Source organism: Thauera carbonicopians (genome assembly GCF_025699485.1).
GTDB lineage: Bacteria > Pseudomonadota > Gammaproteobacteria > Burkholderiales > Rhodocyclaceae > Thauera.
On record NZ_JANUXN010000001.1, the window covers coordinates 393,613 to 449,053 of the forward strand.

Here is a 55,441-nt window from a genome sequence, read left to right on the forward strand (position 1 = left end):
GAACCGCAGGCAGGTTCCGCGAAGAGACCATGTATAATGCGGCCCGCTTCGCTGCCGATGCGGGGGTGGCGGAATTGGTAGACGCACTGGATTTAGGTTCCAGCGCCGCAAGGCGTGAGAGTTCGAGTCTCTTCCCCCGCACCATCGGGTTTCAGCGTACTTCTCCCGAGCCGTCTCGTTTTGCAAAACCGTGCCTGTTTTGCAAGAATCAGAACCAGAGACGCTAATGCGTCTGCGTGGCGATGTCGCGGATGCGTGCGCCGCTGCATGCCGGTGAACGCTGCTTCGAAAGCGCAGACCGGCGAACCTGCAGGGCACGCTATGCGACTCTCTTGCACCTGGATTTTCCAACATGATCCGATGTTGGTCAGGCTTCAGGAGACGTGCATGGATTCTTCTTCGCCCCTTGTCGAGGCATTGCGCCGACTCGTCGCCGATCGCGGCCTGGCGCTGGGCCTGCAATTGGGAGATGGCCGTACTGAAACGCTGGGCACTGGTCCGGCCGCGGTCATCTTGCGTCTTCCGCATCCCGAAGCGGCGCTCAAGCTGCTGCCCCCCGATCTCGACACGCTTGCGCGAGCCTACATCCATGGCGAGATCGATGTCGAAGGAAGCGCGCTGGACATCGTCCGGCTGGCGATCGAACTCGCGTATGCCGGGAGAGCCCATCGGCGTCTGCTGAACCGGGTCACGGGGTGGCGCCTCTGGCGGCACAACCCGGCCAGCGACAGGCGGGCCATCGCGCATCACTACGATGTCTCGAACGATTTCTATCGGTTGTGGCTCGACCCCGAGATGGTCTATTCCTGCGCCTATTTTCCGAGCGGCTCGGAGACCCTGGAGCAGGCGCAGCAAGCCAAGCTCGACCTCATCTGCCGCAAGCTCCAGCTCGAGCCGGGAGAGCGCTTCCTCGACATCGGCTGCGGCTGGGGTGCGTTGCTGCTGTGGGCTCATCGTCATTACGGGGTGACGGCCACCGGCGTGACATTGAGCGAACAGCAATTCAACTACGCACGGCAGCGCATCCGCGAACTGGGCCTGGAAGGGGCAATCGACGTTCGCCTGCAGGACTATCGCCATATCCCGGGCCAGGAGGTATTCGACAAGATCGCCTCGGTGGGCATGTTCGAACATGTAGGCATACGCAATCTGCCCGTATATTTCGGCACCATCAGTCGGCTGCTGACGGATGACGGCCTGGTGTTGAACCACGGCATCACCACCCGCGCAGGGGATGAGGCAGTCAGAGACGGCGCGGGCGACTTCATCGACCGCTATGTGTTTCCCGATGGAGAGCTGCCGACCATGGCCCAGGCAGCCGCGGCGATGGAGAATCAACAACTGGAGGTTTTCGACGTCGAGGGCTTGCGACCCCATTACGCGCGAACGTTGCTGCATTGGGTCGAGCGCCTCGATGCACACCGCGATAGCGCCATCCGGCTTGTCGGTGAGCGGACCTATCGCGTGTGGCGGATCTACATGGCCGGCAGCGCTCAAGCCTTCGAGTACGGCTGGATCTCCGTTCATCAACTGCTGGCGGCCAAGCGCGCCGTGAAGGGTTTTTCGGCCCAGCGCTGGAGTCGTGAGCATATGTGGAGGAGTCCAGCATGATGAGACCCCTTGCCGCCGCAAGGATCTTCACGTTGCTCGAACCCGGCCCGGTCGTGCTCGTCACGACACGCCATGCGGGCAAGAGCAACATCATGACCATCTCGTGGACGATGGTCATGGACTTCACGCCGCGCTTTGCGATCTGTACCGGTGCATGGAACCACTCGTTCACCGCGCTGGAGAAAACGCGCGAATGCGTCATCGCCATCCCGTCCGCCGACATGCTCGACACCGTGATCGGCATCGGCACCTGCTCGGGCGTGGATACCGACAAGTTCCCGCGCTTTGGTCTCACGCCCTCCAAAGGCAAGCACGTGCAAGCCCCGCTGATCGCGCAATGCCTCGCCAACATCGAATGCCGGGTCGCCGAGATCATCGCTCCACACGGCATCGTCGTACTCGACGGCCTGGCCGCGTATGTCGATCATCAGAAATCCGACCAGCGCATGCTGCATGCCGTTGGCGACGGCACGTTCGTCGCCGATGGCGAACGCTTCGACCGTAAGGAGGCGATGCGGTCGAAGCTGCCTGATGGTGTTTAGACTAGGTCGAGCAAAATCGCCTCCACACGGTGTGGTGGAGGTGGACAGGTCATTTGCGACGCCACTCGGCGCAGTTGCGGGCAGCTTTGGCTTGGTCGCCCATGCTTCTAGTTGATGATCAAAAGGGGCCGGCACTCTAGGCCGGGCCGAACGGCCAAATGTAGGGCGAGGTAAGCGGCCTTGATCCTGCGAAGCCTAGGCTTCCAAGTTTACATAATACAAATTATCGCTGTTTCTCGTGGCTGTTCTCATCGCTGTCCTGGCTGATCGCCAGCAGCGCCCAGGCCCTCTTGGCGGCCGTCGAATGGTCCGGACGACGTAGCACCACACACACAGCGTGCAACCTCCACACATCAACGCCTGCAGCTCGCAGGCGTTTTTTTTCGGCCGTGATCCGAGCCTGCCACGTCCTCACAGAAGGTCTCGAACCCGGCCGTGCAGCCCTCAATCGCCAGTACAGCCACTTCAGCTCAGCGGCCCAGCTCGGGAGCATCAAATGAGTGTTTTCCCCCTATCAAATGAAGTGCCCAAAATGGCCTCATGTCTCACCCGTGAGACAAAGTCCGGGTGTTACATACGGACCCGGACTTCTGACCCCCCCCTCGACGACCAGCGCCACCCAATCCCGCAGCCGAGCCAAACAGGCCCCCACATGGGTGCCCTCGCCAAAGATTCAAGACCTCGGGCTCCGCCCGAACCCGCTCTCGCCGAGAGGCATCCCCCGGGGGAATGTGCGCCTGCGGCTTCCTTCCCCCGGGCGTTGCCCGGAGCGTGTCTTGTCCTGCAACCGTCAAGGGCCGGCCGCGGAGCGGCCTCAGATCCTCGCCCGGTCCCGGCTGAAGCCGGGCTGCGGCCTCCGGTCTGTCCCTTGACCGCCTCAAAGGCCGGGTTTCCCGCCGTGCGCTCGATGGCGCACTAGTGTGAAAAGCATCATAGCTACCCGGCAGCAGGCGGAAATATGATCCAGACATGAGATCAAAAACCTTCATCGCCTTGTTTATCGTGACCGTCACAGGATTGATCGGTTACATGACCTACCTCGCCCCACCGGCGCCAACAACGACCAGGCACACCCAGCCACAAACCACCACACCACAAACCCCAAAAACCAACCCAAACCCAACCCGAAACCAACCAGAACAACCACAAACGAGAGAAAACCTATACCGCTGCAACATCAACGGCAGAACGGTCTATCAAGATCAGCCATGCCAGAACGACCAGCAAACCGCGATCACCGGCGGCACGGTATCAGTCGTCCCACGGTATCCAGTAGAGGCTGCAAAGCGAGCCATTCAGGCGATTGAACGCCCACTACCGGAAAGACAGGTCGCCCAGGCCGAGCCAGAGAACATCGATCCAAAGGGAGAGCATTCCGAATGCTCTTACCTCAGAGCCCGCGTGCGCGAGATCGATGCACGAGCTCGCCAACGATCCACGCAAGCACTCACAGACGCACGCCGTCATGCGAGAGATCGCATGTCTTCTCTGAAATGCAGCTACATGGATTAGATGGCGCCGAGCGAATGCAGACGATGCCAGTGTTTGAGCCGCTGATCGGCCGGCAGGCGCTGCAACAGCTCCGCCAGGCGGTGTTTCTGAACAGCAGGTTTCGGCACTAGCGCCGCGTCAGCCTGTCGCACGGGCGGTTCCAGCGGCACACGCAAGCTTCCGGACAGCACTTGCCGCCACTTCGGCAGCGGCGTGCAGTAGCCCTTGAGGTGCCACGGAGGCAGATACGAGTAGGCTCCGTGGGGATACCCTTCCATGAAGCGCTGGCGGGTGTCGTAGCCCCGGAAAAGGCTGTTCCCGCGGAAGGCCCAGCGCTCGGCCAGGATCGAATCCCGTTCCATGCCGTACCGCACGAAGCCCACATGCAGGCGCGGCATCTTGATCGGGATGAAGGGGATCTTGATCTTGTCCATCCGGCGACAGATGACGTGATACTCCGCCATCGCCTCCCTTATCTGTTTGTCAATCTGGTTAGGATGCTGTGCGATTAAGTAAGTATCCCATCCGAGTTTCCGACTATGCACAAGCCATTCCAATAAACCCGAACGTCGTTTGTCCTGAAACGTTCTGGCATTTAAAAATATGGCAAGTTCATCAAGCACCACAAGACCGTTCCGAGACTCATCGACGATGCCATCTTCGGACGACGGATTGCCCGATCCGATGATCTCAAGATCTTCCCGGCTCGGAAAGTCGGGCAGCCGGATCACCCTGGCCCGCTTGTAATGCACCGGCAGCAAGTGCTCCAAGTACAGGTCGAGGTTCGTCGCCACCACCCTGCCCTGCAGGATCGCTTCCCTGATCCGCCCGACACAGACCAGCGACTTGCCATTGCCCTTCTTGCCCGTCACCAGATAATCCGACATGTCAGCCCCCCGCCTGCATGATCCGCAGCAACTTGATGTTCCAGGCATACAGCGTCAGCGTTGCCTCGGCCGACAGCACGCTTGAGATCACGAACGGCAAATTGTTCGGCGCCGCGACGTACATCGCCATTTCCATGCCCGAATACGACGGCAGCGTGATCATCAAGGCATTAAGCACCAGCGACAGACCACCATACAGCGCCACCGTCAAAGACGTGAAAACGCCCGCGAAAACCACGCCGAGCGCCCATTTCTTGCCGATGTACTTGACCACCCAGGCAAAGGCAAACGTCCAAGCGGATATGAGGAGTTTTGCAAGAATCGGCATGATCAGACCTTCGCCAGAATATTGGTGCCACGAATCCAGATTGCGAGCGCGCCGAGCACACCCAGCACCCAGGCCCACAATGCCCGCGCCTTTTCGAGTGTCGGGCAAATATCAAACGACGTTCCGCCAATACCTACAGCACCACACGTGCCCGCAGGCAGCTTATCGGGCAAATTCCAGGTGAAACCCAGTTCGGTGCGATGCCAGGACGTGCCCTGCACCATTTCGATGATGGTAGTGAATTGCTCATCCAATGACTGATTGATATTCGCACCGTCAAGCGCTTCCGGCGTTCCGGTTTCGTCGATCTTCACACGATCTTTACACATCAGCGAATTCGGATTGTCCCGACAAAAGTTCGCCTGCTCAGTGTCGCCGCGATCACCGCGCCCTGCCCCTCCCCCACCACCAGAACCGCCAGCACCACCAGAACCACCCGAAGAGCCACCAGAAGAGCTACCCGGCATCGATTCGCCCAGCGGGCTGGTGGATTGGATCGTTTCCTTGGTCGTGGTCGTGGAGCCATCCGGATGCGTTGTCGTCGTGGTCGTGGTCTTCGAGCCATCCGGGTTTGTCTTCGTCTCGGTCGTGGTTTTCGTGCCGTCTGGCGCGGTCGTTTCGGTCTTCTCTTCGGTGCTGCCATACGAGCCATAGCAGCCCGCCACGCCATTCACTTCGCCCGCTACAGAGCCTGCAGGACAGCCACGCGGCGGCATCGGCGACTGTGAATCACTTGTTTCCGACGTCGAGCATTGACCGCCGTCATACGCGCCTTCATACGCGCAGGAAACCGTATAGGGCGGCCCGCCCGTTTGAGACACCGTGCAGGAGCCCGGAACCGGATTATTACTCGGACGCCATCCGCAACGATCCGCCCCCGAACAACCGCGCTGCGGCACTTCCCTTACGCCGAATATTTCGGAATTCGGGCTGTTCGTATATGCATATGCCATATCGAAACGGCCGGATGCGTTTTCGCCACCTAAATGAGAGCATGGATCAGCTTGACATTGTCCTGTATCGGGCTTTCGCGTTTGACCATTAGGACATGACGGAGCATTACGACACAATTTATTCGAATAACCATTCGAAGAATCCAACGACCCACCATACGGACAAACAAGTTGCTGCTGAACCAAATAAACACTAGAAACAGAACCAGTAGCCGGATTCATACATTTCCAGTTCCTATGAGGCAATGACTCAAAAGGTTGAGTACCAACCTGAGGCGTTGCCCCCGTCGTACATGCAGCATCTACAGTCGGTAATATAAAACCCGTATTAAGTCGCACCGCAGCACCTACAACATAACCATTCCCATAACCCCACGATGCTGGATATTCATCCGCAAAAGCCAGCATCGGCACCGCCGAAATCATCACCCCGACGAGAAACCAGAAAAGGCGCTTCATTGCCTTTCCTCAATCAGACGCCCACTCGGCTTTTCCGTGATCTGTGCAACGGGTATTTGGCAAACAACTTCACCCGTAATCAGCAAAACATGATTCAACTTCGGACAAGGCATTGCACCTCGCGTCCGTTCATACCACTGTTCCATCGTATAGCGCGATACCCGCATGACCGGTTCCGCCTTGTCGCAGTTATCGGCATATACCCCATGACGGCACTTATAGATGGGACCGTCCGCCATTGAGACGGACGGAACAAGCAGCGCCAACGCAAAAACGAACGGTCCCATATGCCCCCCTTAGGTCGCGCGCGAGAGAACCTTCTTGAAGATGCCCATCAGGATCAGACCACCGGTGATGGCGACCAGGACCGGCCAGCCGGCCGCCACCATATCAGTACCGTCATCCTTCAGCGCGGTGATCGCGGCGGTCGCTTCGGCCGGCAATGCGGCTTGTGCCTGGACGGCAGCGACCGACAGGGCTGCAGCCGCTGCGGCTTGCTTGGCGCGGGCGCGAGCCGCGAGGTTCTTCAGCGCTTCGAGTTTGGCCTTCATGACTTCATTCTCCACTTGTTGATTCCGGGAAATCGCCCGGCCGATTGCACAGGTATCGTCACCTGTCACATAGCCTGCACGGCTGTGCCGCACAGGCTATGTGACAGATTCCGATACTTTCTTGAATATCAAATAGATATAGCCCGAGACCCAACCAAGGGCGAAGGAACCCATGTAGAGGCCAATCAGCGGCGCGACGTCATCCCATGTCATCGTTGTTGTCCTGCAATGAAGCCCAGCGCAAACGCCAGGACGGAAAAGCCGGCGTGAAGCAGCGGAGCGATTTCAGAGAGTTCCATCACAGCATCCACTTAATCCACGTAATTAAAAAAGCAGCCGCAGCAACAGTCGCCAAAATCGCATCACCGAACTCAATAGAACCCGGCATCACGCCACCCTGCGCAGTTCTTCCCACGAGCCAACCGGCTGGGCCAATACGATCTTGACCGGACGAAGCGGAATGATCTTCGCGGTATGCATATCACCATCCGTAATGCCGGCCGAACGCAGATAAGCGAGATGCCGCTGAAACGTGCTACGCGGCATATAGCCTTTCACTTGTTCGAAACCAAACTGACGAATGTTCAGCAGCGTTGTAAATGCGGCCTGCGCCCTGCCATCGGTAATCGAATTCTTTTCCTTGATCATCGTCACCACGTCATCCCGATTCATATCTCGCACCTCCACGCCATCGACCAGCGGCCCAAAAAAATCCATGTAAAGTTTCTGCAACGCCTCTTCGGTGAGGTCCCACCATTTGCCGCCCTTCTCTTCCATGCGGCGAAACCATTTCGCTGCCCGGGTGTGTTCCAGGCGCAGCAGCCTATCGGCGAGTGTGAGTTGATCTTCCGAGACGGACACTTTTCCTTTCCGGTTCAGCATTCGAAGCTGTGGCCCCTTGTGGTAAGCCTTTCCTTTCGTCAAATCGGATTTGGGGTTCCATGAGACGGTGTCACCGCCGTTCTTGGCGCTCGACGCCTTGCGACGGCCGCCGTCCGTCACCATCAGCATCTGGAGCGCTTGCTTGACGCTATCGTAGTCCGGCAGCAGGTAGTTACCGGTGATGTCGATCCGGCGGCACTGCCACGCGGTGTAAGCCGGTAGAAACGCCTGCAGGGCCTTCCTGGCGACGCTGATAACGGTTTCGGCGCACTTGATGATGTCGAGGCTGCCGAAGACGTTCAGGCCGTCGTGCGCAAGGCTGGCAGGCGATCCGGCGACAACGAGATACTCATCCTTGCCGTCCGACTGGATCTGCCACACCAAGCCCACGGTATCGGAGCGGAGCTTATCGACGTCGAGGGTATTCTTTTCCCACATCAGCGCACCGTCGGAATCGAAGCACTGCATGCGGCCCCGGCAGTTCATCACGCGATCCCACAGGGCTTGACCCATCGACGGATGCAGCTTGATGCGGAGCGTGAGCCAATCAATGAGGAACATCAGTTCCGCCCCTATGCCAGCGTTTTGATGCCATTTGGTAGCCGGTCCGCATGGCAACGCCTAATTGTTCCTGGACGAGCTTGCGGCGCCGCTCTTGCACCGCTTCCGGCACGTTCGGACCACCGACCGACTGATTCAGAAACAGCCGTTCGCACTCTTGAACCTGATCACGCCAATACTGCGCATTGCGAAAATCCATATCGGCGATAAACCAGAAATGCGCCCGCACCAAGCGAGTGAAGGCGCATTCCGTGGCGGCGAAATAGGGATGCAGTTGCATGGTTCAGGCAACCCGGTGGAACATTCCGATGGGATTAACGCCAGCGCGAACGAATTCGGCGCGAGAGAAAGATGGCGTCAGCTTCGAGAGGCGAACCGAGATCAGGACGCGGACCATTTCTGTAACGGAGACGGAATACATCACTCAACCTTAGAATCATCCAAACACATATGATCAAAACCCAGCGCCTTCATGAATTCCCGATACTCATCAGCAGGAAGCTCGCATCCAATAAAAACAACCAAATTACGAGCAGTACGGTCTTCAATATCCGAACCGGATTCGGCAACACTCGACGATGCCAAATCGCGAGCACGAGCCGCCAAATTGATCAAATGCCTGGTGTCCATGGCCGCCCCTTTACTCTTCGATGGCAAAAAGGCGGACATCGGCGGTCTGGATTTGGCGGATTTCGCCGGTTTCCCTATCCGTCGATTTGAAGGAGCGGCGATAACCGCCGATGCGGACGCGGACCTGCACGTCATCCTCGATCTCGCCCAGGCGACCTTTGGCCAGGATGCTGACCGTGGCCGGCGACGAGTACGGATCCGGCGCGGGCATGACGACGAGGTTTTCCCAAACCGTGCTGTTGCCGGTCGGGCGGCGTACCAGGACGAGACGGCCCCGGATGATGGCCTCACCGGCCTTGATGCCGGGCTTCGATTGGGTTGCGGGCATTTCCGCTACTTGGGCTGCTGCTGCGCTCATGGCGATTTCCTCTTGACTTGTCGTGGTCCGCTTCAGTAACTGCCACTGAGTCGGAATCTATCAATGTGACAGATTGATACGATTTCTATCAAACCGATAGACACTTGTCAATACGACAGACCGCAACTACCCTACTGAGCAGGAGGTAGCACCATGGAAATCAACGAGAAATGCGAAGAAGTCATGAAGGCACGAGGCTGGACCTTGCGCCGCCTAGCCGAAGAAATCGGCATGAACGAGAACAACCTTTCAGCGGCACGGAAAGGACGCAGGACCATGCCCGCGCATGCCCTGATCCGCCTCGAAAGGCTTCGAGGCACCGACGATCACTCGATCATCGAGCAGTTACTTAGGACAGCGGCATGCATTACGCTTGTAGCATGCGCTTACTTATTCAATGACTCGTTGCAAGGCATTGAATATGCAGGGGTTTTGATGGCTGGATGGACCGATTACAAATTATCGCGGTTTTGACGCCTTCTCGAGTCGATTGTTTTCTAGTCCGCCTCTCGGCCTACCAGCAACATGAAAATTCATGTGTTTCAGTGTGACCGGCGTCATGGATACCACTCCTTTGTCTGGTTACCATGCTCTCCATGAAAACCAATGTTCTGGTCACGCTCGTTGCGCTGATCGCGTTCCTCGGCATCGTCTCGTTGTTGCTGTTCGCCAGCAAGGCACCGACGCATATACGCATCCAGCCTGTTCAAGTATCCGGGGCCACAGGATCGTCGACGCCGGGCTCCGCTTCACACAACTGAGCGCCATGGTGGCCGTGGGTCGATGACCCCTCGGCCACATGCAAATGAAGAACCGATTAAAGCAGCTCTTTGCGCAGTTGAGCCGGTGTTTTGATCGATAGCAACCCGGGCGCTACATCGAAGGCGGTCTTGGCGCCGAACTGGCCCTGTACGTTCAGCCGATAGGCTGCCCGCGCATAGGCCACCAGAACGCTGGCGGTGAATTCGGGATTGCTTTCGAGCTGGAGCGAATACTCGATCACTTGGGCGTGCGCTTCGCTGGTGTTGCCGCTGCGAATGACGAAGCCTCCATGCGGCATGCGTTTATGTTCGCGGAGCAAAGTCTCTTCGCTGATGAAATGGACCGCGGTGTCGTAATCGGCAAAATAGTTGGGCATGGTGACGATGGCTTGCTCGACTTCGGCTGCATCGGCGCCTTCGTTCAGCACGACGTAACATTCACGCGTGTGCTTCTGACGGATCGTCAGTTCGGGGCGCGAGCCACTGCGCACTTGCTCGATCGCGTCCTGTGACGGCAGCGTGTACTGCACCCCCGCCTTAACCCCAGGCACGCGGCGAATGGCATCGGAGTGCCCCTGGCTCAGCCCCTTGCCCCAGAACGTGTACGTTGCGCCATCGGGCAGCAAGGCTTCGCCATACAGGCGATTGATGGAAAACATGCCTGGATCCCAGCCGATGGAAATCAAGGCCGTTTTGCCGTTTGCGCGTGCCGGCGCGTCAACCGCGTCGAAGTACTCAGGGATGCGTGCATGCGTGTCGAAGCTGTCGACGATGTTGAACCTTGCCGCCATCTTTGGTCCCTGGCGTGGCAGATCGTCCTTGGAGCCGCCACATAGAATCAATACGTCGATCGTGTCACGATGGTCGGACAATGCATTGATGGGCCGTACTGGGGTCTGTGCGGACAACGGCTTCACCGACTCCGGCGGACGGCGAGTGAATACGCCGACCAGGGTCATGTCCGGGTTTCTGGCGATGGCGGCCTCGACGCCGCGCCCCAGGTTTCCGTAGCCGGCGATACCGATGCGGATTTGCGTGTTGTCCATCAGGAAACTCACTCCAACTTTGAGAGAATGAATGCTCGCGTAGCGCCCTGCTCATGGGCACGCATGCAATGTTCGATCCCGCGCTCAGCGCCCTTCCATGTCTGGAAACAGCACATCGGTGAACCCGAAGCGGGTGAAGTCGCTGATCCGCATCGGATACAGTACCCCGGCGAGATGATCGCATTCATGCTGCACTACACGGGCATGAAAACCCTCGGCCACGCGATCGATGGATTTCCCTTGCGGGTCGAAGCCTTGGTAGTGAATGCGTCGATGGCGTGCCACCATACCACGCAACCCGGGGACCGACAGACAGCCCTCCCACCCCTCCTCCATCATGTCGTCCAGCGGCGTGATGATCGGATTCAGCAGGATCGTGCGCGGTACTGCCGGGGCATCAGGATAGCGTTCGCTGTGCTCGAAACCGAAAATCACCAACTGCAGGCCGGCGCCGATCTGCGGCGCCGCCAGACCAACACCGCCATTTGCGGTCATCGTGTCGAACATGTCGGCGATCAATTCGTCCAGTTCAGGCGTTCCGAACGACGTGACGGGTTTGGCCTGTTCGAGGAGACGCGGATCTCCCATGCGCAAGAGTGTACGAGCAACCATTGTTTTCACCAGAAATTTGTCGGGATAATTTACACTCGTGCTGCAAACTTTTTGAAACAGTCATGGAAATATTATTTATTTCAGCTATTTGATCAAGTTGGTGTAAATATTGCTTTAGAATGGCCTGCGACCTTCACGTTGCGACGACGTTAAACCCTCGCACTCTGGCCACACGCCAGCCGTGACGTACAGACAGGAATCACTCATGAAGAAAACTGCCTTCATCGCTGCCACCGCGGCTCTCGCTACCTTCAGTGCCGGAGCATCGGCTGCTTATGTCAGTCAGGTCAATAGCCTCAGCGGCGGTTTCAGCATCGCTGGATTTGCCGACGGCTCGCCGAACACCTACACGGTCAGCCTCACCGGCCTTTCAGGCAGCGGCGTGGTCAACCTTGGTCCGAGTGGCAGCTATGAAATCAGCGCCGGGTCCGGCACCTCGGGTGGAAGCGCTTCGGTCGAGCTCACTGTGCCGCTGCTCGGAAGCCGTACGTTCACGACAAGCAGCCTCACCTCGCTGTTCACCGGCAACGTCAGCTTCAGTGGCCTGGCCGAGGGCAACTACCCCTTCGCCTTCGGTGCTGGTGCCGTCACCACACCCATCGGCGTCAATTTCAGCGGTAGCTATGGTGGCTCCACGACCATGGGTATTCTCGGCTTCCTGAATTCCCTGCTGGGGACTTCGTTCGTCGATCCGTCGGGGGCCGGCACTTTCAGCGTCGAAGGTACGATCACTGACACGTCGGTCGTTCTGGAGGTCACTGAAACTGCTGTTGGCTGGCCTGGCGCAGGTCAGCTCCTGCTCGACTTCATCGGCAACGTTCCCGTCATTGGCGGCAGCTTCAGCATCGACAATCTGGCGATCACCGCAACGCCGACCTCGACTCAGGTGCCCGAACCCGCTTCCCTCGCTCTGCTGGGCCTGGGCATGGCTGGTCTCGCCGTACTCCGCCGCCGTAAGCAAGCCGCCTGATCCCGTTGCTTCAGTAACATCTCGAAACCGACGCCCTCGACGAAGGGCGTCGGTTTTTTTTACGCTAGGCCCATGTTCGAAAAGATACTCATCCTTTGCACGGGCAACATCTGCCGCAGTCCATTGGCCGAAGCCCTTCTCCGCGACCGCGCACAGGCGCAGGACAAGAAGGTTCTCGTTCGTTCCGCCGGCATTGGCGCTCTCGTCGATCACGGTGCCGACCAGACTACCCAGCAGGTGGCCGGCCTGCACCAGATCGATCTTGGTGGCCATCGGGCACAACAGCTCAACCTCGAGTTGACGCGCTGGGCCGATCTCATTCTCGGCATGGAAAAGCATCATCTCGACTACACGAACGACCTCGATCCAACCACGCGCGGCAAGACCTTCCTGCTCGGCCACTGGAGCAAGGCCGAAGTGCCCGACCCCTATCGCAAGCCGCAGGAAGCCCACCAGCTGGCTTATGACATCATTGCCGAAGCCGTCGAGCAATGGATCGCCAGGATTTGATGCTGTCCCCTTCCCCAACCTTCCTGGAGCCCTCTCATGTCTGAAACACGAATCGGCCTGCTTCCTGCCCTGCTGCTCGCCGGCGGTGTTGCATTTGCAGGCTTTCAGGTAGGAAAGGGGATCGAGCACTTCAGGATGGCCGATCGCAGCATCACCGTGAAAGGCCTTGCCGAACGTGACGTAAAAAGCGATTTCGCGGTATGGACCCTGAGTTTCCGCCGTGCGGCAGATGAGTTCGGCACCGTTCAACGAGCGCTGACCACGGATCGCGAGCAGATCGTGTCCTTCCTGCACAGCCAGGGGTTCGAGGATGCGGAGATCGAGATACGTCCGCTGCAGGTGCAGGATCTTCTCGCACGCGAATATGGTCCCGAGCGTGTCGCCCTGCGTTTCAACGGCCAGGGGCAAGTCACGGTGAAGTCTGCTCGGGTCGATGCCGTCGCCGCCGCCTCGAACAAGGTCGACCCCTTGATTGCTGCCGGCATCCAGCTCGGCGGAGATGGCCAGGGGGAATGGCCGCGCTATCAATTGCGCGGCTTCAACGACATCAAGCCCCTGTTGCTGGAAGAAGCTACACGCAGCGCACGCGAGCAGGCCGGCAAGTTCGCGGCCGATGCCGGCGCCCGTCTGGGGCCATTGAAGAGCGCAAACCAGGGCGCCATCCGCATCCTGGACGACGACGGCAGCGACATGGACAGCTCGCGTACCATCGGCAAGCGCTTGCGCGTTGTCAGTACGTTCGAATTCGGACTGGAATGAAGGGGAAGCCGAGTCCAGCCAGCGGGTCTGGTTTTGGCCCGCTGGCTCCTTCACTCAACGCCTGTCAGGCGCGCCCCACGCTGTAATACGACCACCCATCTTCGCGAAGACGCGTAGGCGAATACAGATTCCGCCCGTCAACCACGACTTTCTCTTTCAGACGGTTCTGCATCTCATCAAAGTCGGGCGCACGGAATTGCTGCCATTCAGTGCAGATGCAAAGTGCGTCAGCGCCCTCGAGTGCAGCGTACTTGTCGCGAGCAAGCTGCAAATCGTCTCTGGTTCCGTAAATGCGTCTAGTCTCTTCCATCGCCACTGGATCGAACGCATGGACCTGTGCACCAGCAGCCCACAGAGCCTCGATGAGCGTCCGGCTGGGGGCTTCACGCATGTCGTCCGTGTTCGGCTTGAAGGCGAGCCCCCAGATGGCAATCTTCTTACCTGCCAATCCCTCGACCCCACTGAAGTGTCGCGCAAGCTTGGAGAACAATACGCCTTTCTGGCGGTTGTTCACCGTTTCCACCGCCTTGAGCAATGGTGCTTCGTAGCCGATCTGATCTGCCGTGCGGCCCAGGGCCTGTACGTCCTTGGGGAAGCAGCTGCCCCCGTAACCGCAACCAGGGTAGATGAAGTGATAGCCGATGCGTGGATCCGAACCGATGCCCTTGCGCACCTCTTCGATGTTGGCGCCCAGGATTTCGGCCATGTTGGCCAGCTCATTCATGAAGCTGATCTTGGTGGCGAGCATTGCATTGGCGGCGTACTTGGTGAGCTCCGCGCTGCGAACATCCATGAACATCGTTCGTTCATGATTGCGATTGAAAGGCTCGTACAGCTCGTGCATCAGTTCGCGCGCCTTCTCGGATTCTGTGCCGATGATGATACGGTCAGGTTTCAGGAAGTCGCCCACCGCCGCACCTTCCTTGAGAAACTCAGGATTCGACACAACATCGAAGGGAAGGTCCACAGTGCGTTCGGCAAGAACTGTGGTTATTCGCTCGCACACCTTGTCGGCAGTGCCTACCGGTACGGTCGATTTGTTGATGACGACCTTGTAGCCCTGCATATGGCGGGCAATGCTTTCGGCTACGGCAAGCACGTATTGCAGATCGGCCGAGCCATCCTCGTCCGGCGGCGTGCCCACTGCGATGAACTGTACCTGTGCGTGGGCGACGCCCCGTGCAACATCTGTGGTGAAGGCCAGCCGCCCTTCGGCGACGTTGCGTGCAACGATGGCCTCCAGGCCTGGCTCCCAAATCGGCAACTGCCCTTGATTGAGTCGATCGATCTTTCCTTGGTCGATATCGAGGCAGACAACATTGTGACCGACTTCTGCCAGGCATGCACCGGTCACCAAGCCCACATAGCCCGTTCCAAAGATAGATAGTTTCAAAATATTCTCCTTAAAAGATGTAAAAGGCGCATGAGCGAATCAAGCCATCATGAGATGTGCCAGTTCTGCGTCGAACTGGGCTGGCGCGAACGCAAGATTCCCGTTTGCAGGTAGAAAGGTCAGTTCGCCGAAGAAAATTCGATCCTTGACGATGTAAAAATCCACCCTAACGAAGCGAAAAGGTTTCGACAATGCTTGCGCAAGCCCGACCATTTCGTCCAGCTTCCTGGGGCGCTCGACGTCTGCGCCACCTGGAAACCCTACCCTGCTTATCTCCAGCCTATTCCACTCAGAGTCGTAGTAAGCCTGCCTGAGAACACCTTGATCCCTGTCCGAGATCACTTGAATCATTTTTACGGAGCCATAGAAGCAGTAGACCTTGTAGTCCAGTAGTGATGCACGAACGCCATCGTCAAGAAATTTTTCGGCGAAAACCCTATTCCTTACCGCTTGGTACTGAGGTTCGCGAGTCAGCCGGTAATAATCCGACCGCAGCCATTCCCTGGCCATCGCCCTGATCTCGGACTCCCGTACTTTGCTCTTGTCCGTGACGATGAAGTTCGAGCCGGAACCGTTGTTGAGCTTCAAGACGAAGCGATCGGGCAAGGCGTCCAGCTTGATGGACTCCGCGTCATCATAGACTTCGATGATGTCGTTCAGATATTCCTGCCCGATGGTGCGGGAGATGAAGTTCCTCACCTCGATCTTGTCGACATAGTCAGGAAATCTCTGGAGCCCCCCATGGAGCTTGTACCAATACATGGCCTCCGCAAGCGTCCCAGGGTTAGATACATTCGGAAACCTGCGAAACTTGGCCCAGAAAACAAGATAGCAATAAGCCTTGTCCGGGAGCCAGAAAAAAAACAGGGAAAATCCTCGTTTGAAAAAACTCTTCAGCACCGATCAAACCTCGAATCAAAAGACGGAAAAAACTTTCTGGCGAACGACGAGCATCAATCCTGCTGCCACCACCTCCCCTGCACTCATGGCAACCACGATCAATGTCGGGCTGAACCCGTTGATTCCCATGATGAGGACAATGAGGGCGTATACGGCCGCCCCGGCCAAGATGGAGAAAAGATTCTCCCTGTAGCGATCGGCAACCTGCAGAACGAGGGAAAACGCTGTTCGACTCAGCCTGAGGAGCAGGACGGCACCAAAAACGAGCAGGAGTGCCGTCAGGTCGCCTCTGTTCCCCCCGCCAACCGTCATGGAGTCAGGTATGAATGGATACAGGAAATATCCGGCCACTCCATTCAGGACAATCAATGTGGAAAAACCTGCGATATAGATGAACGTGAATTTATCGATCGCCGTGCGATTCTTCTTTTGCAGAATATTGAATAGCCGGGGTCTGATCAGTGGCGTTAGCGTAGAGTAGGCGAGCACCGCGGGCCTGTACAGCAGATAGGCAAACGCTACGGGCGCATATGCTGCCGCTCCATATAGGAAGGTGATGATGTAAGCATATGAGTTATTCAGGACGTCGGTACATACTGCTGCTAGGCACGCATAACCTCCTCTTTTCTTGAAGCCGGCCCGGAACGGTTCAAGTCCGGCCGTGAATTGCTCCGTGAAATAAGATCCCCATGTCCTGAATCCCAGGAAGGTCAGCGACAATATGTTTGCTGCAATAAGACAGAATCCGATGAACTCCAGTGAGAAGAATCCTGAAAAATAGACGATGCCAACGAGGCTCAGGGAGGAAACGGAGAAAAAAGTATCCGAGCGGCCGACGTAATCATTCTCTCCCGCAATGTTCATGAAGGATCTGATGTACCATCTGAACACGCCAAGACCGGTTGCCATGCCATAAGCTGCGGCCGCAAAAACGTTCGAAGACGAAATGTATACGATGACCCCCTGCACCAAAACGGCAAGAAAGGAGTATATGGTGTTGGCAAGAAAATATGATTTTATTCCTTTGTCACGCTCCTCTTCGTTTTCAGACCATAAGTTGAGGACTGAGGTCGATAGAATTGCGGTCGACGCAGAAAGCGAGAAAGTCCACGTCAGCTGGTACAAAGAGAAAACGGCAAATGCTTCAGCCCCGACCTCCTTCAGCAGGAGCAAGGCAATGACAAGGCTTGAAATTGCGACGGCAACTCCGCCACTCAAGAAACTCAACAGCTTTCGATAGGTCAGCACAAATCACTCGCTATCAGAAATTGCCATTTTTTACTGCTTCGCTACCATATCCATCCTGCCCCGCACTTTCCTCATCGGAGTTTTTCGTGAATAGCAACGCTAGTGCGAGAGCGGAGAAAATGCTGTTGAACGAAGAGACGGACAGGCCGGAAATTATCAGGACGAGAGCGACGCAGAGGACGTCGCGAAGCGAGCCGCCTGCCTTTCGTATCCCGAGCAGCACAAATGCATTCAAGAACACAAATCCGATCAGGCCGTGGTCGAAAATCACCCTGAGTATGTATGAATGAAGGATCACCGAGTAGCACAGCGTCGAATCACCTGAGAAGCTGAAGAGCCCCGAATAAAAAGACAGCAGATCACACGACCCCGCACTCAGCGGAGTAATTCGCGGAGCTCCAAAAATGTAGCCCAGCGCTCCGTAATTCTGCATCTCATGGAGAAATACCATCAGGAATCTGAAGCGATCGATATTCTCAAAGCCGTCCTGCGTACGGGAAAGGAACAACTCATACCCTACCGCAGCAATGGCGAACGTCGCTGCCATGGCTGCGGTTGTCCGAACGTTCCATTCCCGAATGAAGGTGAAAACATAAACGGCGCCTACTGCGAGAATGGCGCTCCGCGAGCCGGAAAGGAAGACAATCGCGAAAAGGGGAATGAATGCGATGAAGCTGTTCTTGAAGCAATGACGAAGGCGATAGTAGAGAAGTATTATGAAAACCAGTTCGAAGTTGTTCTCGACGAAAAGCCCTGGCCTCAAACGCATCTTCGCGTCCAATCCCAGTAGAATGGAATAACCATATTTTATTGCGAAAGCTCCCAGCAACACCCAGTAGAAGGCTATGAGAGAGTCCCGGGAGCAAAGCCTCTTGCCTATGAAGAGGCTCAGGATACATACATAGAGAAACGCCTTATATGCAAGCAGGAAGTCCAGCGCATGGATGTCACGGAAGCCTATGCTCCATATGGCCGAGATGATGACGTACGCGAGTGTTGCATAGACGAACGATGATGCACTCCGTAGCAGTTCTCCGGCCATGAGGCATGCCATGAGAAAAAAGGCGAGCTCAAGAATCCCATTTGATGGGAGTAAATTGTACTTGTATGGCGAAAGAATTCCGGTCAATGCCAGAAAGAGCATTGGGAAGTAGAGCAAGAACTGCAGCAGCCTGTTCTTTGTCATGCCTTGGAGCCTTGGTCTTCGCACATGGGCGAGTGGGCTACTGCCACGCAAAAAAGGAATCTATTGCATGAAATGCCTGATCCGGAATGTCGATTTGCAGCGCGACTCATTCTGCAGTCATTTTGATGCGGTCAGCATTATGTAAATGGCGTGAGAATTGGTCACGACATTTCTTTTTATCAACCTCTTGGGGTCCAGCATCATGCGGTGCAGCCACTCAAGGCCTGCACTCTGCATCCAGAGCGGAGCGCGACGATTCTTTCCCGAGAGAAAATCGAACAGTCCGCCGCATGTCTTGATCCAGCCCACTCCTTTTAGCTTTTCTATGTTCCGGATGCAGAAAATTTGCTCTTTGGGTTTGCCCAAGCCTACCCACAAGACATCAGCGCCCGAACGAACGATCTCCCGGCATATTTCATCCTCTTCGGAAGAGTCGAAATATCCATGCCGATGTCCGGCAATCTTCAGTTCTGGATAGAGGCGCCTGATCGTATCGATGGATTTGTTGTTCTGTTCGGCACTCGCGCCCAGGATGTAGAAGCTGAGCCCTTCCCTTTGAGCCCGCTTTGCTGCATCGTGAAAAAAATCCGTCGTCGCAATGCGTTCAGGAAGAGCGGTGTCAGACAAATATCTGGAGGCGAATACCAGGGATTGACCATCTGCTTGGATGTAGTCGGCTTCGGTCATTGCCCTCTCGAAAACCTTGTCGGTCCGTGTCAGGGAAAGCGCTTGTGCATTCATTGAGAATGCAAGCTTCGGCAAAAGACTGCCAGACGAATTCCTTGCCGCGATGCAGTCGTCCAGCATGATCTGGGCGAATTGCTCTCGCGTAACGGCGATGTGGGGCCATCCGCCAATGCGGCTGAAGCTATGGTGTAAGTTGCTCATGATACAAAATCGGCAAATAATCGGAGCGGCCTCGTTGTCGGCCGGAATGGGAAGTGTTGGCAGTCGGTGCCACCTCACAGGCGCAGATCCGCCGCATCGCGCGGCAGCACATACTTCAGGTCGTACAGCACATGCTGGCGCTTGCCCAACGCGCGGATGCCCTGGTCGCTGAGCGTCTTGAACTGGTCGTGGGCCACGGCGACGACGATGGCGTCGTAAGTGCCCGGCGCCGGAATCTGGATCGGCGTGATGCCGTACTCATGCTCCGCTTCGGCTGGATCCACCCAGGGGTCGTACACGTCGGCCGCCATGCCGTACTCCCCCAGTTCCTTGACGATGTCCACGACCCGCGTGTTGCGCAGGTCCGGGCAGTTCTCCTTGAAGGTCAGGCCCATGATCAGGATCTTCGCGCCTTCGACCTGGATGCGCCGCTTGAGCATCGCCTTGACCAACTGCGACACCACGTAGGCGCCCATGCCGTCGTTGAGCCGGCGGCCGGCCAGGATGATCTCCGGGTGGTAGCCGATCGCCTGCGCCTTGTGGGTGAGGTAGTACGGATCCACGCCGATGCAGTGCCCGCCGACCAGGCCCGGACGGAACGGCAGGAAGTTCCACTTGCTGCCAGCGGCTTTGAGCACCGCCTCGGTGTCGATGCCCATGCGGTTGAAGATGATGGCCAGCTCGTTGATCAGCGCGATGTTGACGTCGCGCTGGGTGTTCTCGATGACCTTGGCCGCTTCGGCCACCTTGATGCTTTCGGCCTTGTGGGTGCCGGCGACGATGATCTGGCGGTACAGCGCATCGACCAGGTCGGCGACCTCGGGCGTGGAGCCGGAGGTGACCTTGCGGATGGTGGAGACGCGGTGCTCCTTGTCGCCCGGATTGATGCGCTCGGGGCTGTAGCCGGCGTAGAAATCGACGTTGAAGCGCAGCCCGGAATGTTGCTCCAGCACCGGCACGCAGTCTTCCTCGGTGGCGCCGGGATAGACGGTGGATTCGTAGATGACGATGTCGCCCTTCTTGAGCACCTTGCCGATGGTCTCGCTGGCCTTGACCAGCGGTGTCAGGTCCGGCTGCTTGTGCTCGTCGATCGGCGTCGGCACGGTGACGATGAAGACATTGCAGGCGGCCAGGTCCTGCACATCGGCGCTGTAACGCAGCCCCGTGGCTTCGCGCAGCTCTTCGTCCGAGACTTCGAGCGTGGCGTCGTGGCCACCCTTGAGTGCGTCGATGCGTGCCTGATTGATGTCGAAGCCGAGCACGTCGCGCTGCTTGGCGAATTCCACCGCCAGCGGCAGGCCGACGTAGCCCAGGCCGATGACGGCGAGCTTGATCTGATCGAGGGTTTGGACAGTCATGATGGTTGAGACTTCGCGTATATGAAAAAAATCAGTGTCTTGCAATCAGAGTGTCGGGGGCGCCGACGGGCTCCTCACCTTCCGTGTTCTTGTGCTTGACGTCCTGATCGAGGATTCGGCCATGATCGACGTAAGTGAAGGACTCCTCCAGCAGCTCGCGCTTGCGCTGCCGGCGGCTGCGCGCCCGCATCTCGACTGCGGGCTCATCCTGATTGATCCGACGATCGTTGAAAGGGTCTCGATGGACATAGCTGCGAATATAGACTCCGTTATAAGGATGCAGTGCTTTCCGTATCAAGCGCAGATATTCGATTTGATGGGTCAGGGGCGCGGTTTCATCGTCAAGCATGATCTCCACCACCGCATATCGCATGCTGGGACTGCCATCGGCCTCCATGCGTTGATACAGGCGAGTCCGGAAAGCGGTGTTGTCGCGCAGTTGAGGAGCAATCAGTTCATTGATCTGCTCGACATGCTCGAGTGCGCAGTTGCCGAAGAACACGCCGCAGTTGGCGGCAGGCGTGAGATGCAGGTAACGGTGAATACTGCGCAGTGCGGGTACGAAACGCCATGGGCGCGCCGTGACCGCGACGTATGCGGCAAACAGGAACAGAAAGGCCATGAACATCACGCTTTCTGGCACGCCCCAGAGCAGGCCGCTGACGCCGATCCCTCCCAGCACGAGGTGCAGCAAGCCGATGGAGGTCACCACGTCCTCGACGCGAAAGCCTGCTCGTTGCAACAGGTGGTGCAGATGGTAGCGATCGGGTGTGAACGGAGACTGCCCCATCAGCACTCGGCGCACCATGACGCTGAGCGTGTCGATGAGCGGGATGGCGAACAGCCACAGCGCGGCAACGGGACTGATCAGTGCATTCTCTCCCTGGGTCAGGCTGATGAGCAGCCATACGATCAGCAGTCCCAGCGTCATGCTGCCGTTGTCGCCCATGAAGGTACGTGCGCGGTGCTGTCGTCCATGACGCATGTTGAACCACAGAAACCCCCCCACTCCGCCCAGCAGGGCCATCGACAGCAGGTGCATCGGGCCGTCCCCGCCAAAGCCCGTCATCAGTGCGATCAACAGCAGCGTGACGCCGGCGATGGTGCCGACCAGTCCGTCGATGCCATCGACCATGTTGAGCGCGTTGATGCCGCCGATGGTGGCGAAGACGGTGAATGGCACGGCCAGAGCGCCGAGCGCGACATTGCCGGTAAACACCATGTTGCCCAGGCTGGTCAGCGAAATGGCGCCGCCATAAACCATGACCAGGGCAAGCACGGCCTGAACGACGAGCCGGATCCTGAAACCGAGCTTCCAACGATCGTCCACCAGCCCCACCAGGAACATCGTGCCGCCGCAAATCAGCAGCGAGATCCACGCGGTAGTTTGGGCGGGATAAAGGCTGATCAACATCACGACCGCGAGCAGCAATGCGGCCATTATTCCGAAGCCGCCGATGAAGGGGGTGACGTGCTCGTGCTGTTTGTGCTCTCCGGGGTGGTCGATCAAGCCCGCGCGCGGAGCCAGCGCAATCATTGCGCGTATGACGATGGCGGAAACCAGGATAGCCAGCGGTAGAACGATGAGCCCATGCATCATGAGAGCCTCCTTTTTTGAAGTCGAACATGCCCGGCGAGGCGACGTCGGGGTGCGCGCTCGAGAAGCTGAGGTGCCGTCAGGCGGGCGCCTGCAGATTGGGGGCGCCCGTGTGGAGTGCTTGCCTGGTGGTCAGGTGGAATATTTGTACTGGTACTGATAACCCTGGTAGCCGAAGCGGTGCCGTTGTCGTTGCAGGTCCAGGCCATTGAAAACGAATCCCTTGACGCTCACGCCACCCTGCTCCAGGCGCTTGACGGCCTGGTCCAGCTCGCCGATCGGATGGCGGCCTGCCCGCGCGACCAGAAGCGTGGCGCCCGTCAGGCGGCCAACGATCGCGGCATCGGACACGGCAAGTACGGGAGGCGCGTCGACGATCAGCACATCGCACTGCGCTTCCAGGCCATGCAGCAGCGCCGCGAAACGCTCGTGCATCAACAGCTCCGAGGGGTTCGGCGGAATCTGGCCGGTCGTGACGATGGACAAGCCGTCCACGATGGTCGGGCGCACGATCGATTCGAGTGGCAGACCGCTGGTAATGAACTCGGAAATCCCGCCATTGCGCGGCAGCGCGAACTCCTTGTGGATGTGCCCTTTGCGCAAGTCGGCATCGACGATGATGACGCGCTTGCCGCTCTGGGCCAGCACGGCACCGAGATTCTTGGAAATGAAGCTCTTGCCGACGCCCGGCGCCGGGCCGGTGATCAGCACCGAACCACGATCTGCGCCCAGCAGGGCAAAATGCAGCGTCGTGCGCAGGCTGCGCAGGCTTTCCACTGCGCCGTCGTCCGGATGCGTCACCGCCAGCAGTTCGCCGGCACTCTTGCCGCGCTTGATGCGGCGATCGACCTCCTCCTCGGCCTTGCTTTCCGGCACGGTGGCATACACGGGTAGCGAGAGTTCGCGTTCGATGGTCTCCGGGTCCTCGACGACCACCCGCAGGGCGCGAATCGCCCAGACCGTGCCCAGGCTGATCAGCGTGCCGATCACCCCCGATAGCAGAACGATGAGCGCCTTGCGTGGAGCGATGGGCTGGAGTGCAGTGACCGCGCTGTCGATGATGCGCACGTCGCCTACCGTGCCCGCCCGGGCGACGCGCAACTGCTGCGCGCTATTGAGCAGGTTGGTGTAAAGCGCGGTGGACACCTCGACGTCGCGATGCAGCCGCAGCGCCGTCTGCTGCGTATCCGGCAGGCGAGAAACGTCCTTGTCCAGGGTACTGCGCAGTGCCCGCAGACGGGCGATCTGCGAGTCCACCGACTGGACCTGCGGGTGCTCGGCAGTGAAGCGCTGACGAAGCTCATCGCGTTTCTGTTGCAGCACGACGATGTCGTTGTCCACTTTGACGATGGAACTGAGCATCGCCTGCGTTTCCATCGTCAGATCGATGGATCCGCGGTTCTGGCGGTAGTTGTTGTAGGCAGCTTCCGCCGTATCCAGTTCGTTCTTGAGTTCCGGCAACTGGGTCTCGAGGAAAGCCAGCGTGGACTCGGCTTCCGCGGAGCGGTATTCCACGTTCTGCCGTACATAGGCATTGAGTATTTCGTTCAGGATGGCCGATGCCCGGGTACGGTCGAAGTCGGAAAAAGCGACCTCGATCACGTTCGACTGACGGGCGCGTTCCCGCACCTCCAGCGCCTCACGCAGTGAGGCGATCGCCTCGGCCTGGTCGCGCCGGGACACCTCGAAACGGGTTCCGGGACGTGCGACGAGCTCGGCCACGAACAGGCTGGCGTGCTCACTGGTGACCGGGGTGCCCACGGCACCTTGTGCAAGCAGGTTGCCGTCATCATCGAGAAGCTGGAACTGTTCCCCCTCCTCCACCACGAGAGTCAGCGGCGCACCGACGAGATCCGGCGCGACCTCGAGGCTCTGCAGTGTGATGCGTTCTCCTCCCCAGGCGTAGCTGGACAAGCCGAGGAGCGGTTCCGCCGGCACATCGGCATTGGCGTGACGACGGGCCACGGCGCGACCGACGACTGGGAAATACTGTGGTTCGGCGGTAGTGGAGAGACTGAGGCGTTCGACGACACGGCTGAGGATCATGCGCGAGCGCAGGATTTCGAGTTCTGCGGCAACCGACGTGGAATCACCCAGAACGGCCTCGACATCGCGCAGCGCGGCGATTCCACCCTTGGCCGTGCCCTTGTCCTCCACCTGCAGCATGGCGTCGGCACGATAGATGGGAGTGGACACCAGTGCGACGAACACGCCCACGGAGGTCACCAAAGCGGTGATGGCGAGGATGAGCCACTTGTATTCGAACAGGGTGGCGATGATTTCACCCAGATTGATGAAATCGTCCGTCCTGCCTCGCTGGCTGGACGCGTGGTTGTGTTGGGCCTCGTTGATGGGAACGGTGTGCGGAGTCTGTCGAGCCAAAAGTGGAGCTTCCTGAAATGGGTTCGATCAAGTGCAATAGTGTGCGTGGCAGATGGCGTTTTTGTTACTGGCGACCGTTGAAGAGCGGATAGCGCGTTTCGCCGAGCAGGTTGAGCATCTGCGATGTCGGCAGGATGTTGCTGACGACACGGTTCCAGCGTGCGACGGCGGCCACGTCGACATAGACGATGTCACGAGGGCGCAGCGGGAAGCCTTCGGCCAGCAGCAGCGAATCAGGCGAGCTGGCGTTGAGGTGGAAAAGCTCGGATGTGCCGTTGTCGCTTCGCATCACGTAGATCCAGCTCGGATCGGATGTGATCTGATTGACGAAGCCCGCTTCGCTGAGCGCTTCGGCCAGCGTCGTGCGCCGCTTGTTCATGACGAACGAGCCGGGCTCCCTGACTTCGCCGAGCACGAAGATCTTGTTGAGCTGGCGATCGGGCACGTTGACGATGTCGCCGGGCTGCAGCTCGACGTTCTGCGACACGTCGCCGTCTTCGTACAAGGCTTGCAGGTCGACGCGCCATGTCTGGCCGCTGCGCGTGAGCAGCACGTTGCCGTGGTCTGCTTCGGTCGTGATGCCGCCGGCGCGATTGATCGCTTCGACCAGGGTCATCTTGATGTCGTTGATCGGCTGCAGGCCGGGTTCCCTGACTTCACCGACGACGTAGACGCGCTTGCTGCGGAAGGCCACGACGCGCACGTCGAGCTGGACGTTCTCGATGACCTTCGACAAGCGCTGGGACAGGATCTCACGCACCTCGCGGGGCGTCTTGCCCGCTACGTTGAGCGTGCCGGCGTACGGAAAAAAGATGGTTCCGTCATCGGCGACCAAGGTGCCGGACTGCTCAGCAGAACGGTAGGAACCGGCAGGAATGGTGATCTCGGGATGGTCCCAGACGATGACGTTGATGATGTCGCCGGGGCCAAGCACGTAGTCCTGATGGACGAGGCCGAAATCAGGCACTGTCGCTGGCCGCACCGCAGTGCGGCCACCGGATTGCGTTGCCCGGAATCCGGGCTCGCCATTGCGGGCTTGAGCGATGATCAGATCGGCTGTGATCGGGGTGATGGTAACGTTGTCCGGAACGGGCTCTGACTGACGGGCTTCGCCATCGACGATCGGCAGAGGCACGGAAGAAGTCGTCCGCATGTCCCAGGCGGAAGTACCGGGGATCACCGTGCATGCCGACAGTGCTCCCGCCAGGCCTGCAATCAACCCCGTCCGTACGAACCATTTTCCGCTGGCGGTCATGGCGGGCGACAGCCCGGAAAATGATGGCGACAGCCATTTGCCTTTCATTAAGCAGCCCTATCGAAAACCACCGTGATCGTCGGCCAGTGCCTTTGGTGTTCATCAAAACAACGAAAAACGCCGAAAACGCCCAGCTCGCAATCAAAAAACAGGAATGTCAGAAAAATATAGGAATAGACGGCTAATTTTTATTTATCAGCGCCTTGCAGTGCACAATAATACACGGATGCTAAGCATTCATGCTTTCATTATTGCTTCTGCATGTAAACGTCAGCCGTCGTAACGGACTGCGGCCAGGATTGCCGCAAACGCTTGAACTGCGCTCAAGCCAGCTCGCGCATCCGCTCGAGCGCCTCTTCCACACGGTCGACGGCGATCACGTTCAGGCCTTCGATCGCCTGGCGCGGCGCATTGGCCCTGGGGATGATGGCGGTATCGAAGCCGAGCTTCGCCGCTTCCCTGAGTCGCTCCTGTCCACGGGGCGCCGGACGGATTTCACCTGCGAGCCCCACTTCGCCGAAAACCGCCAGCCCTTGCCGCAGCGGGCGGTCGCGCAATGAAGAGACGATGGCGAACAGAATGGCGAGATCCGCTGCCGGCTCGGTGATCTTGACGCCGCCGACGGCATTGACGAACACGTCCTGGTCATAGCACACGACGCCTGCATGGCGATGCATGACCGCCAGCAGCATCGCCAGCCGGGTCGGCTCCAGGCCCACCGACAGGCGCCGGGGATTGGGGCTTTGCGCCGAATCGACCAGGGCCTGGATCTCGACCAGCAGCGGGCGCGTACCCTCCTGGGTGATCAGCACGCAGCTTCCCGCCACCTGCTGGGCGTGCTGCGACAGGAAGATTGCGGAAGGATTGGAGACGCCTCGCAGGCCCCGCTCGGTCATGGCGAACACACCGAGCTCATTGACCGCGCCGAAGCGGTTCTTGAAGGCCCGGATCAGCCGGAAGCTGGAATGGGTGTCGCCTTCGAAATACAGCACGGTATCGACGATGTGCTCGAGCACGCGCGGGCCGGCCAGCGTGCCGTCCTTGGTGACGTGGCCGACCAGGATCAGGCTGGTGCCGCTCTGCTTGGCAAAGCGCGTCAACTGCGCCGCGCACTCGCGCACCTGCGCCACCGAGCCCGGCGCGGACTGCAGGGTTTCCGAATAGATGGTCTGGATCGAATCGATGACGGCCACGCGTGGCCGGGCTTCGCGCAAGGCCTGCAGGATGCGCTCGAGATTGATCTCGGCCAGCATCTGCAGCTCGGATGGCGGCAGTTGCAGGCGGTGGGCACGCAAGGCTACCTGCTCACCCGATTCCTCGCCGCTGACATACACGACCTTGTGGACGCCGGACAGATGCGACAGCGCCTGCAGCAGCAGGGTCGACTTGCCGATGCCCGGGTCGCCGCCGATCAGCACGACACCGCCCGCGACCAAGCCGCCACCCAACACGCGATCGAACTCGTCGAGCCCGGTCGGTTGGCGCGGCTCCTCGCGCGGCTGCAGCGACGACAAGGGCCTGAGACGGCTGGTCTCGCCCGCCAGCGCGGCAAACCGCCCGCCTCCCGTTGGAGCGGCGGTGATGGCGGTTTCCACCAAGGTGTTCCAGGCCTGGCACTGCGGGCACTGCCCTTGCCAGCGGGCCACCTGCCCGCCGCATTCGCTGCAGACGTAGGCGGTCCTTGCTTTTGCCATTAGTCTTTTGCCATCAGCCCTCGGCGTCCGTGTCGCCGGCCATCCGGACAAACTCCTCACAGACGTAGTCGGCGAATGCCGTGATCAGGCGCGAGCGGAACTTGTCGCGCGGCAGGATGACTTCGAGCGGCGTGTAGATGCGGGGCTCGAGGCACACCGCGGCCAGCCGCCCTTCGGCAACATCGCGCCTGATGGCACGATCCGATGCGATCGCGAAGCCCAGGCCGGCAGCCGCGAGCTGCTTGATCGTCGCCAGGCTGCCGAGTTCGGCGCAAAGATTGATTTCGCTTCCGGCGATGCCTGCAGCCTCGAAGAATTCATCGGCGATCTGGCGGATGCCGTTGCCCGGATCACGGTCGATGAAGGGGTGGCCGATGAGATCCTTGGCCGTCAGCTTGTCGAATTTCGCCAGCGGATGGTCGGGGCTGCAGATGACCATGAGCTCGTCGCGGGCGGCACTGCGGCGCTCGATGCCGTTCTGTTCGGTGACGATCTCGATCAGGCCGATGTCGAGGTCGCGCGCGGCGACGCTGTCCTCGGTCAGCTTGGAGTTGCCGACCACCACGCGAGGCAGCACCCGCGGATATTTGCGCTTGAAGCCTTCGAGCACGGCCGGCAGCCAGTAGGCCGCAATCGTCGTGCTGGTGCCGATCTTGATCTGCCCCGCCAGTTCGTCGGTCAATTCGGATACGCGCGAGTCGAGCTCGGCCGACAGCCCGAGGATACGCTCGGCGTAGGCCAGCACGAGCTCGCCTGCGGGCGTCAGTGTGATCTTGCCGTGACCGCGGTCGAGCAGACGTGTGTCGAAGTGCTCTTCGAGCTGCTTGATCTGGAAGGTGACGGCCGGCTGAGTCATGTAGAGATGCTCGGCGGCACGGGTGAAGGAGCCGTGCTTGGCCACGGCATGGAATACCTGAAGTCTGCGGTCTGCCATGGTGTAGATAAGTATGATTTATTAAGTGGATTAGATCACAAACCACTCCACATTGGACAGATATCCTGTGCCCTCGATGGGGCAGGATCGCCTCCAGCGGCCCAGGCAAGCCTCCATCCGTGTTATAAACCGCGCTTCCCGACCACAGGTGCCCGGTACATTCACGATGCCGCTTGGCTTCTACATCATCATGGCAGCGCAGTTCTTCTCTGCGCTCGCGGACAATGCCCTGCTCATCGTCGCGATTGCCCTGCTGCGGGACATGGCTGCACCGTCGGAATACGAGCCCCTCCTGAAGCTGTTCTTCACCGTCTCCTACGTCGCGCTCGCGGCCTTCGTCGGCGCCTTTGCCGACTCCATGCCCAAGTGGCGGGTGATGCTGATCAGCAACACGATCAAGATCGGCGGCTGTCTGATGCTGTTCCTCGGCGCTCATCCCCTGTTCGCCTACGCGGTGATCGGGCTGGGCGCGGCGGCCTACTCCCCCGCCAAGTACGGCATCCTGACCGAATATCTGCCCCACCGCCTGCTGGTCGTGGCTAATGGCTGGATCGAAGGCCTGACCGTCGGCGCGATCATCATCGGCACCGTGATGGGCGGCTTCATGATCCTCGACGGCGTCGCCGACGGCTTGATGGCCCTCGGCCTGCCCTTCGTCGATACGCCTTTCGAGGCGGCAGTGCTCGTCATCGGCTCGCTTTACCTGATTGCGGCCATCTTCAATCTCTACATCCCCGATACCGGCGTCGACCACAAGCCGCTCAAGAGCAACCCGCTTTACCTGCTGCACGACTTCAACCACTGTCTGCGGCTGCTGTGGCGCGACAAGCTCGGGCAGATTTCGCTGGCCGTCACCACCTTGTTCTGGGGCGCGGGCGCGACCTTGCAGTTCATCGTGATCAAGTGGGCCGAGCACAATCTCGGCATGAGCCTGTCCCAGGCATCGATGATGCAGGGCGTCGTCGCGCTGGGCGTCGCGGCAGGCTCCATCGTCGCCGCGCGTTACGTGACGTTGCGCAAATCCGTCAGAGTGATTCCGCTGGGCATCGCCATGGGAGTCGGCGTGATCTCGATGATCTTCGTCACCAGCACCAGCGCAGCGATGCTGCTGATGGTCACGGTCGGCGCGCTGGCCGGCTTCTTCGTCGTGCCGATGAATGCGCTACTGCAGCATCGCGGCCATATCCTGATGGGCGCCGGCCATTCGATCGCGGTACAGAACTTCAACGAGAACCTGTCCATCCTGGTCATGACCGGCACCTACGCCCTGCTGATCATGCTGGGGCTGTCGATCAATACCGTGATCGTGCTGTTCGGGCTGTTCGTCGCCGGCACGATGCTGCTGGTCAAGCTTCGCCACGAAGCCAATCAGCGCGAATTCGACAGCGCCGCCCTGCTCGAAGACCGCAGCCATTGAACGGCACGGCGGCGCTGCCACAGCCCTGCCGCCCGCTCAGCTTCCCTGCTGCATCACTTTGCGGGCAAAGCACAGATCGGCCCAGGCCTTGCCCTTGTCCTGCGGATTGCGCAGCAGATAGGCGGGGTGGTAGCTGACCACCACCGGAATGCCCTTGTAGTCGAAGGTCCGGCCTCTCGCCCTGGAGATGCTGATTTCGGTATTCAGCAGCGCCTGGGCCGCAGGGCGGCCCAGCGCGAGCAGCAGACGAGGCTTGACCAGTTCGATCTGGCGCTCGAGATAAGGCAGGCAGGAGCCGATTTCCGCCGCTTCGGGCGTGCGATTGTGCGGCGGACGGCACTTGACCGCATTGGCGATGTACACATTGGCACCGCGTTGCAGCGCGAGCGCGGCAAGCATGTTGTCCAGCAGGCGGCCCGCCTGGCCGACGAAAGGTTCGCCGCGCTGATCCTCCTCACGCCCCGGCCCCTCGCCCACCAGCATCCAGTCGGCCTCGCGGTCGCCGACGCCAGGCACTGCCTGCTTGCGCTGCTCGCACAGGACACATGCCCGGCAATTGCGTATGTCGGCTTCCAGCGCATCCCATTCGAGCGTGGCGATGTGCTTCAAGCGTCCGGGATCGGGCATGCCGGCAGCAGGCCGCACGGGTTCGGCGCGCGTCGCGGAGCCCGAATGCGCCATCTCCGTTCGAGGCGCACGTTCCCGGCGCCACGCCGCATCGCCGCCTGCCGGCACCGAACGCATGGGGGCAGATGGCGGATTGGCTGCTGCATCCACCGGCGACGCGGCCGGCGATGGCATCTCCACCACTGCAGTGCGCTGATCGTCGGCTTCCCCGCCTGCCGACCGCAATCGCCAGACCGGGCCCAAGCCCATCTCGCAGATGATCGCGTCACGCCGGGAGCTTGGCCTGCGCATGGGTGCCGCCATTCGTCAGAGCTCCCGCCGCATCACGACGGCGTCCTCGCGGCCGTTTTCAGCGGGATAGTAGCCTTTGCGCAGGCCGATCTGCTCGTAGCCCAGTGCCTGGTACAGCGACAGGGCAGCGAGGTTGGACGGGCGCACTTCCAGGAAGAACTGTGTCGCCCCCCTGCTGCGTGCGTCACCGTGCAGCCATTCGAGGAAGAGGCGCCCGAGTCCGCGCCGCTGGGCACTGCGGATGACGCTGATGTTGAGCAGATGGGCTTCGTCGACAACGGCGAGCACGATGGCGTAGGCAAGCATGCAGCCCTCCTCCTTCATGATCCACGCGCCGTGTCCCGCCGCCAGCGAATCGAGAAAGTTGCCGCGGCTCCAGGGAAACGCATGCAGCGAAGCCTCGTGAGCTTCGATCCAGTCGAGATGCTCCGCCTGCATCGGCACGAATTCGCAACGCCCCGTCATGCTCAGGCCCTGCCGCCGCGCGCCAAGCGTTCGGCCGTGGTCAGGGCCACCTTGTCGCGGATGTAGAGCGGCGCCGCAGCTTCGGGCGATACCAGGTCGCCACGCGCCGCCGACCCTGCTGCCAGCCGTGCCACTTCGTCCGCTCGGGCAGTCAAGCCATCCAGGCAGACCGGAAGCCGGTCACTGAAACGCGTGTACAGGGCATCGGGCCAGACCCGAAAGGCGGAACCCGCTGCCGCCCAGCATCCGGGAGGCAGCTCGACATCCTCGGGCGCCAGGCAGCGAATGGGGGATATCGCCCGTACCGCATCCTTGCCGGTCTCGAAGGCGGCGCAATAGACCTCTCCCATGCGCGCATCCGTTGCCACGAACACCCTTTCAGCCCCCGTCTGCAGTGCGATGGCATCGAGGCTGCCGATGGCGGCGATCCCCAGATCGGCTCCCAGGGCAAGCCCCTGAGCCACGCCGCAGGCCAGCCGCAGCCCGGTGAAAGCGCCCGGCCCGGCACCGAAGGCGACGGCATCGAGCGCGGAGACGGCAAGTCCGGCGTCGGCCAGCAACTCGCGCGCCTGGTTCAGCACCGACGCCGAATGCCGTGATGCGCCTTCGATTCGGCGGGCGGCGATGGCGCCATCGGCGAGGAGCGCAACGCTGGCCAGTTCGGATGAAGCTTCGAGTGCGAGGATTTTCATGGTGCCGATATTCTACCGGCTCGGACCATGGGATTCAGTGCGACTTCTTCTTTCTGGAAGGGCCGGGCTGTTCCGGATAGGCGCCGCGCATGGCATCGCGCAGATCGCGGTGGAGAGCGTTGCGCTCTTCCACGTTCAGACGGCGGGGTTCGGAGGCTTTGCCGCCTACCTCGTGGGAACTGGTCAACAGATGGTTGCGCAAGCCCTCGTGGCGCAGCCCCTCGCGTATCGGCACCGGGCCGCTCGGCAGTCCGGAATCTTCGCCGCGCGTACGCGCCTCGGCAATGCCGGCGGCGGTGAGCAGACAGACCGACAGCACACAGGCCACCACGCATCGGCCATGATGCGGCGAGGCGGAAGACCGGTAGAACGGACCAGAGGAGGCGGAAGTCGGTGTCATCGGGTGGGGCGCTGCGCGTCGATCGTGAACTCGAACATACGGTAAATCCGCGTTGCGTGACAGTCCTGTGCGCCGGTACCGATGATGCTTTGTAAAACGGTGTTGCCTGTTTGCCACGCTCTTACGAAGCGTTACCGGGCCACCGGCACCGGCCTTTCCCCGGTACTGGCAAGCTCGCGTTTTGAAGGATAGGATTGGCTCCATGAACCTGAAAACCCGCTATCGCGTACTGTTGGTGGACGACGACGCTCGTCTGCGTGAACTGCTGTCCCGCTATCTTCAGGAGCAAGGTTTCGCGGTCAAGGCCGTGAGCGATGCGCCGATGATGGATCGTGCATTGCATCGCGAGCACTTCGACCTGATGGTGCTCGACCTGATGCTGCCCGGCGAGGACGGACTGGCCATCTGCCGCCGGCTGCGGGCGGCAGAAAACAATCTGCCGATCATCATGCTCACTGCCAAAGGCGATGACGTGGATCGCATCGTCGGGCTCGAGATGGGGGCCGACGACTACATCGCCAAACCGTTCAATCCGCGCGAACTCGTCGCCCGCATCCAGGCCGTGATGCGGCGGCAGCCGCATACCCTGCCCGGCGCGCCGACCGCCGAAGACGAGATCGTCGCTTTCGGCAACGTCAGCGTCAATCTGGGCACCCGCCTGCTCGAGCGCAACGGCGAGGAGATCCAGCTGACCACCGGCGAATTCTCGCTGCTCAAGGTGCTGCTGCAGCATCCGCGCCAGCCCTTGTCGCGGGACAAGCTGATGGAACTGGCCAGAGGGCGCGAATACGGGGTCTTCGACCGGGCGATCGACGTGCAGATCTCCCGCCTGCGCAAGCTCGTCGAGGAAGACCCGGCCAAGCCCCGCTTCATCCAGACGGTCTGGGGTTTCGGCTACGTGTTCGTGCCGGAGGACATCAAGAACGAATCGGGTGAAGGCAAGGCAGCCGCCAGCGAGTAAGCGCGGCATGTCCGCCAAGCTGCACCCCGGTCGCCGGCCGCGCTCGGTGACGCGCCTGCTGCAGGCCTGTCTGCCCGGCACCCTGCTCTGGCAGACCTTTCTGCTCGTCGCCTTGCTGCTGATCCTGGCGCTCGGCGCCTGGTCCCAGATTTTCAGCTATTTCCAGGAGCCGGCCCGGTCACGCGACGTGGCGCAGATGGTGGTTTCGGTCGTAAACTTGACCCGCACCGCACTGATCAATGCCGATGCAGGACGCAGGACCGATCTGCTGATCGAGCTTGCCGCGCTCGAAGGCATCCGCATCTACCCGGCGGAAGCGTCCGACGAGATCGAGCCCCTGGCCGATACGCGGCCGAACCGGCTGCTCACCAACGACGTGCGCCGGCAACTGGGAAGCCACACGCGCTTCGCCTCACGCTGGAAGACGCTCGATGGCTTCTGGGTGAGCTTCCGGCTCGACCCGGACGATCAGCACAACGAATACTGGGTCATGCTGCCTGGCGAGCGGATCGAAAGCCCCGATACCCTCGACTGGCTCGTATGGGGGCTCGGTGCGCTCTTTGCCGCGATGCTCGGCGCTTACCTGATCGCTTCGTGGATGGGCAGGCCGCTACGCCAGGTGGCACGTGCAGCCCGGCTGGTCGGCAGCGGCCAGACGCCGCCGCCGCTGGATGAGTCCGGTCCGCATGAAATTGCCGTGGTCGCCCATGCCTTCAATCAGATGACAGGCGATCTCGCCCGCACCGATGCGGATCGCGCGCTGATCCTGGCAGGCGTGTCCCACGACCTGCGCACGCCGCTGGCGCGCCTGCGTCTGGGTGTCGAGATGTCGGGCGCGCCGGACAGCGAGGTCACGGCGATGGTGTCGGACATCGAGGAGATGGACCGGATCATCGGCCAGTTTCTCGACTTCGGCCGCGGCGTGCCGCAGGAGCCCGCACAAGCGGTGGATGTCGTGCAACTGGTGCGCGAAATTGCCGAGCCTTACCGCTTGAGGGGAATCGATCTCCAGCTCGATACGCCGGAAATCCTGACATGCAACGCCCGCGCCCTGTCCCTGCGCCGGGCGCTCGCCAACCTGATCGACAACGCCCTGCGCTATGCGGGAGAGGACAAGCCACTCGACGTCGTGGTCGCGCCGCACGACGGTTTTGTCTGTGTCGAAGTGGCCGACCGGGGCCCGGGGATTCCCGAAGACGAAGTCGAGCGCATGCGCCACCCCTTCACCCGGCTCGAAAAGGCCAGGAGCAATACCAAGGGAGCCGGGCTGGGGCTGGCGATCGTCGAGCGGGTGATGCGCTCCCATGGCGGCCGGCTGGATCTGCTGCCCCGCGAAGGCGGTGGTCTCAGAGCGATCCTGTGCCTGCCGGCAGATGGAAACCCGAGCGGGCGCGCTAGAATGCACGGCTCACAGGAGGATAGTCCTTCCCATGCCCACTGATACCGCTCTGCCGCCGAACGCCACGCCATACGAACGCCTGGGCGGCGAAGCCGCCGTCCGCAAGCTGGTCAGGAGCTTCTATGGACTCATGGACACGCTGCCCGAAGCCTGGACGGTGCGCCGGATGCATGCCGAGGACCTCTCGGGCTCGGAAGAAAAGCTATTCCTGTTCCTGTCCGGCTGGCTCGGCGGGCCGAATCTCTACGTCGAGCGCTACGGCCACCCTTTCCTGCGGGCCCGGCATCTGCCGTTCTCGATCGGCATCCGGGAGCGCGATGAATGGATGCTCTGCATGCGCCAGGCGCTCGAGGAGCAGGTCGCCGACGGTGCATTGCGCGCCAGCCTGCTCAGCGCCTTCTCCTCGCTCGCGAACCACATGCGCAACCGGGCGGAAAACGAAGCCGCAAGTGCCGCCGTGACGCTTGACACGCTTGGCAACGGGCAGGCTTGAACACTATCGCTATAATTCGACCGCATGAAATTTCTCTTCGACCTCCTTCCGGTCATCCTCTTCTTCGCCGCCTACAAGCTTGCCGGTGCCCAGCCCGAAACCTCCCATGCGTTTGCGGCCCAATGGCTGGGAGACGGCATCGACGTTGCACAGGCGCCGATCCTGATCGCCACCGCGGTCGCGATCGTCGCCACCTTCGCACAGATCGCCATTGTCTGGGGCAAGCATCGCAAGGTCGACACCATGCTCTGGGTCAGCCTGGCGATCATCGTCGTGTTCGGCGGCGCAACCCTGTTCTTCCACAACCCCACTTTCATCAAGTGGAAGCCGACCGCGCTCTACTGGCTGTTCGGCGCCGTGCTGATCGGTTCGGCCACGCTGTTCAAGCGCAACCTGATCCGCAAGATGCTGGAGGCGCAGATACAGTTGCCCGACGATGTCTGGACACGCCTGAACCTGGCCTGGGCGGGCTTCTTCGTCGGCATGGGCCTGCTCAATCTCTACGTCGCCTACAGCTTCAGCGAGGAAGCCTGGGTCAACTTCAAGCTGTTCGGTGGAATGGGCCTGATGCTTGCCTTCGTGCTCGGCCAGGGCTTCTATCTTTCGCGCCATATCGAAGAGGAAAAAAACTGATGTTCTACGCCCTGATCGGAGAGGACGCGCCCGGTACGCTGGAGCGGCGCATGGCGGTACGCCCCGAACACCTGGCCCGCCTTCAGGCACTGAAGGACGAAGGCCGCCTGCTGCTCGCCGGCCCCATGCCTGCGATCGATTCGCCCGACCCGGGGCCGGCAGGCTTCGCCGGCAGTCTCGTCGTCGCCGAATTCGACTCGCTGGCCAGCGCGGAAAAATGGCTGGCCGAGGACGCCTACGTGCGCGAAGGCGTCTTCGCGAAGACCAGCGTGCGCCCCTTCCGCAAGGTCCTGCCATGAGCGCCGAGGTGGCCGAGCGGATCAGGCTGCGCCTGAGCGAGGCCTTTGCGCCCGACGAGATCGAGGTCCGCGACGACAGCGCCCTGCATGCCGGCCATGCAGGCGCACGCAGCGGCGGTGGCCACTATGGCCTGCGCATCGTCGGCAGTGCCTTCGCCGGGCACGGCACGGTCGCTCGCCATCGCATGATTTACGAAGCCCTGGGCGACATGATGAAAAAGGACATTCACGCGCTCGCCATCAAGGCAATGACGGCCGACGAGGCCACCCAAGCAACCCACCCCTGAAGGAATACCGATGAAACGCTTCCCGAGCCGCCTCGCCATCGCCATGCTGGCTGGTTTTCTCGCCTTTCCCGCCGCTGCGGCCGCCCCGGTAGCCAAGGTCAACGGCGTCGCCATCCCGGCCGAGCGCGCAGAAGCGATGCTTGCCGAACAACGCGCCCAGGGTGCGCAGGACAGCTCCCAGCTGCAGGACGCGGTGCGCGAGGAACTCGTCCGCCGTGAAGTCCTGAGCCAGGAGGCAAGCAACCAAGGGCTTGCCAAGAAATCCGAAGTGCAGACCCAGATGGATCTGGCCAAGCAGGCCATCCTGATCCGCGCCTACCTGCAGGACTTCGTCCAGAAGAACCCGGTCACCGACGCCGAGATCCAGCAGGAATACGATGCGATCAAGAGCCGCATGGGCGACAAGGAATACAAGCCCCGCCATGTGCTGGTCGAGACCGAGAACGAAGCCAAAGCGATCATCGCCAAGCTGCAGTCGGGCACGCCTTTCGAGGAAGTGGCCAAGGAATCGCGCGACCCCGGCTCCAAGGACCGCGGCGGCGACCTGGGCTGGAGCAACCCGGCGATGTTCGTCCAGCCTTTCTCCGAAGCCATGGTCAAGCTCGAGAAAGGCAAGTTCACCCCCACGCCGGTGAAGAGCGATTTTGGCTACCACGTCATCCAGCTCGACGACGTGCGCACGACGCAGGCTCCCCCGCTCGACGAAGTCAAGCCGCAGCTGCAGCAGCGCCTGCAGCAGCAGAAGATCGAGAAGCACGTGCTCGACCTGCGCAGCAAGGCCAAGGTGGAATAATCCTCCTGCCTGCATGGCAGGCTTCGGCCTGCCTGCGAAAACGAAAAGAGAGGCTGGATCGTCGTGATCCAGCCTCTCTTTTCGTTTGGCTGCTGCGGTGAAAAGGCGGCCTCTCCTCGCGGGAAAGGCCTGCCCGCCGCTCAGAACTGCTCTTCCGCCAGCTCGAGTGCAGCCGCCGCACCATTGACGATGGTGTAGGCCAGGCCTGGCGCCTGTGCCAGCACGTGATCGGCGTAAAAGCGCGCGGTGACGATCTTGGTCCGGTAGAAGCCGGACTCGCCCTCGCCTGCTTCGAGCCTGCGCTTGGCCACCAGCGCCGCACGGCCCATCTGCCAGCCGCCGGCGACGATGCCCAGCAGCTTCAGGAAGGGAACCGAGCCCACCGACGCAGCCTTCACGTCCTTGCCGTAAGTGGCCAGGATGTAGGCGACCGCCTCCTCCACCGCGGCGATGCCGGTACCGAGCGGCCTGGCAATGGCGGCGAGGGCATCATCGCCGGCGGCGGACAGTTCGGCTTCGACTCCGCGCATCACCTTGATCAGCGCGGCGATGGTGGCGCCGTTCTCGCGCGCGATCTTGCGGCCGATCAGGTCGTTGGCCTGGATCGCGGTCGTACCTTCGTAGATCGTCGTGATGCGGGCATCGCGAAGGTGCTGGGCGGCGCCGGTTTCCTCGATGAAGCCCATGCCGCCGTGAACCTGCACGCCGTCCGAGGCGACGTCGATCGAATTCTCGGTGCTCCAGCCCTTGACGACGGGGATCATCAGATCGACGAAAGCCTGATTCAGCGCCCGGACCGCTTCATCCGGATGGTGGTGGGCCTTGTCGGTGGCAGCGGCGACCACATAGGCCAGCGCACGCATCGCCTCGGTCTTGCTCTTCATGTTCATCAGCAGGCGGCGGACGTCCGCATGGTGAATGATGCTGACCTTGGGGCCGCCGCGGACACCCGCCTCGGTCCCCTGGATGCGGTCCTTGGCATATTGCAGGGCATGCTGGTAGGCGCGCTCGGACAAGGCCAGGCCCTCCATACCGACCGCGAAGCGGGCCTCATTCATCATGATGAACATGTATTCCAGGCCGCGGTTCGGTTCGCCCACCAGGGTGCCGATCGCCCCGCCCTTGTCGCCGAAGGCGAGCACCGCGGTCGGGCTGGCATGGATGCCGAGCTTGTGTTCGATCGACACGCAATGCACGTCGTTGCGCGCACCGAGGCTGCCGTCGGCATTGACCAGGAACTTGGGCACGACAAACAGCGAAATGCCCTTCACTCCTTCGGGCGCGTCCGGCAGGCGGGCGAGCACCAGATGGATGATGTTGTCGGTCATGTCATGCTCGCCGTAGGTGATGAAGATCTTCTGGCCGAAGATCTTGTAGGTGCCATCACCCTGCGGCTCAGCCTTCGTACGTACCGCAGCCAGATCCGAGCCCGCCTGGGGTTCGGTCAGGTTCATGGTGCCGGTCCATTCGCCGGAGACCATCTTCGGCAGGTACATGTCCTTCTGCTCGTCGGTGCCGCGCAGCATCAGCGCCTCGATGGCGCCGGTGGTCAGCATCGGACACAGCGAAAAGGCCATGTTGGCCGACTTCCACATTTCCATCACGGCAGTGGACAGCAGCTTGGGCAGGCCCTGGCCGCCATACTGGGGATCGCAGGCGATCGCCGTCCAGCCGGATGTACGGAACTGGTCGTAGGCGTGTTTCCAGCCCGGCACGGTATGTACTTCGGTGTCCTTCCACTTGGCCCCTTCCTGGTCGCCGATCCGGTTCAGCGGCGCAAGCACGCCGCTGGCGAACTTGTCGGCTTCTTCGAGGATGGCATCGACCAGGTCGACCGAGACTTCTTCGTTACCAGGCAACTGCGCGACTTCGTCGAGACCGGCCAGCTCACGCATCACGAACTGCATGTCGCGAATCGGGGCGTTGTAATTGCTCATGGATTCGATATCTCCTCAGTTTGTTGGAATCACTTGTTGATCAGGTAGCGATTGTCATCGAAGCCGGCTACCCAGTCCGGCCGGTAAACCACCAGCAAAGTCACGATCGCGCCGCTGATCCAGGCCTCGGCAAAGCCGAGGAGCAGGAAATAGGGCAGGTATTCCGTCAGCAGGTAATCGGCAGGATAGGCGCCTGCCGCTGCCAGCGCCGCCGATGCGGTCAGGCCCTGGAGCATGACGGTCAGTGCAGCCCCGGCGAAGCCAGTGACGAAGATGAAGACGAAAAAATGAGCCGGAAGCCAGCGCTCTATGGCGCGCTGGAGCAGGTGCGCCACGGCCACTGGAACGGCCGCCATCAGGATGAAGTTGATCGGCCATGCGCTCCACTCCACCGCCCCGTTCAAGGTGATTCCCGTCAACGCTCCTGCCAGCGCGAGCAAGCCCAGCCAGGGGCCGAGAATCAGGGTCGCTGCCATCGCGCCGAGCATGTGCAGGCTCAGGCCGGGCTTCACGCCCGCGCGCATGCTCCACAACAGCATCAGCCCGACGATGAAGCCCAGCAGCAGATTGAGCTGCGAGCCGCTCTGCAGGCGCCGCCACGGCGCACGCAGCAACAGCTTCGACAGGATGAGCACGGACAGCGCCAGCATGACCCAGTGCCAGGTCGCCGGGAACAGCGAGCTTGCGAGGTTCATGCCGACGCTGTCCGTTGCTGGCCGCGCTCAGACGGCGGCGGTCAGTTCCGGCACGACCTCGAACAGATCGCCCACCAGGCCGTAGTCGGCCACCTGGAAGATCGGCGCCTCCGGGTCCTTGTTGATCGCCACGATCACCTTCGAGTCCTTCATCCCCGCCAGGTGCTGGATCGCCCCCGAGATGCCCACCGCGATGTACAGCTGCGGCGCGACGATCTTGCCCGTCTGGCCCACCTGGTAGTCGTTCGGCACATAGCCCGCATCGACCGCCGCACGGCTCGCGCCCAGCGCCGCCCCCAGCTTGTCCGCCAGCGGCTCGAGCAGCGTGTGGTAGTTCTCCCCGCTGCCCACGCCCCGGCCACCCGAGACGATGACCTTGGCCGCACCCAGCTCGGGGCGCTCGCTCTTGGTCAGCTCGCGGCTGACCAGCGCCGCCACGCCCAGGTCGGCCCCCGCCGCCAGCGCTTCGAGCGGGGCGGCACCGCCTTCTGCGGCCGCATCGAAGGCGGTGGTGCGCACCGTGACGACCTTGATCGCATCGGCACTCTTGACCGTCGCCAACGCGTTGCCGGCGTAGATCGGGCGCACGAAGGTGTCGGCCGATTCCACCGCGACGATGTCGCTGATCTGCGCCACGTCCAGCAGCGCCGCCACCCGCGGCAGCATGTTCTTGCCGTTCGGCGTCGCCGGCGCCAGCACGTGGCTGTAGTTCGGCGCGAGGCCCTTGACCAGTTCGGCCACGTTCTCGGCCGTCTGCGCTTCGTAGTGCGGTGCATCGCATACCAGCACCTTGGCCACGCCGGCGATCTTCGCCGCCGCCTCGGCCGCCGCGCCGCAGCCGGCACCGGCCACCAGCACATGGATGTCGCCGCCCAGCTTGGTCGCCGCGGTCACGGTGTTGAGCGTGGCGGCCTTGAGCGATTGGTTGTCGTGTTCGGCAATGACGAGAATGGCCATGTTCAGATCACCTTCGCAACGTTCTTGAGTTTGTCGACCAGCTGGGCGACGTCCGCCACCCGCTCACCCGCGCTGCGCTTGGGTGGCTCGGCCACTTTCAGCGTCTGCAGCCGCGGCGCCACATCCACGCCCAGCTCTTCGGGCTTCAGCGTGTCGAGCGGCTTCTTCTTCGCCTTCATGATGTTGGGCAGCGTCGCATAGCGCGGCTCGTTGAGGCGCAGGTCCGTCGTCACCACCGCCGGCAGCGAAATCGACAGCGTCTCCAGCCCGCCGTCGATCTCGCGCGTGACCTGCGCCTTGCCGTCGGCGATCACCAGCTTCGAGGCAAACGTCGCCTGCGGCCAGCCCGCCAGCGCCGCCAGCATCTGGCCGGTCTGGTTGGCGTCGTCGTCGATCGCCTGCTTGCCGCCGATCACCAGCGTCGGCTGCTCACGCTCGGCCACCGCCTTCAGCAGCTTGGCCACCGCCAGCGGCTGCAGTTCGGCATCGGTCTCGACCAGGATCGCACGGTCGGCGCCGATCGCCAGCGCCGCACGCAGCGTCTCCTGGCATGCGCCCACGCCGCAACTCACCGCCACCACCTCCGTGGCCACGCCCGCTTCCTTCAGGCGCACCGCCTCTTCCACCGCAATCTCGTCGAACGGGTTCATGCTCATCTTGACGTTCGCTATATCCACGCCGCTGCCGTCAGCCTTGACGCGAACCTTCACGTTGTAGTCGACAACGCGTTTCACGGGTACGAGAATCTTCACTCTGCCGCGCTCCTTTCATTGGTCAGAATATCTTCCGGCGATTGCGACCGGGGTGGATGATTATGTCACTGCTCCGCGGACATGACACGCGTGCCGGAGTGAAAGCCAGCGCCACGTCCCATGCTATCGGTACATACGGTAGCGTATGGACAAAGAATCGTCAATACTATTCCGTATGGAAAAAACAGCAAAGAAGCCACGCCCCCAACTCGACCGCCAGAGCTGGATCAACGCCGCCATCGAAGTCATGGCCGAAGAAGGAATCGCCGGCCTGCGGGTCGAAGTGCTCGCCAAGCGGCTCAAGGTCACCAAAGGCAGTTTCTACTGGCACTTCGACGACCGTCGCGACCTGCTGCTGGCGATATTGCAGCACTGGAAGGAAGGCCGGATCTGCGACATCATCAAGCAGACCCGGGTGCAGCCGGGCAAGGAGCTTGCCCAGGTCTACCACGTCATCGATGTATACAGCGCAAGCCGCAACCGCCGCGGCATGATGATCGAACTCGCGGTGCGCGACTGGGCCCGCCGCGATGCCGAAGCTGCGGCGATCGTCGCCGAAGTGGATGACGTCCGCCTGCGCTGCGCGCGCGATCTCTTCCTGGCTTGCGGCGTGCCGATGGAAGAAGCCTCGAGCCGCTGCATGCTGCTCTACGCCTACGTGTTCGGCGTGTCGCTGATGATCTACGAGAAATTCGACAGCGACGTGCTGCGCCTCAAGCGCGACATCGCCGATCTGATCGCACGATCCGGGTCCATGGCCACGCTGGCGGCTTCAGCCGAGCCGGCTGCCGGACTTCAGACGCCGACGACCTGAGCGCCCGCCTTGCCGGGCTGCCAGCGCAGGACTTCAATCGCGTTGCGCCCGGTCGCCGCGATGATCTCCTCGACCGGGACCTTGCGCAGCTCGGCGAGAATCGACGCATAACGCGACAGATTTGCCGGCTCGTTGCGCTGTCCCCTCGCCCATTCCGGCGGAATGTCGGGGGCATCGGTCTCGAGCACGATCGCATCCAGCGGCAGTGTGGCGGCAAGTTCGCGGATGCGCGTCGAACCGCTGAAGCTCATCGTGCCGCCGAAGCCCAGCTTGAAGCCCAGGCCGATCAAGGCGTCCGCCTGCTGCCTGCTGCCGTTGAAGGCATGGGCGATTCCGCCCGCCCCGCCGATGCGGCGCAACTGCTTCAGAATGGGGTCGATCGCGCGGCGCACGTGGAGGATCACCGGAAGCCCATGACGCCGGGCGAGCGCGAGTTGCGCGACGAAGAACTCGAGCTGCCGTGCATGATCGATGCCGGGGACGAAATGGTCCAGGCCGATTTCGCCCACCGCCACCGCCCCTCCTTCGCCGAGGCATTCGTCGAGCACCTCGAGGTCGTCCATCCGCGCCGGCATCACGTACATCGGGTGGATGCCGAGCGCAAAACAGGCATCGGCATTCTCCGCGGCGATGCCCCGCACGGCATCGAAGTTGGCCCGTTCGACCGCCGGCACGACGAAGCCGGCGACCCCGCTGGCCCGGGCCGAATCGATGGCCTGCCCGCGATCGGCATCGAACTCGGCGGCATCGAGGTGGATGTGGGTGTCGATCAGCATGCTGCCATTGCGGCGGCCCTGCCCGGCCGCCGCCCGGAGAGGTTCAGCGTCCTTTCCACACCGGCTTGCGCTTGGCGGCAAAGGCGTCCATGCCTTCGGCCGCGTCTTCGCACATGGCGTTGCAGGCCATGGTTTCGGCCGCCATCTGGTAAGCGGCTTCCAGGCCCATTTCGAGCTGCTTGTAGAACATCTGCTTGCCCATGCGGATCGCGACCGGCGACTTGGCAACGATCGAAGCCGCCAGCCGGGCAACTTCATCGTCGAGCTGTTCGAGCGGCACCACGCGGTTCACCAACCCGCGGCGCTGGGCCTCGTGGGCATCGATGAAATCGCCGGTGACCAGCATCTCGAACGCCTCCTTGCGGCCCATGTTGCGCGACAGGCCAACCCCCGGCGTGGCGCAGAACAGGCCGACGTTGATGCCGGACACCGCGAAGCGCGCAAGGTCGGCGGCCACGGCCAGGTCGCACATCGACACCATCTGGCAACCCGCCGCGGTGGCGATGCCATGGACGCGTGCGATGACCGGCTGCGGCAGCTCGGTCAGCTTCATCATGAACTTGCCGCACAGGCGGAACAGCCGCTGCTGGAAGTCCTTGCTGTAGTTGCCGCGCATTTCCTTCAGGTCGTGCCCGGCGCAAAAGGCCTTGCCTTCGCCCGCCAGCACGACCACGCGCACGCTGTCGTCGCGGGCGATTTCGTCCACTGCCTCGATCAGCGTCTCGAGCATCTCGAAGGACAGCGAGTTGAACTGATTCGGGCGATTCAGCGTCAGCGTGGTGATGCCTCCATCGTCATGGCGCAGCAGCATCGGCTCGGAACTGGAAACGGGAACGGCGCTCATGAACTCTCCTTGTATGATCGATTCGGGGCGTGCGATCCGCACCGGCCAAGTGCACCTCGCCGGCCGCTGCTGCCTGGATCAGGTTGACGGTAACGTCAACTGCCGTACATGGTACTGCTTCGCGGAGCCGGCAGCCAGTTCCCTCGGCGCCGACGGCCTGCCCCGTTCAGACCTCTACATTGCGTGTGCTGGGCGAACGGATATAGAGCCCTCTGCCGAGCGCGCTCCATTGCCGCTGTTCCTCGTCCAGCGCAGCGGCCGTCAGCGGCAGCTTCTGCAGCCAGCCCGGCGGCGTGTTGACGCTGAAGCCGCGCCCTTCGCGCCGAAGCACGATCGGCGGCGTGCCGCGCGCATCGCGGGCGCGATGGATGACCACGGCCAGCCGCAGACAGGCGATCAGCAGCCAGTCGACGCTGTTCGGATCGATCGACGCCACCCGCTCGAGCTTGCCGCGATGCGACAGCACCAGGCGCGACAGGCGCCCCTGATCCATGCGCGAGAAACCCGGCATGTCGGCGTTGGCGACGATGTAGGCGCTGTGCTTGTGATAGCTCGAATGGGCGACGGAAATGCCGATCTCGTGCAGCAATGCCGCCCAGCTCAGAAAGCGCCGGTCGAGGTTTTCCGCATCGGCCATCGCCGGCTCGACCTGGTTCAGCAGGTGGCAGGCGGTATCCGCGACCTGCTGGGCCTGGCGCAGATCGACGTTGTAGCGGCGCACGAAGGCGCTGACCGTGGCATCGCGCAGATCGTGATGGTGGTAGCGGCCGAGCAGGTCGTAGAGCACGCCCAGGCGCAACGCGCCTTCGGAGAACACCATCCGCTCGATGTCGAATTCCTTGAACACGGCGCTCATGATGGCGAAGCCGCCCAGGATCACCGGCAGGCGGTCACCCTTCAGCCCGGCGAGGTCGAGTGCATCGATGCGCCCCGCCCGCAGCAGTTCGGCCCGGAAGCGCTCCAGCCCTTCACGGGTGATCCCCGAAGGCGAGAAGCCGTTCTGCTCCAGTATTTCGGCCAGGGCCTTGGCCGAGCCGCTGGAGCCGACCGCCTCTTCCCAGCCGGCTTCGCGATAGGCGGCGACGATGGTCTGCAGCTCGCGCCGTGCGGCCAGTTCGGCTTCCTTCAGGCTACGCTTGTCGATGCGGCCATCCGGGAAATAGCGCAGGCTGTAGCCCACACAGCCCATGTAGCGAGATTCGAGCAGCAAGGGCTCGAAGCTCTTGCCGATGACGAATTCAGTCGAGCCGCCGCCGATGTCGACCACCAGTTGCTGCTTGTGCGGATCGGGCAGTGTGTGCGCCACGCCGACGTAGATCAGGCGGGCTTCCTCGCGGCCGGCGATGACTTCGATCGGAAAGCCGAGCGCCGCTTCGGCGCGAAACAGGAACTCGGCAGAGTTCTTCGCCACGCGCAGCGTGTTGGTGGCCACCGCACGCACGGCGCCGGCGTCGAAGTCGTGCAGGCGCTCGCGAAAGCGCTGCAGTGCCGCCACCCCGCGCTGCTGGGCATCGAGGTCGAGAATCTTGTCGGCAGACAGGCCGGCGGCGAGACGCACCGATTCCTTCAGCCCGTCCAGCGGATAGATCTGATCATTGACGATGCGACCGACCTGCAGGCGAAAACTGTTGGAGCCGAGATCGATTGCTGCAATGAGGTTGCGCATCATCAGAGTTCCGGATGAATGGCACGAGGCCGATCGGCAGATTTTAGCATCGGCTCTACGCTGCGTTGCAGCAGAAATATTCTGCCGAACACATTCGCCGCCGTTCCTTGCGCTGAATCATCGAAGCTCGCCGCTGTCATGATCCTGCAACGAATATGTCACATAATCGAGACGAACCTTCATCCGCGAACCCGGACCGCCATGTACGCCCCGAAGAACGATCGCAGCTACCCCACCGACCATTTCATCAACCGCGAGCTGTCCCTGCTGCGGTTCCAGCGCCGCGTGCTCGCACAGGCCGCCGACCCGACGGTGCCGCTGCTCGAACGCCTGCGCTTCATGTGCATCGTGTCGAGCAACCTCGACGAGTTCTTCGAGATCCGCGTCTCCGGCATCAAGGAGCAGATCCACCTCGGCAGCCGCAAGACCGGCCACGACGGCATCTCGCCGCGCGACCTGCTCGAACGGGTCAGCGACGAGGTGCACGACATCATCTCGGACCAGTACGAACTGCTCAACGACGACATCCTTCCCGCGCTGGAAAAGGAAGGCGTGGTCTTCCTGCGCCGCAGCGAATGGACCGAAACCCAGTTGAAGTGGATTCGCGACTACTTCATGGACGAAGTGATGCCGGTGCTGACGCCGATCGGGCTCGATCCCGCGCACCCTTTCCCGCGCGTGCTGAACAAGAGCCTGAACTTCGCCGTCGAGCTGGAAGGGCGCGACGCCTTCGGCCGCGATTCCGGTGCCGCCATCGTCCAGGCGCCGCGTGCGCTGCCCCGCGTCATCCGGCTGCCGCGCGAGATCTGCGCCCAGGAATACACTTTCGTGTTCCTGTCCTCGGTGCTGCACTCGCATGTCGGCGAACTGTTCTCGGGCATGAACGTGCTCGGCTGCTACCAGTTCCGCGTCACGCGCAATTCGGACCTGTTCGTCGACGAGGAAGAGGTCAAGGACCTGCGGGTGTCGCTGAAGGGCGAACTGCAGCAGCGCCACTACGGCGACGCCGTGCGGCTGGAAGTCGCCGACAGCTGCTCGAAGGAGATGGCCGCGTTCCTGCTGCAGCATTTCCATCTGGAGCCGGACGACCTCTACCGCACGCCGGGCATCGTCAACCTGGTGCGCCTGATGCAGGTGCCCGACTGGGTGGAGCGCCCCGACCTCAAGTACCCGCCCTTCGTGCCGGGCATCCCGAAACCGCTGGACAAGCGGCGGCAGATCTTCGCCGTGCTGCGCAATCACGACGTGCTGCTGCACCACCCCTTCCAGAGCTTTGCGCCGGTCATCGACCTGCTGCGCGCGGCGGCGGACGACCCGCTGGTGCTCGCGATCAAGATGACGGTGTACCGCACCGGCACCGACTCGGTGCTGATGGAGCACTTGGTGCGCGCAGCGCAGAAAGGCAAGGAAGTGACCGTGGTGCTGGAACTGATGGCGCGCTTCGACGAGGAGGCGAACATCAGCTGGGCCAACCGCCTGGAAGAAGTCGGCGCGCATGTGGTGTACGGCGTGTTCGGCTACAAGACCCACGCCAAGCTGCTGATGGTGGTACGGCGCGAGGAAGACGGCCTGCGCCGCTACGTGCACCTGGGCACCGGCAACTACCATCCGCGCACCACGCGCTTCTACACCGACTTCGGCCTGCTGACCGCCAACGAGGAAATCGGCGAGGACGTCGCCACCGTGTTCAAGCAGTTGACCGGTCTGGGCACCGCCAGCGAACTGCGCCATCTGTGGCAGGCGCCGTTCACGCTGCAGCCCAAGGTCGTCGAGGCGATCAAGCGTGAGGCCGAGATCGCCCGCGAAGGCCGCCGCGGCCGCATCATCGCCAAGATGAACGCGCTGCTCGAACCGGAAACCATCGAGGCGCTGTACGAAGCCTCGCAGGCCGGCGTCGAGATCGATCTGATCGTGCGCGGCCCCTGCGCGCTCAAACCGGGCGTGTCCGGCCTGTCGGACAACATCCGGGTGCGCTCGGTCGTCGGCCGCTTCCTGGAGCACCACCGCATCTTCCATTTCCATGCCGACGGCGACGACCTGATGTTCCTGTCCAGCGCCGACTGGATGGAGCGCAACTTCTTCCGCCGCATCGAGATCGCCTTCCCGGTGCTCGATCCGAAGCTGAAGCGGCGCGTGATGAAGGAAGGCCTGCGCCCCTACCTCGGCGACAATTGCCAGGCCTGGGAAATGCATTCGGATGGCCGCTACCGCCGCCGGAATCCGCGCGGCACGCGTCGCGCCGCACAGATGATCCTGCTGAAGGAGCTTGCCGCCAGCAGTTGAGCAGGCGGCACGAAGGGTATCGGGGGCTGCATCGCCCCCGTTCGCCCCACCGGCCCGGCTTCAATGCTTCCGGTAGCGGCGCATCACTTGCGCTGCGCGTCGATCACGCCGGACACCTCGCGGATCAGCGTGATCGCACGCTGGACCTGCTTGATGCCGTTGACCTCCATCGTGAAGCGCATGTAGGCCGTGCCCTTCTTGGTCAGCGTATTCACCGCGATCACGTTCAGCTTCTCGCGCGACAGCACTTCGGAGATGTCGCGCAGCAGGCCCTGGCGGTCCATTGCCTGCACGGTGATGTCGACCTGGTACAGCGCCGTCTTGCTGTCGGTCGCCAAGCCGCCCCATTCCGCCGAGATCACGCGCTCGGGATGCTTCTGCGCCAGCAGCTGGAAATCATGGCAATCGACCCGGTGAATCGAGATGCCGCGTCCGCGCGTGACGAAACCTTCGATCGCATCCGGCGGCGCCGGCTTGCAGCAGCGCGACAGCGAAGTCATCAGCTTGCCGACGCCGACGATCAGGATCTTGTCCGAGTTGTCGCCCGAGCGGCTGCGGCTGACGACGAAATCCGGCTCGGCCGGCGCTTCCGGCGCTGGCGCGCTGCCTTCGCGCAGCGCCACCTGCACCGAACGCGGCCCCACTTCGCCACGGCCGGCGGCGAGGAAGAGCGCCTCGGCGTTCTTGAAGCCCATGCGTTCGGCGAGGCCGTCGAGATTGGCCTGGCTGTGGCCGTCGCGCTGCATCTCGCGCGCGACGAAGCTGCGGCCGCGCGCGAGCAGGTCTTCCTCGTCGAGCTGGGCGAAGTGCTGCTTGATCTTGTTGCGCGCGCGCGAAGTGTTGACGTAATGCTGGCGTGCATCGAGCCAGTCGCGCGAAGGGCCACCCTCCTTGACCGTGACGATCTCGACCGTCTGGCCGTTTTCCAGCGGCGTGTTCAGCGGCATCAAATGGCCGTCGATCTTGGCCCCGCGGCAGCGGTGGCCGAGGTCGGTGTGCAGGCGGTAGGCGAAATCGATCGGCGTCGCGCCGCGCGGCAAATCGACCACCTTGCCCTGCGGCGTCAGCACGTACAGCGTGTCGTCCAGCGAAACGCGCTTGAACTGCTCCATCCACTGCGCGGAGTCGGTGACTTCGTCGCGCCAGGACAGCAGGTTGCGCAGCAGCGCGATCTTTTCATCGTAGTCGGAGCCGGACTGCGAGCCTTCCTTGTAGCGCCAGTGCGCCGCCACGCCGAGTTCGGCGTGCCTGTGCATGTCGTAGGTGCGGATCTGCACCTCCAGCGCACGGCCGTCGCCCGCCAGCACCGCGGTATGCAGCGACTGGTAGTTGTTGCCCTTGGGCTTGGTGATGTAGTCGTCGAACTCCTTGGCGATCGGCTGCCAGATCTGATGCACGAAGCCGAGCACCGTGTAGCAGTCCTTGACCTCGTCGACCAGCACGCGCAGTGCGCGGATGTCGAACACCTGCGAGAAGTCGAGCCGTTTCTTGCGCATCTTGTTGTAGATGCTGTAGATGTGCTTGGCCCGGCCGGTGATCTCGGCCTTGATGCCGACCGCCGCCAGTTCGGCCCTGAGGCGCTCGATCGCGTCCTGGATGAACTGCTCGCGCTCCACCCGGCGCTCGTCGAGCATCTTGGCGATGCGCTTGTAGGTTTCCGGCTCGATGAAGCGGAAGGAAAGGTCCTCCAGCTCCCACTTGAGCTGCCAGATGCCCAGCCGGTTGGCCAGCGGCGCATAGATGTCCAGGCTCTCGCGCGCCACATCCACCCGCGCGTCGCCCGGCAGGTCGGTGTAGAAGCGCAGCGTCTGCGTGCGCGACGCCAGCCGCACCAGCACCACGCGGATGTCCTCGACCATCGCCAGCAGCATCTTGCGCAGCACTTCGGTCTGGGCGCGGATCTCGGGCGCGGTGGCGGTGGTCGTCATGCGCGTCAGCACGCGCAGGCCGTTCAGCTTGTGCAGGCCGCGCACCAGATGGCAGATGTCGGCATCGAAGCGCGACTCGATCTCTTCGGCCGGATCGTCCACTTCGTCCCACACCGCGAACAGCAGCGCGGCGATGCGCGTGTCCGCGTCCAGCCTCAGCGACGCCGCGATCAGCGCGGTGCCGATCGCATGGGTCCAGGCCGGCTCGCCGGTGCCGAGCACCTTGCCTTCGTACAGCTCGGAGATCCATTCGAGCGCGGATTCGATCCTGTCGCGTTCTTCGGCCGTCAGGCCGGCAGCGAGCATGTCGACCGGGGGGGCGGTGTCGCCCTGGGAGATGGCGTGAGTGACGGAAACCATGGCGGCTGATTATCCCATACCGGCGGGCTTTTCGAACCTGTCGTCAGGCCGCGGGAAATGTATGGAAATGCGGCATGCCGGTGCAGGCGGATCGGGCCGGCGGCGGGCATGCGCTTCGCAGCGGCATCCGTGCTGTGCGATCATCCCCGGCCTGCGGCGCGCGCCACGATCGAGTGCCGCCCCCCGAAACGACTCTAGGCCGAAGCACCGATGCAGCGTCTCAACGCCAATCCCTACCTCCTGCTCACGCTCACCGCCCTGTTCTGGTCGGGCAACATGGTGATGGGCCGTGGCATCCGCGCCGACGTGCCGCCGCTCGCGCTCGCCTTCTGGCGCTGGGTGATCGCCCTCGCCCTGGTCGCGCCGTTCGCGCTGCCGCACCTGCGCGGGCAATGGGACAAGCTGCGCGCGGCCTGGCCGATCGTCGTCGTGCTCGGCCTGCTGAGTGTCGGCGGCTACAACACGTTTGCCTATCTCGCCCTGCAGCACACCACCGCGACCAGCGCCACGCTGCTGAACTCCTTCATCCCGATCGTCACCATCGCCTTCGGTTTCCTGTTCTTCGGCAGGCGCCTGAGCCGTGCCGAGGCGGTCGGCGTGGCGGTGTCGCTGCTCGGCGTGGCCGCGATCGTCAGCCGCGGCAGCCTGGAAACCCTGCTCGGGCTCAGCCTCAACACCGGCGACCTGTGGATGCTGGCTTCGGTGACGGTGTGGGGGTTGTACACCGTCGGCCTGCAGAAGCGCCCTGCCGGCGTCGATCCGATGCTGATGCTGGCCGCCTTCACCGTGGTCGGCCTGCTCGCGCTGGCGCCGGCCTACGCCTGGGAGCTGTCCGAAGGCCGGCACATCAACCTCAACCCGGCATCGCTCGGCGGCATCCTCTACACCGGCATCTTCCCCGGCTTTCTCGGCTACGTGTTCTACAACGCCGGCGTCGCCGCAGTGGGGCCGGCGCGCGGTTCGCTGTTCATCCACCTGATGCCGGTGTTCGCAACCATCCTGGCGGCGATCTTCCTCGGCGAGCGGCCGCAGTGGTACCACTTCGTCGGCATCGCGCTGGTATTCGCCGGCATTTTCCTGACCACGCGCAAACCCTCGAGCTGATCCCATGTTCGAACGCATCCGCCGCTGGCTCGGTCTGGCCACCCCGCCGACTTCGGTTCCCGACAGCCAGTGGGAGCGAGTCGAGGCCTGGCTGCCCTTCCTCGATTACCTCGACCCGGACGACCGGCCTCGCCTGCGCCGGATGGCGCTGGAGTTTCTCGCCGGCAAGCAGTTCCACGGCGCCAACGGGCTCGAGCTGGACGACGACATCCTGCTCTGCATCGCGCTGCAGGCCTGCCTGCCGGTACTGAACATCGGCCTGCAGGCCTACCACGACTGGGTCGGCGTGATCGTCTATCCGGGCGATTTCCTCATTCCCCGGCGCGAGTACGACGAGGCCGGCGTGCTGCACGAATACGAGGACGAGGTGCTGGGCGAAGCCTGGGAAGGCGGACCTGTGCTGCTGTCCTGGTTCGGCGGCGAAGGGCAGCCGGCAGGCGTCAATGTCGTGATCCACGAGTTCGCCCACAAGCTCGACATGGAGAACGGCGGCGTCGACGGCCTGCCGCGGCTGCGCTCCGACATGTCCCGCCGGGCCTGGGCAGCCGCCTTCAGCCAGGCATACGAGGAATTCTGCGGCGAAGTGGACAGCGGCATGGAAACCGACATCGACCCCTATGGTGCGGAGCATCCGGGCGAGTTCTTCGCCGTCGTTTCCGAAGTGTTCTTCGAAGCGCCCCATGTGCTGCAGCGGCGCTTTCCGCAGGTGTATGCTCAACTCGCCCTGTTCTATGGCGTCGACCCCGCCCAGCGGGAAGCCCTGTTGAGAGGACGCGGATGGCACCAGCCAAGCGCCTGCTGATCGTGCATCACACCCAGTCGGGCAACACCGGCATGCTGGCCGAAGCGGTGTTGCGCGGCGCCGGGCGCGTCGATGGCGTCGACACCCGGCTGATGCGCGCCTTCGACGCCGGCACCGGCGATCTGCTGGCCTGCGACGGCCTGCTGCTCGGCACGCCCGAGAACTTCGGTACCATGTCCGGCGCGCTGAAGGATTTCTTCGACCGTACCTACTACCCCTGCGAAGGCAAGCTCGTCGGCCTGCCCTACGCCGTCTTCGTCAGCGCCGGCAACGACGGCACCGGCGCGGTGCGCGAGATCGGACGCATCGCCAACGGCTACGGCTGGAAACAGATCGCCGAGGCGTTGATTGCACGCAAGGAGATCACCGCCGGGCATCTGGATGCCGCCGAAGAGCTCGGCGAAGCGATGGCATCCGGGCTGGCGATGGGAATTTTCTAGGCGGGCTCCTGAAGCAAGGGCTCGCGGATCGCCAGAGCCTGCGGCGCTTTGCGGGATGCAATCCGTTCATCGAAACGCGCTTCCACACTGTGATACCAAATGAGTTTGGCAGGATCGAAACGAGTGACTAAGCTGAACGAGTGCCGCTCCATCGGCACCCCTTTGGTGCATGGCACGGTACGTCATCCTTTTCACGCAACGGAGGTCGTCTCATGGCAATAACCTGGATTTTGGTTGCCAACGCCAGCCTGGCGAAGCTGTATGCGAATCTCGGTCCCAACAAGGGACTCACGCTGGTCAAGGAACTGATCCACCCGGAAAGCAGGCAGAAGAACTCTGAACTCGTCACCGACCGCTCGGGCGCGATGGGTGCCAACGGCGGTGGCGGATCGATGCAGCCACAGACACTCCCGAAACAGCACGAAGCCAGGGTCTTCGCCCAGGAGATCGCCCAGGCCCTGTACCAGGGGCGGGCGGCGAACGCCTTCAAGCGCGCCATCCTGGTCGCGCCGCCGGCTTTCATGGGCATGCTCAACACCGTGATCGACGGCCCGACGGCGCAATTGATCAGCGACCGCTTCGAAAAGGATTACACCAAGACGACCGAGCCGGAACTGAGCCAGCGGCTCGCTTCGGCGATCTATCTGTAAATCTATCTGTAATGCCGCAGGAACGGCGTTTTCGGAGGAGGATTCATTTGAGCGGATACGACATCCCACTCGATTCGATCTGAACCATTCCGATTCATTTCCGACAAGCCTCCGTCCAGGAGGCTCGACGGCGCAAGGGGTGCGATACCCGGCGCCGTTACGCAGAGCGCGGGGCCGGCGTGCCAGACACGCGGCCCCGCTGCCGTTTCAGGCGGCCCCGTCGGCGCGCGCCAGCAAGGCCACGACCTGGGTCGCGATCCCTTCTCCACGTCCGGTGAAGCCGAGCTTCTCGGTGGTCTTGCCCTTGATGTTGATCGCGCTTGCGTCCATGTCGAGGTCGGCAGCGATGTTGGCGACCATCGCCGGCGCATGGGGCATGATCTTCGGCGCGGCGCAGATGATGGTGGCGTCGATGTTGACCACCTGCCAGCCCGCCGCACGCACGCGGGCGAAGGCTTCGCGCAGCAGCACGCGGCTGTCGGCACCGGCATGCTGCGGATCGGTATCGGGAAACAGCCTGCCGATGTCGCCCAGGCCGGCCGCCCCCAGCAAGGCATCGGTGACGGCGTGCAGCAACACGTCGGCATCGGAGTGGCCGAGCAGGCCGCGCGGGAAGGGAATCGTCACGCCGCCGATGATCAGCGGCCGGCCGGGCACCAAGGCGTGGACGTCGAAACCCTGGCCGATGCGGAACGGAACATTCATTGCCTGGCTCCTTCGCGGTTCTGCAGAATCCACTCGGCCAGGTGCAGATCGAGCGGATAGGTGACTTTCAGATTGGTGGCGTCGCCCTGCACCAGGCGGGGGCGCAGGCCGGCGGCTTCGATCGCGCTGGCCTCGTCGGTGACGTCGGATGCGCCCTCCAGCGCCCGGCGCAGCATCACGTAGCGGAACATCTGCGGCGTCTGCGCCTGCCACAGGCTGTCGCGCGGCACCGTGGCGGCGACGTGGCGGTGGTCGTCGGCCCGTTTCAGCGTGTCGGCCACCGGCACCGCCAGCAGCCCGCCGACTTCGTCGTGCGCCAGTTCGCGCACCAGCTTGTCGATATGCCATGCCGCCAGGCAGGGCCGCGCAGCATCATGGACCAGCACCCAGTCGGATGGCGCGGCCTCCTTCGAGATCGCACGCAGGCCGCCGAGCACGCTGTCCGCCCGCGTCGCACCGCCGCAGAACAGCGGCACGAGCTTGCCGCCCAGCACCGACCAGTCGTGCCGCGACCACTCGGCATCATCCACCGACAGCACGACGAAGACCTTGTCGATGTCCGGCGAAGCGCACAGCACCGACAAGGCGTGATGGATCAGCGGACGGCCCAGCAGCGGCAGATACTGCTTGGGCCGCGCAGCGCCCATGCGCGAGCCGCTGCCCGCGGCGGGCACGATGGCGAAATGGCGGGCCCGGGGGCGGGCTTGTGTGTTTTGCATGGCGCGCATTCTAACCGCGCCCGACGGCGCCGGGCCGCATTCTGCGAGGCGTGGAGGTATGATTCGGGGGCCTGCCATCCGCCCTCCTCCTTTCCATGCCACTCGCCCAGCCCCGGACCGAAGCCACCCCCGACACCGACCTCGGCCCGCAACTGCTGCGCCTGGCGCGCGAGGCCATCGCCCACCATCTCGGGCTCGGCCCCGCACCCGCGCCGGGCGATGACCCCGCGCTCGACGAACGCGGCGCCACTTTCGTAACCCTGATCGTGGCGGGCGAACTGCGCGGCAGCGTCGGCAGCATGCGGCGCAGCCGCTCGCTGGCGGCCGACGTGGTCGCCAACGCAATCGCCGCCTGCCAGGATCCCCGCTTTCCGGCGCTCGACGCGGCGGCATTCGCACAGGCGGAAATCGAGGTTTCGCTGCTGGACGAGCCCGAGTTCATCGATTTTGCCGACGAGGCCGACCTGCTTCGCCAACTGCGCCCGCAGCAGGACGGCGTGATGCTG

58 protein-coding genes and 1 tRNA gene (1 of these 59 cut by a window edge) are annotated in these 55,441 nt (G+C 62.1%); 24 read left to right on the forward strand and 35 right to left on the reverse strand.

Going from position 1 to position 55,441, the window contains the following annotated elements:
- Positions 1-59: 59 nt before the first annotated feature.
- From NX068_RS01940 to NX068_RS01955, 4 genes are all read left to right on the forward strand, one after another.
- A tRNA-Leu gene (locus tag NX068_RS01940) sits at positions 60-144 on the forward strand.
- 243 nt (positions 145-387) lie between these two features.
- A complete protein-coding gene (locus NX068_RS01945; RefSeq protein ID WP_263459603.1) occupies positions 388-1,611 on the forward strand; it encodes a class I SAM-dependent methyltransferase in 1,224 nt (407 codons plus the stop codon).
- The gene (locus NX068_RS01950) at positions 1,608-2,153 is read left to right on the forward strand and encodes a flavin reductase family protein (RefSeq protein ID WP_263459604.1); all 546 of its coding nucleotides are present in this window, start codon (positions 1,608-1,610) and stop codon (positions 2,151-2,153) included. Before NX068_RS01945 ends, NX068_RS01950 begins: the two co-directional genes overlap by 4 nt.
- Positions 2,154-3,122: 969 nt before the next feature.
- The gene (locus NX068_RS01955; RefSeq protein ID WP_263459605.1) at positions 3,123-3,665 is read left to right on the forward strand and encodes a hypothetical protein; all 543 of its coding nucleotides are present in this window, start codon (positions 3,123-3,125) and stop codon (positions 3,663-3,665) included.
- Here the strand turns inward: NX068_RS01955 and NX068_RS01960 are convergent.
- The 8 genes from NX068_RS01960 to NX068_RS01995 form a co-directional block, all read right to left on the reverse strand.
- Positions 3,662-4,531: a zonular occludens toxin domain-containing protein gene (locus NX068_RS01960; protein WP_263459606.1), complete on the reverse strand. Its 870-nt coding sequence runs from the start codon at positions 4,529-4,531 to the stop codon at positions 3,662-3,664. The two genes, NX068_RS01955 and NX068_RS01960, sit on opposite strands and share 4 nt — an antisense overlap.
- A gap of 1 nt (position 4,532) precedes the next feature.
- Positions 4,533-4,859 (reverse strand): DUF5455 family protein, encoded by a 327-nt coding sequence (locus tag NX068_RS01965; protein WP_263459607.1) that lies wholly within the window; start codon positions 4,857-4,859, stop codon positions 4,533-4,535.
- A gap of 2 nt (positions 4,860-4,861) precedes the next feature.
- Complete coding sequence (locus NX068_RS01970; protein WP_263459608.1) at positions 4,862-6,271, reverse strand: hypothetical protein; 1,410 nt, start codon at positions 6,269-6,271, stop codon at positions 4,862-4,864.
- Positions 6,272-6,567: 296 nt separating this feature from the next.
- Positions 6,568-6,822, reverse strand: a complete 255-nt coding sequence (locus NX068_RS01975; RefSeq protein WP_263459609.1) for a major coat protein — start codon at positions 6,820-6,822, stop codon at positions 6,568-6,570.
- 387 nt (positions 6,823-7,209) lie between these two features.
- The gene (locus NX068_RS01980; RefSeq protein WP_263459610.1) at positions 7,210-8,265 is read right to left on the reverse strand and encodes a phage/plasmid replication protein, II/X family; all 1,056 of its coding nucleotides are present in this window, start codon (positions 8,263-8,265) and stop codon (positions 7,210-7,212) included.
- Positions 8,252-8,545: a hypothetical protein gene (locus NX068_RS01985; protein ID WP_263459611.1), complete on the reverse strand. Its 294-nt coding sequence runs from the start codon at positions 8,543-8,545 to the stop codon at positions 8,252-8,254. The genes NX068_RS01980 and NX068_RS01985 overlap by 14 nt, the downstream gene beginning before the upstream one ends.
- 140 nt (positions 8,546-8,685) lie before the next feature.
- Positions 8,686-8,895 carry a hypothetical protein gene (locus NX068_RS01990; protein WP_263459612.1) on the reverse strand — a complete coding sequence of 70 codons (210 nt, stop codon included), beginning with the start codon at positions 8,893-8,895 and terminating at the stop codon, positions 8,686-8,688.
- 10 nt (positions 8,896-8,905) lie between these two features.
- Positions 8,906-9,253 (reverse strand): hypothetical protein, encoded by a 348-nt coding sequence (locus NX068_RS01995; RefSeq protein ID WP_263459613.1) that lies wholly within the window; start codon positions 9,251-9,253, stop codon positions 8,906-8,908.
- A gap of 153 nt (positions 9,254-9,406) precedes the next feature.
- On the opposite strand from NX068_RS01995, the gene NX068_RS02000 reads away from it, so the two are divergent.
- Together NX068_RS02000 and NX068_RS02005 are read left to right on the forward strand one after the other, a co-directional pair.
- Positions 9,407-9,727: a helix-turn-helix domain-containing protein gene (locus NX068_RS02000; protein WP_263459614.1), complete on the forward strand. Its 321-nt coding sequence runs from the start codon at positions 9,407-9,409 to the stop codon at positions 9,725-9,727.
- A 122-nt stretch (positions 9,728-9,849) separates the two neighbouring features.
- Positions 9,850-10,014 carry a hypothetical protein gene (locus NX068_RS02005; protein WP_263459615.1) on the forward strand — a complete coding sequence of 55 codons (165 nt, stop codon included), beginning with the start codon at positions 9,850-9,852 and terminating at the stop codon, positions 10,012-10,014.
- A 56-nt stretch (positions 10,015-10,070) separates the two neighbouring features.
- Here NX068_RS02005 and NX068_RS02010 read toward each other — a convergent pair whose 3' ends face one another.
- A complete protein-coding gene (locus NX068_RS02010; protein WP_263459616.1) occupies positions 10,071-11,060 on the reverse strand; it encodes a diaminopimelate dehydrogenase in 990 nt (329 codons plus the stop codon).
- Positions 11,061-11,144: 84 nt separating this feature from the next.
- Positions 11,145-11,672 carry a peptide deformylase gene (gene def / locus NX068_RS02015; RefSeq protein ID WP_263459617.1) on the reverse strand — a complete coding sequence of 176 codons (528 nt, stop codon included), beginning with the start codon at positions 11,670-11,672 and terminating at the stop codon, positions 11,145-11,147.
- Positions 11,673-11,877: 205 nt separating this feature from the next.
- On the opposite strand from def, the gene NX068_RS02020 reads away from it, so the two are divergent.
- From NX068_RS02020 to NX068_RS02030, 3 genes are all read left to right on the forward strand, one after another.
- Positions 11,878-12,642 carry a PEP-CTERM sorting domain-containing protein gene (locus tag NX068_RS02020; protein ID WP_263459618.1) on the forward strand — a complete coding sequence of 255 codons (765 nt, stop codon included), beginning with the start codon at positions 11,878-11,880 and terminating at the stop codon, positions 12,640-12,642.
- Positions 12,643-12,714: 72 nt separating this feature from the next.
- On the forward strand, positions 12,715-13,152 hold the full coding sequence (locus tag NX068_RS02025; RefSeq protein ID WP_263459619.1) for a low molecular weight protein-tyrosine-phosphatase: 438 nt from the start codon (positions 12,715-12,717) through the stop codon (positions 13,150-13,152).
- 36 nt (positions 13,153-13,188) lie between these two features.
- The gene (locus NX068_RS02030; protein WP_263459620.1) at positions 13,189-13,911 is read left to right on the forward strand and encodes an SIMPL domain-containing protein; all 723 of its coding nucleotides are present in this window, start codon (positions 13,189-13,191) and stop codon (positions 13,909-13,911) included.
- Between the two features lie 64 nt (positions 13,912-13,975).
- On the opposite strand, the gene NX068_RS02035 is transcribed toward NX068_RS02030, so the two are convergent.
- The 11 genes from NX068_RS02035 to NX068_RS02085 all read right to left on the reverse strand — a co-directional run bounded on the left by NX068_RS02035 (position 13,976) and on the right by NX068_RS02085 (position 28,746).
- Complete coding sequence (locus NX068_RS02035) at positions 13,976-15,304, reverse strand: UDP-glucose dehydrogenase family protein (protein WP_263459621.1); 1,329 nt, start codon at positions 15,302-15,304, stop codon at positions 13,976-13,978.
- Between the two features lie 39 nt (positions 15,305-15,343).
- Positions 15,344-16,204 (reverse strand): ATP-grasp fold amidoligase family protein, encoded by an 861-nt coding sequence (locus NX068_RS02040; protein ID WP_263459622.1) that lies wholly within the window; start codon positions 16,202-16,204, stop codon positions 15,344-15,346.
- Between the two features lie 15 nt (positions 16,205-16,219).
- Positions 16,220-17,452 (reverse strand): hypothetical protein, encoded by a 1,233-nt coding sequence (locus NX068_RS02045; RefSeq protein WP_263459623.1) that lies wholly within the window; start codon positions 17,450-17,452, stop codon positions 16,220-16,222.
- Positions 17,453-17,465: 13 nt separating this feature from the next.
- Positions 17,466-18,638 (reverse strand): hypothetical protein, encoded by a 1,173-nt coding sequence (locus tag NX068_RS02050; RefSeq protein ID WP_263459624.1) that lies wholly within the window; start codon positions 18,636-18,638, stop codon positions 17,466-17,468.
- 117 nt (positions 18,639-18,755) lie between these two features.
- Positions 18,756-19,526 carry a WecB/TagA/CpsF family glycosyltransferase gene (locus tag NX068_RS02055; protein WP_263459625.1) on the reverse strand — a complete coding sequence of 257 codons (771 nt, stop codon included), beginning with the start codon at positions 19,524-19,526 and terminating at the stop codon, positions 18,756-18,758.
- A gap of 74 nt (positions 19,527-19,600) precedes the next feature.
- On the reverse strand, positions 19,601-20,884 hold the full coding sequence (gene tviB / locus NX068_RS02060; RefSeq protein WP_263459626.1) for a Vi polysaccharide biosynthesis UDP-N-acetylglucosamine C-6 dehydrogenase TviB: 1,284 nt from the start codon (positions 20,882-20,884) through the stop codon (positions 19,601-19,603).
- A gap of 31 nt (positions 20,885-20,915) precedes the next feature.
- Positions 20,916-22,484 carry an MraY family glycosyltransferase gene (locus NX068_RS02065; protein ID WP_263459627.1) on the reverse strand — a complete coding sequence of 523 codons (1,569 nt, stop codon included), beginning with the start codon at positions 22,482-22,484 and terminating at the stop codon, positions 20,916-20,918.
- Between the two features lie 129 nt (positions 22,485-22,613).
- Positions 22,614-24,863, reverse strand: a complete 2,250-nt coding sequence (locus tag NX068_RS02070) for a polysaccharide biosynthesis tyrosine autokinase (protein WP_263459628.1) — start codon at positions 24,861-24,863, stop codon at positions 22,614-22,616.
- A 64-nt stretch (positions 24,864-24,927) separates the two neighbouring features.
- Complete coding sequence (locus NX068_RS02075) at positions 24,928-26,166, reverse strand: polysaccharide biosynthesis/export family protein (protein ID WP_263459629.1); 1,239 nt, start codon at positions 26,164-26,166, stop codon at positions 24,928-24,930.
- A 275-nt stretch (positions 26,167-26,441) separates the two neighbouring features.
- Positions 26,442-27,812 carry a DNA repair protein RadA gene (gene radA, locus NX068_RS02080; RefSeq protein ID WP_263459630.1) on the reverse strand — a complete coding sequence of 457 codons (1,371 nt, stop codon included), beginning with the start codon at positions 27,810-27,812 and terminating at the stop codon, positions 26,442-26,444.
- Positions 27,813-27,825: 13 nt separating this feature from the next.
- Entirely contained in the window at positions 27,826-28,746 is a 921-nt protein-coding gene (locus NX068_RS02085; protein ID WP_263459631.1) for a LysR family transcriptional regulator, read from the reverse strand.
- Between the two features lie 166 nt (positions 28,747-28,912).
- Between NX068_RS02085 and lplT the strand changes: the two genes are divergently transcribed.
- Complete coding sequence (gene lplT / locus NX068_RS02090) at positions 28,913-30,163, forward strand: lysophospholipid transporter LplT (protein ID WP_263459632.1); 1,251 nt, start codon at positions 28,913-28,915, stop codon at positions 30,161-30,163.
- Between the two features lie 36 nt (positions 30,164-30,199).
- Here lplT and NX068_RS02095 read toward each other — a convergent pair whose 3' ends face one another.
- From NX068_RS02095 to NX068_RS02110, 4 genes are all read right to left on the reverse strand, one after another.
- The gene (locus NX068_RS02095) at positions 30,200-30,844 is read right to left on the reverse strand and encodes a uracil-DNA glycosylase (RefSeq protein ID WP_500862650.1); all 645 of its coding nucleotides are present in this window, start codon (positions 30,842-30,844) and stop codon (positions 30,200-30,202) included.
- A 252-nt stretch (positions 30,845-31,096) separates the two neighbouring features.
- Positions 31,097-31,546: a ribosomal protein S18-alanine N-acetyltransferase gene (gene rimI / locus NX068_RS02100; protein ID WP_263459634.1), complete on the reverse strand. Its 450-nt coding sequence runs from the start codon at positions 31,544-31,546 to the stop codon at positions 31,097-31,099.
- 2 nt (positions 31,547-31,548) lie between these two features.
- Positions 31,549-32,238, reverse strand: a complete 690-nt coding sequence (tsaB, locus tag NX068_RS02105) for a tRNA (adenosine(37)-N6)-threonylcarbamoyltransferase complex dimerization subunit type 1 TsaB (RefSeq protein WP_263459635.1) — start codon at positions 32,236-32,238, stop codon at positions 31,549-31,551.
- A 34-nt stretch (positions 32,239-32,272) separates the two neighbouring features.
- On the reverse strand, positions 32,273-32,638 hold the full coding sequence (locus NX068_RS02110) for a hypothetical protein (RefSeq protein WP_263459636.1): 366 nt from the start codon (positions 32,636-32,638) through the stop codon (positions 32,273-32,275).
- Positions 32,639-32,840: 202 nt separating this feature from the next.
- Between NX068_RS02110 and ompR the strand changes: the two genes are divergently transcribed.
- Genes ompR through NX068_RS02145 form a run of 7 tightly spaced genes read left to right on the forward strand, consistent with a single transcriptional unit; the run spans position 32,841 to position 37,503 of the window.
- Positions 32,841-33,599 (forward strand): osmolarity response regulator transcription factor OmpR, encoded by a 759-nt coding sequence (gene ompR, locus NX068_RS02115; RefSeq protein WP_263459637.1) that lies wholly within the window; start codon positions 32,841-32,843, stop codon positions 33,597-33,599.
- 7 nt (positions 33,600-33,606) lie between these two features.
- Positions 33,607-35,040, forward strand: a complete 1,434-nt coding sequence (locus tag NX068_RS02120; RefSeq protein WP_263459638.1) for an ATP-binding protein — start codon at positions 33,607-33,609, stop codon at positions 35,038-35,040.
- Positions 35,030-35,491: a group II truncated hemoglobin gene (locus NX068_RS02125; RefSeq protein WP_263459639.1), complete on the forward strand. Its 462-nt coding sequence runs from the start codon at positions 35,030-35,032 to the stop codon at positions 35,489-35,491. Before NX068_RS02120 ends, NX068_RS02125 begins: the two co-directional genes overlap by 11 nt.
- Before the next feature lie 24 nt (positions 35,492-35,515).
- Entirely contained in the window at positions 35,516-36,124 is a 609-nt protein-coding gene (locus tag NX068_RS02130; RefSeq protein WP_263459640.1) for a septation protein A, read from the forward strand.
- A complete protein-coding gene (locus NX068_RS02135; RefSeq protein WP_263459641.1) occupies positions 36,124-36,423 on the forward strand; it encodes a YciI family protein in 300 nt (99 codons plus the stop codon). The genes NX068_RS02130 and NX068_RS02135 overlap by 1 nt, the downstream gene beginning before the upstream one ends.
- Positions 36,420-36,710, forward strand: coding sequence for a BolA family protein (locus tag NX068_RS02140; RefSeq protein ID WP_263459642.1), 291 nt, complete (start codon positions 36,420-36,422; stop codon positions 36,708-36,710). The genes NX068_RS02135 and NX068_RS02140 overlap by 4 nt, the downstream gene beginning before the upstream one ends.
- Positions 36,711-36,720: 10 nt before the next feature.
- Positions 36,721-37,503: a peptidylprolyl isomerase gene (locus NX068_RS02145; RefSeq protein WP_263459643.1), complete on the forward strand. Its 783-nt coding sequence runs from the start codon at positions 36,721-36,723 to the stop codon at positions 37,501-37,503.
- Positions 37,504-37,643: 140 nt separating this feature from the next.
- Here the strand turns inward: NX068_RS02145 and NX068_RS02150 are convergent, their stop codons facing one another.
- Genes NX068_RS02150 through NX068_RS02165 form a run of 4 tightly spaced genes read right to left on the reverse strand, consistent with a single transcriptional unit; the run spans position 37,644 to position 41,844 of the window.
- Positions 37,644-39,440, reverse strand: a complete 1,797-nt coding sequence (locus NX068_RS02150; RefSeq protein WP_263459644.1) for an acyl-CoA dehydrogenase — start codon at positions 39,438-39,440, stop codon at positions 37,644-37,646.
- Positions 39,441-39,469: 29 nt separating this feature from the next.
- Positions 39,470-40,135: an energy-coupling factor ABC transporter permease gene (locus tag NX068_RS02155; RefSeq protein ID WP_263459645.1), complete on the reverse strand. Its 666-nt coding sequence runs from the start codon at positions 40,133-40,135 to the stop codon at positions 39,470-39,472.
- A gap of 27 nt (positions 40,136-40,162) precedes the next feature.
- Entirely contained in the window at positions 40,163-41,092 is a 930-nt protein-coding gene (locus NX068_RS02160; protein WP_263459646.1) for an electron transfer flavoprotein subunit alpha/FixB family protein, read from the reverse strand.
- 2 nt (positions 41,093-41,094) lie between these two features.
- On the reverse strand, positions 41,095-41,844 hold the full coding sequence (locus NX068_RS02165; RefSeq protein ID WP_263459647.1) for an electron transfer flavoprotein subunit beta/FixA family protein: 750 nt from the start codon (positions 41,842-41,844) through the stop codon (positions 41,095-41,097).
- 175 nt (positions 41,845-42,019) lie between these two features.
- Here NX068_RS02165 and NX068_RS02170 point away from each other — a divergent pair, with 175 nt between their 5' ends.
- Positions 42,020-42,658 (forward strand): TetR/AcrR family transcriptional regulator, encoded by a 639-nt coding sequence (locus NX068_RS02170; protein WP_263459648.1) that lies wholly within the window; start codon positions 42,020-42,022, stop codon positions 42,656-42,658.
- On the opposite strand, the gene NX068_RS02175 is transcribed toward NX068_RS02170, so the two are convergent.
- From NX068_RS02175 to ppx, 3 genes are all read right to left on the reverse strand, one after another.
- The gene (locus NX068_RS02175; RefSeq protein WP_263459649.1) at positions 42,640-43,434 is read right to left on the reverse strand and encodes a TatD family hydrolase; all 795 of its coding nucleotides are present in this window, start codon (positions 43,432-43,434) and stop codon (positions 42,640-42,642) included. The two genes, NX068_RS02170 and NX068_RS02175, sit on opposite strands and share 19 nt — an antisense overlap.
- Positions 43,435-43,477: 43 nt before the next feature.
- Positions 43,478-44,278 carry an enoyl-CoA hydratase gene (locus tag NX068_RS02180; RefSeq protein ID WP_263459650.1) on the reverse strand — a complete coding sequence of 267 codons (801 nt, stop codon included), beginning with the start codon at positions 44,276-44,278 and terminating at the stop codon, positions 43,478-43,480.
- A gap of 166 nt (positions 44,279-44,444) precedes the next feature.
- On the reverse strand, positions 44,445-45,947 hold the full coding sequence (ppx, locus tag NX068_RS02185) for an exopolyphosphatase (RefSeq protein ID WP_263459651.1): 1,503 nt from the start codon (positions 45,945-45,947) through the stop codon (positions 44,445-44,447).
- Positions 45,948-46,145: 198 nt separating this feature from the next.
- Here ppx and ppk1 point away from each other — a divergent pair, with 198 nt between their 5' ends.
- Positions 46,146-48,227, forward strand: a complete 2,082-nt coding sequence (ppk1, locus tag NX068_RS02190) for a polyphosphate kinase 1 (protein WP_263459652.1) — start codon at positions 46,146-46,148, stop codon at positions 48,225-48,227.
- A gap of 83 nt (positions 48,228-48,310) precedes the next feature.
- Here the strand turns inward: ppk1 and NX068_RS02195 are convergent, their stop codons facing one another.
- Positions 48,311-50,515: a RelA/SpoT family protein gene (locus tag NX068_RS02195; protein WP_263459653.1), complete on the reverse strand. Its 2,205-nt coding sequence runs from the start codon at positions 50,513-50,515 to the stop codon at positions 48,311-48,313.
- A gap of 210 nt (positions 50,516-50,725) precedes the next feature.
- On the opposite strand from NX068_RS02195, the gene NX068_RS02200 reads away from it, so the two are divergent.
- The 4 genes from NX068_RS02200 to NX068_RS02215 all read left to right on the forward strand — a co-directional run bounded on the left by NX068_RS02200 (position 50,726) and on the right by NX068_RS02215 (position 53,511).
- A complete protein-coding gene (locus NX068_RS02200) occupies positions 50,726-51,619 on the forward strand; it encodes a DMT family transporter (RefSeq protein ID WP_263459654.1) in 894 nt (297 codons plus the stop codon).
- A gap of 4 nt (positions 51,620-51,623) precedes the next feature.
- The gene (locus NX068_RS02205) at positions 51,624-52,421 is read left to right on the forward strand and encodes a M90 family metallopeptidase (protein ID WP_263459655.1); all 798 of its coding nucleotides are present in this window, start codon (positions 51,624-51,626) and stop codon (positions 52,419-52,421) included.
- The gene (locus NX068_RS02210; protein ID WP_263459656.1) at positions 52,397-52,861 is read left to right on the forward strand and encodes a flavodoxin family protein; all 465 of its coding nucleotides are present in this window, start codon (positions 52,397-52,399) and stop codon (positions 52,859-52,861) included. Before NX068_RS02205 ends, NX068_RS02210 begins: the two co-directional genes overlap by 25 nt.
- 212 nt (positions 52,862-53,073) lie before the next feature.
- The gene (locus NX068_RS02215) at positions 53,074-53,511 is read left to right on the forward strand and encodes a host attachment protein (protein WP_263459657.1); all 438 of its coding nucleotides are present in this window, start codon (positions 53,074-53,076) and stop codon (positions 53,509-53,511) included.
- A 207-nt stretch (positions 53,512-53,718) separates the two neighbouring features.
- Here the strand turns inward: NX068_RS02215 and ispF are convergent, their stop codons facing one another.
- A complete protein-coding gene (gene ispF, locus NX068_RS02220; RefSeq protein WP_263459658.1) occupies positions 53,719-54,216 on the reverse strand; it encodes a 2-C-methyl-D-erythritol 2,4-cyclodiphosphate synthase in 498 nt (165 codons plus the stop codon).
- Positions 54,213-54,944 carry a 2-C-methyl-D-erythritol 4-phosphate cytidylyltransferase gene (gene ispD, locus NX068_RS02225; protein ID WP_263459659.1) on the reverse strand — a complete coding sequence of 244 codons (732 nt, stop codon included), beginning with the start codon at positions 54,942-54,944 and terminating at the stop codon, positions 54,213-54,215. Before ispD ends, ispF begins: the two co-directional genes overlap by 4 nt.
- A gap of 86 nt (positions 54,945-55,030) precedes the next feature.
- Between ispD and amrA the strand changes: the two genes are divergently transcribed.
- Positions 55,031-55,441 carry the 5' portion of an AmmeMemoRadiSam system protein A gene (gene amrA, locus NX068_RS02230; protein ID WP_263459660.1) on the forward strand. Its footprint extends 183 nt past the window's final position, so the window shows 411 of its 594 coding nt (coding positions 1-411); its start codon is at positions 55,031-55,033; the stop codon falls past the right edge of the window.

Coding starts and splice junctions, on each gene's coding strand:
- NX068_RS01945 (WP_263459603.1), top strand. CDS start 388: ATGGATTCTTCTTCGCCCCTTGTCGAGGCATTGCGCCGACTCGTCGCC.
- NX068_RS01950 (WP_263459604.1), top strand. CDS start 1,608: ATGATGAGACCCCTTGCCGCCGCAAGGATCTTCACGTTGCTCGAACCC.
- NX068_RS01955 (WP_263459605.1), top strand. CDS start 3,123: ATGAGATCAAAAACCTTCATCGCCTTGTTTATCGTGACCGTCACAGGA.
- NX068_RS01960 (WP_263459606.1), bottom strand. CDS start 4,531: ATGTCGGATTATCTGGTGACGGGCAAGAAGGGCAATGGCAAGTCGCTG.
- NX068_RS01965 (WP_263459607.1), bottom strand. CDS start 4,859: ATGCCGATTCTTGCAAAACTCCTCATATCCGCTTGGACGTTTGCCTTT.
- NX068_RS01970 (WP_263459608.1), bottom strand. CDS start 6,271: ATGAAGCGCCTTTTCTGGTTTCTCGTCGGGGTGATGATTTCGGCGGTG.
- NX068_RS01975 (WP_263459609.1), bottom strand. CDS start 6,822: ATGAAGGCCAAACTCGAAGCGCTGAAGAACCTCGCGGCTCGCGCCCGC.
- NX068_RS01980 (WP_263459610.1), bottom strand. CDS start 8,265: ATGTTCCTCATTGATTGGCTCACGCTCCGCATCAAGCTGCATCCGTCG.
- NX068_RS01985 (WP_263459611.1), bottom strand. CDS start 8,545: ATGCAACTGCATCCCTATTTCGCCGCCACGGAATGCGCCTTCACTCGC.
- NX068_RS01990 (WP_263459612.1), bottom strand. CDS start 8,895: ATGGACACCAGGCATTTGATCAATTTGGCGGCTCGTGCTCGCGATTTG.
- NX068_RS01995 (WP_263459613.1), bottom strand. CDS start 9,253: ATGAGCGCAGCAGCAGCCCAAGTAGCGGAAATGCCCGCAACCCAATCG.
- NX068_RS02000 (WP_263459614.1), top strand. CDS start 9,407: ATGGAAATCAACGAGAAATGCGAAGAAGTCATGAAGGCACGAGGCTGG.
- NX068_RS02005 (WP_263459615.1), top strand. CDS start 9,850: ATGAAAACCAATGTTCTGGTCACGCTCGTTGCGCTGATCGCGTTCCTC.
- NX068_RS02010 (WP_263459616.1), bottom strand. CDS start 11,060: ATGGACAACACGCAAATCCGCATCGGTATCGCCGGCTACGGAAACCTG.
- def (WP_263459617.1), bottom strand. CDS start 11,672: ATGGTTGCTCGTACACTCTTGCGCATGGGAGATCCGCGTCTCCTCGAA.
- NX068_RS02020 (WP_263459618.1), top strand. CDS start 11,878: ATGAAGAAAACTGCCTTCATCGCTGCCACCGCGGCTCTCGCTACCTTC.
- NX068_RS02025 (WP_263459619.1), top strand. CDS start 12,715: ATGTTCGAAAAGATACTCATCCTTTGCACGGGCAACATCTGCCGCAGT.
- NX068_RS02030 (WP_263459620.1), top strand. CDS start 13,189: ATGTCTGAAACACGAATCGGCCTGCTTCCTGCCCTGCTGCTCGCCGGC.
- NX068_RS02050 (WP_263459624.1), bottom strand. CDS start 18,638: ATGACAAAGAACAGGCTGCTGCAGTTCTTGCTCTACTTCCCAATGCTC.
- NX068_RS02055 (WP_263459625.1), bottom strand. CDS start 19,526: ATGAGCAACTTACACCATAGCTTCAGCCGCATTGGCGGATGGCCCCAC.
- tviB (WP_263459626.1), bottom strand. CDS start 20,884: ATGACTGTCCAAACCCTCGATCAGATCAAGCTCGCCGTCATCGGCCTG.
- NX068_RS02065 (WP_263459627.1), bottom strand. CDS start 22,484: ATGATGCATGGGCTCATCGTTCTACCGCTGGCTATCCTGGTTTCCGCC.
- NX068_RS02075 (WP_263459629.1), bottom strand. CDS start 26,166: ATGAAAGGCAAATGGCTGTCGCCATCATTTTCCGGGCTGTCGCCCGCC.
- radA (WP_263459630.1), bottom strand. CDS start 27,812: ATGGCAAAAGCAAGGACCGCCTACGTCTGCAGCGAATGCGGCGGGCAG.
- NX068_RS02085 (WP_263459631.1), bottom strand. CDS start 28,746: ATGGCAGACCGCAGACTTCAGGTATTCCATGCCGTGGCCAAGCACGGC.
- lplT (WP_263459632.1), top strand. CDS start 28,913: ATGCCGCTTGGCTTCTACATCATCATGGCAGCGCAGTTCTTCTCTGCG.
- NX068_RS02095 (WP_500862650.1), bottom strand. CDS start 30,844: ATGGCGCATTCGGGCTCCGCGACGCGCGCCGAACCCGTGCGGCCTGCT.
- rimI (WP_263459634.1), bottom strand. CDS start 31,546: ATGACGGGGCGTTGCGAATTCGTGCCGATGCAGGCGGAGCATCTCGAC.
- tsaB (WP_263459635.1), bottom strand. CDS start 32,238: ATGAAAATCCTCGCACTCGAAGCTTCATCCGAACTGGCCAGCGTTGCG.
- NX068_RS02110 (WP_263459636.1), bottom strand. CDS start 32,638: ATGACACCGACTTCCGCCTCCTCTGGTCCGTTCTACCGGTCTTCCGCC.
- ompR (WP_263459637.1), top strand. CDS start 32,841: ATGAACCTGAAAACCCGCTATCGCGTACTGTTGGTGGACGACGACGCT.
- NX068_RS02120 (WP_263459638.1), top strand. CDS start 33,607: ATGTCCGCCAAGCTGCACCCCGGTCGCCGGCCGCGCTCGGTGACGCGC.
- NX068_RS02125 (WP_263459639.1), top strand. CDS start 35,030: ATGCCCACTGATACCGCTCTGCCGCCGAACGCCACGCCATACGAACGC.
- NX068_RS02130 (WP_263459640.1), top strand. CDS start 35,516: ATGAAATTTCTCTTCGACCTCCTTCCGGTCATCCTCTTCTTCGCCGCC.
- NX068_RS02135 (WP_263459641.1), top strand. CDS start 36,124: ATGTTCTACGCCCTGATCGGAGAGGACGCGCCCGGTACGCTGGAGCGG.
- NX068_RS02140 (WP_263459642.1), top strand. CDS start 36,420: ATGAGCGCCGAGGTGGCCGAGCGGATCAGGCTGCGCCTGAGCGAGGCC.
- NX068_RS02145 (WP_263459643.1), top strand. CDS start 36,721: ATGAAACGCTTCCCGAGCCGCCTCGCCATCGCCATGCTGGCTGGTTTT.
- NX068_RS02150 (WP_263459644.1), bottom strand. CDS start 39,440: ATGAGCAATTACAACGCCCCGATTCGCGACATGCAGTTCGTGATGCGT.
- NX068_RS02155 (WP_263459645.1), bottom strand. CDS start 40,135: ATGAACCTCGCAAGCTCGCTGTTCCCGGCGACCTGGCACTGGGTCATG.
- NX068_RS02160 (WP_263459646.1), bottom strand. CDS start 41,092: ATGGCCATTCTCGTCATTGCCGAACACGACAACCAATCGCTCAAGGCC.
- NX068_RS02170 (WP_263459648.1), top strand. CDS start 42,020: ATGGAAAAAACAGCAAAGAAGCCACGCCCCCAACTCGACCGCCAGAGC.
- NX068_RS02175 (WP_263459649.1), bottom strand. CDS start 43,434: ATGCTGATCGACACCCACATCCACCTCGATGCCGCCGAGTTCGATGCC.
- NX068_RS02180 (WP_263459650.1), bottom strand. CDS start 44,278: ATGAGCGCCGTTCCCGTTTCCAGTTCCGAGCCGATGCTGCTGCGCCAT.
- ppx (WP_263459651.1), bottom strand. CDS start 45,947: ATGATGCGCAACCTCATTGCAGCAATCGATCTCGGCTCCAACAGTTTT.
- ppk1 (WP_263459652.1), top strand. CDS start 46,146: ATGTACGCCCCGAAGAACGATCGCAGCTACCCCACCGACCATTTCATC.
- NX068_RS02195 (WP_263459653.1), bottom strand. CDS start 50,515: ATGGTTTCCGTCACTCACGCCATCTCCCAGGGCGACACCGCCCCCCCG.
- NX068_RS02200 (WP_263459654.1), top strand. CDS start 50,726: ATGCAGCGTCTCAACGCCAATCCCTACCTCCTGCTCACGCTCACCGCC.
- NX068_RS02205 (WP_263459655.1), top strand. CDS start 51,624: ATGTTCGAACGCATCCGCCGCTGGCTCGGTCTGGCCACCCCGCCGACT.
- NX068_RS02210 (WP_263459656.1), top strand. CDS start 52,397: ATGGCACCAGCCAAGCGCCTGCTGATCGTGCATCACACCCAGTCGGGC.
- NX068_RS02215 (WP_263459657.1), top strand. CDS start 53,074: ATGGCAATAACCTGGATTTTGGTTGCCAACGCCAGCCTGGCGAAGCTG.
- ispF (WP_263459658.1), bottom strand. CDS start 54,216: ATGAATGTTCCGTTCCGCATCGGCCAGGGTTTCGACGTCCACGCCTTG.
- ispD (WP_263459659.1), bottom strand. CDS start 54,944: ATGCGCGCCATGCAAAACACACAAGCCCGCCCCCGGGCCCGCCATTTC.